This window comes from Alcanivorax sp. DG881, from assembly GCF_000155615.1.
Lineage (GTDB): Bacteria > Pseudomonadota > Gammaproteobacteria > Pseudomonadales > Alcanivoracaceae > Alcanivorax.
Genome location: NZ_DS989915.1, coordinates 1,530,120 through 1,587,790, shown reverse-complemented (window position 1 = coordinate 1,587,790; position 57,671 = coordinate 1,530,120). Strand labels below are relative to the sequence as shown.

The 57,671-nt window shown below is 57.5% G+C and carries 51 protein-coding genes (2 of these 51 cut by a window edge); 31 read left to right on the top strand and 20 right to left on the bottom strand.

Annotation, left to right across the window (positions count from 1 at the left end; translation table 11 throughout):
* The 3 genes from ADG881_RS07055 to ADG881_RS07045 all read right to left on the bottom strand — a co-directional run.
* Positions 1-743 carry the 5' portion of a polyprenyl synthetase family protein gene (locus tag ADG881_RS07055; RefSeq protein ID WP_007148545.1) on the bottom strand. Its footprint begins 181 nt before the window's first position, so the window shows 743 of its 924 coding nt (coding positions 1-743); it begins with the start codon at positions 741-743; its stop codon lies beyond the left edge, outside the window.
* Positions 733-975, bottom strand: a complete 243-nt coding sequence (locus ADG881_RS07050; RefSeq protein ID WP_007149734.1) for an exodeoxyribonuclease VII small subunit — start codon at positions 973-975, stop codon at positions 733-735. The genes ADG881_RS07055 and ADG881_RS07050 overlap by 11 nt, the downstream gene beginning before the upstream one ends.
* 547 nt (positions 976-1,522) lie before the next feature.
* Positions 1,523-2,584 carry a porin gene (locus ADG881_RS07045; protein WP_007151444.1) on the bottom strand — a complete coding sequence of 354 codons (1,062 nt, stop codon included), beginning with the start codon at positions 2,582-2,584 and terminating at the stop codon, positions 1,523-1,525.
* Positions 2,585-3,159: 575 nt separating this feature from the next.
* On the opposite strand from ADG881_RS07045, the gene ADG881_RS07040 reads away from it, so the two are divergent.
* Positions 3,160-4,107: a tRNA-dihydrouridine synthase gene (locus ADG881_RS07040; RefSeq protein WP_007150105.1), complete on the top strand. Its 948-nt coding sequence runs from the start codon at positions 3,160-3,162 to the stop codon at positions 4,105-4,107.
* Here ADG881_RS07040 and ADG881_RS07035 read toward each other — a convergent pair.
* Positions 4,067-5,065 carry an MBL fold metallo-hydrolase gene (locus ADG881_RS07035; protein WP_007149542.1) on the bottom strand — a complete coding sequence of 333 codons (999 nt, stop codon included), beginning with the start codon at positions 5,063-5,065 and terminating at the stop codon, positions 4,067-4,069. The two genes, ADG881_RS07040 and ADG881_RS07035, sit on opposite strands and share 41 nt — an antisense overlap.
* A 292-nt stretch (positions 5,066-5,357) precedes the next feature.
* Here ADG881_RS07035 and ADG881_RS07030 point away from each other — a divergent pair, with 292 nt between their 5' ends.
* From ADG881_RS07030 to ADG881_RS07005, 6 genes are all read left to right on the top strand, one after another.
* Complete coding sequence (locus ADG881_RS07030; protein WP_007150358.1) at positions 5,358-5,615, top strand: DUF4212 domain-containing protein; 258 nt, start codon at positions 5,358-5,360, stop codon at positions 5,613-5,615.
* 28 nt (positions 5,616-5,643) lie between these two features.
* Positions 5,644-7,440, top strand: a complete 1,797-nt coding sequence (locus ADG881_RS07025) for a sodium:solute symporter family protein (protein ID WP_007148907.1) — start codon at positions 5,644-5,646, stop codon at positions 7,438-7,440.
* A 94-nt stretch (positions 7,441-7,534) separates the two neighbouring features.
* On the top strand, positions 7,535-9,346 hold the full coding sequence (locus ADG881_RS07020; protein WP_007150452.1) for a DUF294 nucleotidyltransferase-like domain-containing protein: 1,812 nt from the start codon (positions 7,535-7,537) through the stop codon (positions 9,344-9,346).
* A gap of 2 nt (positions 9,347-9,348) precedes the next feature.
* Positions 9,349-9,996: a 3'-5' exonuclease gene (locus ADG881_RS07015; protein ID WP_007151184.1), complete on the top strand. Its 648-nt coding sequence runs from the start codon at positions 9,349-9,351 to the stop codon at positions 9,994-9,996.
* Positions 9,997-10,298: 302 nt separating this feature from the next.
* Positions 10,299-10,514, top strand: coding sequence for a hypothetical protein (locus ADG881_RS07010; protein ID WP_007149272.1), 216 nt, complete (start codon positions 10,299-10,301; stop codon positions 10,512-10,514).
* Positions 10,515-10,608: 94 nt separating this feature from the next.
* Positions 10,609-14,076: a hybrid sensor histidine kinase/response regulator gene (locus ADG881_RS07005; RefSeq protein ID WP_007151386.1), complete on the top strand. Its 3,468-nt coding sequence runs from the start codon at positions 10,609-10,611 to the stop codon at positions 14,074-14,076.
* A gap of 241 nt (positions 14,077-14,317) precedes the next feature.
* On the opposite strand, the gene ADG881_RS07000 is transcribed toward ADG881_RS07005, so the two are convergent.
* Entirely contained in the window at positions 14,318-14,968 is a 651-nt protein-coding gene (locus ADG881_RS07000) for a response regulator transcription factor (protein WP_007149538.1), read from the bottom strand.
* A gap of 148 nt (positions 14,969-15,116) precedes the next feature.
* Positions 15,117-17,066 carry an acetate--CoA ligase gene (acs, locus tag ADG881_RS06995; protein WP_007148958.1) on the bottom strand — a complete coding sequence of 650 codons (1,950 nt, stop codon included), beginning with the start codon at positions 17,064-17,066 and terminating at the stop codon, positions 15,117-15,119.
* 382 nt (positions 17,067-17,448) lie between these two features.
* Here acs and ADG881_RS06990 point away from each other — a divergent pair, with 382 nt between their 5' ends.
* On the top strand, positions 17,449-18,648 hold the full coding sequence (locus tag ADG881_RS06990) for a DcaP family trimeric outer membrane transporter (protein ID WP_007149794.1): 1,200 nt from the start codon (positions 17,449-17,451) through the stop codon (positions 18,646-18,648).
* 194 nt (positions 18,649-18,842) lie between these two features.
* Here the strand turns inward: ADG881_RS06990 and ADG881_RS06985 are convergent, their stop codons facing one another.
* The 4 genes from ADG881_RS06985 to ADG881_RS06970 form a co-directional block, all read right to left on the bottom strand.
* Positions 18,843-19,241: an ectoine synthase gene (locus ADG881_RS06985; RefSeq protein ID WP_007149683.1), complete on the bottom strand. Its 399-nt coding sequence runs from the start codon at positions 19,239-19,241 to the stop codon at positions 18,843-18,845.
* 91 nt (positions 19,242-19,332) lie between these two features.
* Complete coding sequence (gene ectB / locus ADG881_RS06980) at positions 19,333-20,637, bottom strand: diaminobutyrate--2-oxoglutarate transaminase (RefSeq protein WP_007149054.1); 1,305 nt, start codon at positions 20,635-20,637, stop codon at positions 19,333-19,335.
* A gap of 51 nt (positions 20,638-20,688) precedes the next feature.
* Positions 20,689-21,231 carry a diaminobutyrate acetyltransferase gene (gene ectA, locus ADG881_RS06975; protein WP_007150912.1) on the bottom strand — a complete coding sequence of 181 codons (543 nt, stop codon included), beginning with the start codon at positions 21,229-21,231 and terminating at the stop codon, positions 20,689-20,691.
* 4 nt (positions 21,232-21,235) lie between these two features.
* A complete protein-coding gene (locus ADG881_RS06970; RefSeq protein ID WP_007149076.1) occupies positions 21,236-21,772 on the bottom strand; it encodes a MarR family winged helix-turn-helix transcriptional regulator in 537 nt (178 codons plus the stop codon).
* Between the two features lie 358 nt (positions 21,773-22,130).
* Between ADG881_RS06970 and ADG881_RS06965 the strand changes: the two genes are divergently transcribed.
* Both ADG881_RS06965 and ADG881_RS06960 read left to right on the top strand, forming a co-directional pair.
* Positions 22,131-22,715, top strand: coding sequence for a TRAP transporter small permease (locus tag ADG881_RS06965; RefSeq protein ID WP_007150973.1), 585 nt, complete (start codon positions 22,131-22,133; stop codon positions 22,713-22,715).
* A gap of 51 nt (positions 22,716-22,766) precedes the next feature.
* Positions 22,767-24,047: a TRAP transporter large permease gene (locus tag ADG881_RS06960; RefSeq protein WP_039926386.1), complete on the top strand. Its 1,281-nt coding sequence runs from the start codon at positions 22,767-22,769 to the stop codon at positions 24,045-24,047.
* 101 nt (positions 24,048-24,148) lie between these two features.
* On the opposite strand, the gene dctP is transcribed toward ADG881_RS06960, so the two are convergent.
* Positions 24,149-25,171: a TRAP transporter substrate-binding protein DctP gene (gene dctP, locus ADG881_RS06955; protein ID WP_039926384.1), complete on the bottom strand. Its 1,023-nt coding sequence runs from the start codon at positions 25,169-25,171 to the stop codon at positions 24,149-24,151.
* A gap of 204 nt (positions 25,172-25,375) precedes the next feature.
* Between dctP and ADG881_RS06950 the strand changes: the two genes are divergently transcribed.
* The 13 genes from ADG881_RS06950 (at position 25,376) to ADG881_RS06895 (ending at position 39,464) form a co-directional block, all read left to right on the top strand.
* Complete coding sequence (locus ADG881_RS06950) at positions 25,376-26,287, top strand: tetratricopeptide repeat protein (protein WP_039926383.1); 912 nt, start codon at positions 25,376-25,378, stop codon at positions 26,285-26,287.
* Positions 26,288-26,462: 175 nt separating this feature from the next.
* Positions 26,463-27,422, top strand: a complete 960-nt coding sequence (folE2, locus tag ADG881_RS06945) for a GTP cyclohydrolase FolE2 (protein ID WP_230457703.1) — start codon at positions 26,463-26,465, stop codon at positions 27,420-27,422.
* A 435-nt stretch (positions 27,423-27,857) separates the two neighbouring features.
* A complete protein-coding gene (locus ADG881_RS06940; RefSeq protein WP_083787467.1) occupies positions 27,858-30,488 on the top strand; it encodes a LuxR C-terminal-related transcriptional regulator in 2,631 nt (876 codons plus the stop codon).
* Between the two features lie 295 nt (positions 30,489-30,783).
* Positions 30,784-33,531: a peroxidase family protein gene (locus ADG881_RS06935; RefSeq protein WP_039926381.1), complete on the top strand. Its 2,748-nt coding sequence runs from the start codon at positions 30,784-30,786 to the stop codon at positions 33,529-33,531.
* 371 nt (positions 33,532-33,902) lie between these two features.
* Complete coding sequence (locus ADG881_RS17525; protein ID WP_156790362.1) at positions 33,903-34,277, top strand: hypothetical protein; 375 nt, start codon at positions 33,903-33,905, stop codon at positions 34,275-34,277.
* Positions 34,278-34,342: 65 nt separating this feature from the next.
* Positions 34,343-34,645: a hypothetical protein gene (locus tag ADG881_RS17520; protein ID WP_156790361.1), complete on the top strand. Its 303-nt coding sequence runs from the start codon at positions 34,343-34,345 to the stop codon at positions 34,643-34,645.
* 85 nt (positions 34,646-34,730) lie between these two features.
* Positions 34,731-35,042, top strand: coding sequence for a hypothetical protein (locus ADG881_RS06925; RefSeq protein WP_039926378.1), 312 nt, complete (start codon positions 34,731-34,733; stop codon positions 35,040-35,042).
* 70 nt (positions 35,043-35,112) lie between these two features.
* On the top strand, positions 35,113-35,649 hold the full coding sequence (locus tag ADG881_RS06920) for a GNAT family N-acetyltransferase (RefSeq protein ID WP_039926376.1): 537 nt from the start codon (positions 35,113-35,115) through the stop codon (positions 35,647-35,649).
* 137 nt (positions 35,650-35,786) lie between these two features.
* A complete protein-coding gene (locus ADG881_RS06915; RefSeq protein WP_039926374.1) occupies positions 35,787-36,152 on the top strand; it encodes a DUF2007 domain-containing protein in 366 nt (121 codons plus the stop codon).
* A gap of 80 nt (positions 36,153-36,232) precedes the next feature.
* Positions 36,233-37,705 carry a DUF5677 domain-containing protein gene (locus tag ADG881_RS06910; protein WP_007149976.1) on the top strand — a complete coding sequence of 491 codons (1,473 nt, stop codon included), beginning with the start codon at positions 36,233-36,235 and terminating at the stop codon, positions 37,703-37,705.
* 96 nt (positions 37,706-37,801) lie between these two features.
* Positions 37,802-38,170 (top strand): transposase, encoded by a 369-nt coding sequence (locus ADG881_RS06905; protein ID WP_039926373.1) that lies wholly within the window; start codon positions 37,802-37,804, stop codon positions 38,168-38,170.
* 27 nt (positions 38,171-38,197) lie between these two features.
* A complete protein-coding gene (locus ADG881_RS06900) occupies positions 38,198-39,010 on the top strand; it encodes an IS3 family transposase (protein ID WP_007151618.1) in 813 nt (270 codons plus the stop codon).
* Positions 39,011-39,074: 64 nt separating this feature from the next.
* Positions 39,075-39,464: a hypothetical protein gene (locus ADG881_RS06895; RefSeq protein ID WP_039926372.1), complete on the top strand. Its 390-nt coding sequence runs from the start codon at positions 39,075-39,077 to the stop codon at positions 39,462-39,464.
* Between the two features lie 171 nt (positions 39,465-39,635).
* Here the strand turns inward: ADG881_RS06895 and ADG881_RS06890 are convergent, their stop codons facing one another.
* From ADG881_RS06890 to yidD, 5 genes are all read right to left on the bottom strand, one after another.
* Complete coding sequence (locus ADG881_RS06890; protein WP_039926371.1) at positions 39,636-40,154, bottom strand: outer membrane beta-barrel protein; 519 nt, start codon at positions 40,152-40,154, stop codon at positions 39,636-39,638.
* A gap of 166 nt (positions 40,155-40,320) precedes the next feature.
* A complete protein-coding gene (locus tag ADG881_RS06885) occupies positions 40,321-41,667 on the bottom strand; it encodes a hypothetical protein (RefSeq protein ID WP_007151330.1) in 1,347 nt (448 codons plus the stop codon).
* Between the two features lie 58 nt (positions 41,668-41,725).
* Positions 41,726-43,792 (bottom strand): TonB-dependent receptor domain-containing protein, encoded by a 2,067-nt coding sequence (locus tag ADG881_RS06880; RefSeq protein ID WP_007149830.1) that lies wholly within the window; start codon positions 43,790-43,792, stop codon positions 41,726-41,728.
* A gap of 198 nt (positions 43,793-43,990) precedes the next feature.
* The gene (locus tag ADG881_RS06875) at positions 43,991-44,311 is read right to left on the bottom strand and encodes a DUF2946 family protein (protein WP_156790359.1); all 321 of its coding nucleotides are present in this window, start codon (positions 44,309-44,311) and stop codon (positions 43,991-43,993) included.
* Positions 44,308-44,628: a membrane protein insertion efficiency factor YidD gene (gene yidD / locus ADG881_RS17360; protein ID WP_369699526.1), complete on the bottom strand. Its 321-nt coding sequence runs from the start codon at positions 44,626-44,628 to the stop codon at positions 44,308-44,310. The genes ADG881_RS06875 and yidD overlap by 4 nt, the downstream gene beginning before the upstream one ends.
* Before the next feature lie 126 nt (positions 44,629-44,754).
* Here yidD and ADG881_RS06865 point away from each other — a divergent pair, with 126 nt between their 5' ends.
* The 5 genes from ADG881_RS06865 (at position 44,755) to ADG881_RS06845 (ending at position 49,411) form a co-directional block, all read left to right on the top strand.
* Positions 44,755-45,459: an START domain-containing protein gene (locus ADG881_RS06865; protein WP_007150514.1), complete on the top strand. Its 705-nt coding sequence runs from the start codon at positions 44,755-44,757 to the stop codon at positions 45,457-45,459.
* A gap of 160 nt (positions 45,460-45,619) precedes the next feature.
* Positions 45,620-46,291, top strand: a complete 672-nt coding sequence (locus ADG881_RS06860; RefSeq protein WP_007148766.1) for an START domain-containing protein — start codon at positions 45,620-45,622, stop codon at positions 46,289-46,291.
* Positions 46,292-46,358: 67 nt separating this feature from the next.
* Positions 46,359-47,675: a DUF2254 domain-containing protein gene (locus ADG881_RS06855; protein ID WP_083787466.1), complete on the top strand. Its 1,317-nt coding sequence runs from the start codon at positions 46,359-46,361 to the stop codon at positions 47,673-47,675.
* A gap of 78 nt (positions 47,676-47,753) precedes the next feature.
* Positions 47,754-48,428 (top strand): FadR/GntR family transcriptional regulator, encoded by a 675-nt coding sequence (locus ADG881_RS06850; RefSeq protein WP_007151563.1) that lies wholly within the window; start codon positions 47,754-47,756, stop codon positions 48,426-48,428.
* Complete coding sequence (locus ADG881_RS06845) at positions 48,428-49,411, top strand: bile acid:sodium symporter family protein (RefSeq protein ID WP_007150037.1); 984 nt, start codon at positions 48,428-48,430, stop codon at positions 49,409-49,411. Before ADG881_RS06850 ends, ADG881_RS06845 begins: the two co-directional genes overlap by 1 nt.
* A gap of 209 nt (positions 49,412-49,620) precedes the next feature.
* On the opposite strand, the gene cysS is transcribed toward ADG881_RS06845, so the two are convergent.
* The 3 genes from cysS to thrS all read right to left on the bottom strand — a co-directional run bounded on the left by cysS (position 49,621) and on the right by thrS (position 53,426).
* Positions 49,621-51,003, bottom strand: a complete 1,383-nt coding sequence (cysS, locus tag ADG881_RS06840; RefSeq protein WP_007151089.1) for a cysteine--tRNA ligase — start codon at positions 51,001-51,003, stop codon at positions 49,621-49,623.
* Positions 51,000-51,428: a phosphoribosyl-AMP cyclohydrolase gene (gene hisI, locus ADG881_RS06835; RefSeq protein WP_007151476.1), complete on the bottom strand. Its 429-nt coding sequence runs from the start codon at positions 51,426-51,428 to the stop codon at positions 51,000-51,002. The genes cysS and hisI overlap by 4 nt, the downstream gene beginning before the upstream one ends.
* A gap of 81 nt (positions 51,429-51,509) precedes the next feature.
* Positions 51,510-53,426, bottom strand: a complete 1,917-nt coding sequence (gene thrS / locus ADG881_RS06830; RefSeq protein ID WP_007150842.1) for a threonine--tRNA ligase — start codon at positions 53,424-53,426, stop codon at positions 51,510-51,512.
* Between the two features lie 253 nt (positions 53,427-53,679).
* Between thrS and ADG881_RS06825 the strand changes: the two genes are divergently transcribed.
* The 3 genes from ADG881_RS06825 to ADG881_RS06815 all read left to right on the top strand — a co-directional run bounded on the left by ADG881_RS06825 (position 53,680) and on the right by ADG881_RS06815 (position 56,790).
* A complete protein-coding gene (locus ADG881_RS06825; RefSeq protein WP_007148453.1) occupies positions 53,680-55,266 on the top strand; it encodes an HD domain-containing phosphohydrolase in 1,587 nt (528 codons plus the stop codon).
* Positions 55,267-55,329: 63 nt separating this feature from the next.
* Positions 55,330-56,145 carry a M23 family metallopeptidase gene (locus ADG881_RS06820; RefSeq protein WP_007149115.1) on the top strand — a complete coding sequence of 272 codons (816 nt, stop codon included), beginning with the start codon at positions 55,330-55,332 and terminating at the stop codon, positions 56,143-56,145.
* Between the two features lie 258 nt (positions 56,146-56,403).
* Positions 56,404-56,790 carry a GreA/GreB family elongation factor gene (locus tag ADG881_RS06815; RefSeq protein ID WP_007148972.1) on the top strand — a complete coding sequence of 129 codons (387 nt, stop codon included), beginning with the start codon at positions 56,404-56,406 and terminating at the stop codon, positions 56,788-56,790.
* Between the two features lie 314 nt (positions 56,791-57,104).
* Here the strand turns inward: ADG881_RS06815 and ADG881_RS06810 are convergent, their stop codons facing one another.
* Positions 57,105-57,671 carry the final stretch of a diguanylate cyclase gene (locus ADG881_RS06810; protein WP_007148767.1) on the bottom strand. 663 nt of this gene lie beyond the right edge of the window, so only the last 567 of its 1,230 coding nucleotides appear in the window; its start codon lies beyond the right edge, outside the window; its stop codon occupies positions 57,105-57,107.

Here is a 57,671-nt window from a genome sequence, read left to right as displayed (position 1 = left end):
TTGCCGAGCTGTTCGGTGGCGGCGGTGATATCGAGGATGTCGTCCTGGATCTGGAATGCCAGGCCAATGGCATCGCCAAAGTCGGTCAGGTTGCTGAGCAGGGCGGGATCGTCGTTTTCTGCTGCAAAGTACCCCAGCTGCAGGCTGGCAGTGATCAGGCGGCCGGTTTTCAGATAATGCATTTCTTCCAGTGCCGCCACGGTCTGTTGCTGGCCCTGGGCGAGCATGTCCTGCATCTGGCCGGCGGCCATGCCGTCTACGCCTGCTGCCTGGCACAGGTGTTGAATCAGGGCGATGCGGCTGTCGCTGCGGTAATCACCATGGCAGGCAAGCAGCTCGAAAGCGCGGGTGTGCAGGGTGTCGCCGGCCAGAATGGCGGTGGCTTCGTCGAAGGCCTTGTGGCAGGTGGCCTGGCCCCGGCGCAGGTCGTCGTCGTCCATGGCGGGCAGATCGTCGTGAACCAGGGAATAGGCATGGATCAATTCCACCGCCACCGCAGGCACATCGGCCTGGGCTGCGCTCGCGCCTGCCAGCTGGGCGGCGCCGTAGACCAGTAGCGGGCGAATGCGTTTGCCGCCGCTGAGCGCGGCATAGCGCATGGCCTGGCTGAGTCGGGAAGCGGCACTCTGGGCGGGCAGGTAGTGGTCCAGGGCCTGCTCCAGGCGGGCCTTGGCTGTCTCGGTCAGCTGGTCCAGCGCGATGAAATCGCCGGGCGCGGCCTTGCGGGTTGTATCATTGCTCATTGTCACCACCGGTGAAGGGGGCAGGCTCGGCGCGGTCGTTCTGCTCCAGCAGAATGCGTACCTTCTGTTCAGCCTGTTGCAGGGCCTGTTGGCATTCCCGGGACAGGCGCACTCCTTCCTCAAAGGCTTTGAGGGAATCTTCCAGGGTCAGCTCACCGGATTCCATCCGTTCCACCAGGGCTTCCAGACTGTCCAGCGAGGTTTCCAGCGCGGGGGCTGCGTTTTTTGCCATGAGCGTCTCCTCGGATCCGTCACCGGGACCCCGTCTTTGCTGTGTCTGCCCCTGCTGCGGGCTGTGCTGGCGGCAACAGTAATGCAGCCGCTGTGGTGAATCAATTCCGGGTTGCGAGCCGGCGGGGGGGATGGAACCGGGGCAGGGCAACCGTTCAACTGATTTGATCTATTCTAAGTGATTGATATAAAAAGGGTAAGGCGAGAAGGGAAAAGAGGCAGGGAGGATTGATTCCAAATGGTTCTAACCAGGGGCTTCCGCCCGGTTGCTGCGGCTGATTATATTGAAAGGCCCGCCGGAGCTCGCAGGCTGCTTCTTCCTCTGATCTCCTAAGCTATGGCGTTTCGCTTGCGTCAACCGGCGGGGGATTCTGATTGAGCACCCCTCATGCTGCGCGCATCACGCATCATGTTGTAGAGCCATGCGAATATTTTCCGGATAAGAACAAACAGGCCGCGCCCAGATTTTGAGCGCGGCCTGTTTGGTTTCCGGTGCGCATCACACTACAACGCGTTGTAGTGTCCAGCGTGATACGTGCCAGCGGCTCTTAAAAATCAAACCGCATACCCACCGTGAAGACCTGACCATCGCTTTCCACCTGATAACCCGCCAGTGGATTAAAGCTTTCGGAGTTGGGGGTGTAGATGGCATAGCCCAGCTCTTCGTAGAAGTATTCCGCAAAGAACTTCAGGTTTTCGGTGTGACGGTAGTCCAGCCCGACCTGGGCAGAATCCCCCTGGAAGAAGGCATCGCCTTCATCGGTTTCTTCACCATGGGCGACCATGGCGCGCAGGGTGTACTTGTTCCAGCTGTAGGAACCCAACAGGTTGTAGGTCACCGGGTCATCGTCCTGCACGGTGTCGTCGTTGGTCAGCAGCTGTTCCACCTTGGCGGCGAAGCGCCAGTTACCCGGGGACCAGGCTGCGGAGATACCCGCCTGATCGGCATGCTTGGCGGAGTCCTGCTCACTGTCCTGGTAACCGATACCAAAGGCCAGCGAGTCGGTTACCGCATAGGACAGCGCGTACTGCATGGTATCCAGATAGCTGGTGCCCTGTTGATCAGTCAGGTCGACACCAGAAACGGTGGCCGTGAAGCCGCCCATGCTGGGGGTGGTGTAGGTGAGCGCGTCGCGGCGAAAGGTGGCCTGGGTGGCGTAGCCAGAATAGAAAGAGCTGAAGAAATCCAGCGGGTAGGCCACGTTGTTGTAGTACGCCAGCCACTGGGTACCGACGCGCACGCTACCAAAGCGGTCGTGGGCAACGGTAATGTCGGCGACCCGCGGCTTGTTGTTGCCTTTGTAACTTTCCTGGAAAAAGGTCGGGTCTTCCGCTTGCAGGCGTGCGGAATTAATCGGGAATTCCACCGTGCCGGTAATGTTGAAATGCTCGAAGTCATCATATTTGGCGGTGACACCCAGCCGGGAGTACGCATCCCGAAGCCCGGTGTAGGAATCGTCTTCGCCGGGTTGCGCCTGGTCGACAGAAACGGCTTCTGTCTGGATGCGCAGGGAGCCGTAGGGGGTAACCTCCAGATCCGCCTGGGCAGGCAGGGCGGCAAAGCCAGCCAGCAGGGCTGTCGATAATGGCAAAATACGTTGCTGTTTCATCAGTTTCTCTCCCTCATTTTTTATCGCAAAAAAACGTGCGGCCTGGCGCGGGGGAGGCGGCAGGCCTATGAGTTGTGGGGTGGTGTAAGGCGAAATATTGCGTATTCGCGTTTGGGTGTCGGCAGCGTGTCGCGCAGCGCACACGACGCAATAAGGGAAAGAAAAACGCACGCAAAAGACGGTGGATGCGTGGAGATGGAACACTCGGTAACCCGGAGAAAAGGTGGCAGACTTTCTCGGCAGTGTACCCTCTTGCGCCTTCCCGATAAGGCGTTGGCGGCGTTAACCATGCAGGAAAAAACATGGTAATGCCGTGTCGATGGCGCTCGCGAATGATGCTTTTTTCATTGCGTTCCCTCACGTTGCCAGGGGCGCCTGCTACCGCTTTTCCGGCGTGCCAGTGTCCCCGAGTAGCGTCCATTCTTGCGCAAATTGTTATTTACCGTGGCAAATGAACACCGTTATTGCAAGAAAAGCCGGATGTTTTGTGGTGTGGTTCGTGGTGGAGCAGAAAGAAGGTTGAATGCACTTTCGTCCGCAATTACGCGTATTCGGCAACGCTGCAGTAGCCTAGAATGCGCGCCATGAAATTGATTCTGGCCCCCATGGAAGGCCTGGCGGATTTTTGGGTTCGCCAGGCATTAACGGATGTGGGCGACTACGATTGGTGTGTCAGTGAGTTTGTCCGTGTCAGCGGGCTGCTGTTGCCGCCCAGGGTATTTTATCGCTGGTGCCCCGAGTTAAAACTTGGCGCTCGCACCCGGGCGGGCACGCCTGTGCATCTTCAGTTGCTGGGCTCCGAACCTGACTGCATGGCGGAAAATGCGGTGCGTGCAGTGGCGCTTGGGGCGCCAGCGATTGATTTGAATTTTGGTTGCCCGGCGAAAACCGTGAACCGTCATCGTGGCGGTGCCGTGTTGCTTGATGAGCCAGAGGTGGTGCATGCGGTGACGGCGGCGGTGCGTGACGCTGTGCCGGCCAATGTGCCCGTGTCGGTGAAAATGCGTCTGGGTAATGAAGACGATGCCCGGGCGCTGGACAACGCCCGGGCGGTAGTGGAGGCCGGAGCTGCCTGGTTGACGGTACACGGGCGCACCAAGCGCCAGGGCTATAAACCTCCGGCATTCTGGGATCGTATCGGCCACATCCGTGAGGTGGTGTCGATTCCGGTGATTGCCAATGGCGAGATCTGGACTGCGGACGATGCGGCTCGCGCTCGCCAGGAAAGCGGCTGTGATGATCTTATGCTCGGGCGCGGCGCGGTGGCCAACCCGCGTCTGGTCTCCGTGTTGCGGCACGGTGGGGAGCCTGGCTGGGATGCGATCTTGCCGATCCTGCAACAGTTCTGGGTGGATGTGGCGGGTACCGGCACTGATGCGCAATTGGCCGGGCGCATAAAACAGTGGTTGAGTTACCTGCGCCGGCGCTGGCCCCAGGCGGCGCAATTGCTGGAGCAGCTGAAACGCGAAACCCGGCCGGAGGTTATTGCCCGGATACTGTCGGACTTCGTGCCTGTAACGTGAAGGGCTGAAAGGGCGGCAGGACCAGGAAGTCGCCGTTGTGCCGGCCTGCCAACGCCTGGAAAGACGCATGCATGTTGTCCAGGCCCCAGGGGAGCGGTTTCACATCTGCGGTCAGTTCACTGAAAAAATCATCCCAGTGCACCGGTATCACCGTGTGGGCACCTACCGCGTTGGCGGTTTCCTCCATGAACATTTGCTGATAATGATCCGTTTGTTTGCCCAGGCTGGCGCTGGCCAGCAGGGCATAGTCAGCCTGGTAACCCGTCAGCGCCCCGGGGGCCGCTCCGGAACTTCCCTGAACCAACAGCGATCCGGCGGGATGGGTAATGACCACGGCGTAGCTTTGTCCTTCCTCCCAGGCTCCCACTCGTGCGGGTGGGGTGACCGGTGCGGCGATGTCACCCTTGCCGGTCATGGCTTCCACTGGCGCGGGCAGTGGCACATGGCTGGCCGGGACAAAGTGCACGGTAAATTGCCCAAACGAATACGGCTGATGGGGGACGATGGTGGTGATGCGGGAATCCGGCAGGCCGCCGCCCTTGCCCACCATGGCTGTAGACGAGGAGCCCAGCAATTGTGCGCCGGTGCGTTTTGCGACTTCCGCCACATCCATGGCGTGATCGAAATGAGAGTGCAGCACCAGCTGGGCGTCCAGTGAGGTAATGCCGGCCTGTGCCAGGGCGTGCTCAATGCGCTGTGAATTCGGTGCTATCCGGGTGAACAACAATCGCGGAATGGAAACCCGGGAGAAATACCCATCGGTGAGCAGGTGGGTGTGGCCGTCGCTGATCAGGATGGTGCTGGTGCCCAGGTAGGTGAGCGTGACCGAGCCCTTTTCCGGAGCGGGTTGCGTGGGCGCCACAGGCCAACGTGTCAGGTCGGGCGAAAGCGTCAGCAGCAATGAGCCGCCGAAAATCACAAGCAGAAACGCGGCCAACAGCCATCGCGCTATTTTCATTATCTATCCATGATTGTTTTTATCGACTCGAAAATTCCCTGTCTGAGCCATGGGGCTCAACGAACAGACCCGCGAGTTTAACGGAAAACCGCCGATATCGCAGGCCGGGAATGCCTTTTTCCGGGTGGCTCGCTTTTTCCATGCGCTTCGGGAGCCTGCTGTGCCCTGGCCGACTTCGACTAAAGTCATACTGTGCTGCCATGGCCCTTTGGCTAGTCTGGGTATCGAGCCTATCCCTTGTCTGCCTGAAAAGGGGGTGGCCTGATTTCCTGATGACGCAGAGGGACGAGTAATGAAAGAAGAAAACGCCCGCGCCTACTGGGCCGCTAACCTGCGATTGATTTTTACCTACGTGGCTATCTGGTTCGTTGTCTCCTATGGCTGCGGCATATTGCTGGTAGATGAACTCAATCAAATCCAATTCTTTGGTTTCAAGCTGGGCTTCTGGTTTGCGCAACAGGGAGCGATCTACGTGTTCCTGGTGCTGATCATTAAATACGCGCATTCCATGAATAAGCTGGACCGCAAATTTGACGTCCACGAAGACTAACCGCTGAACAGATAAAGAGAGACATCCTATGGATATTCAGACACTCACTTATCTCTTTGTAGGCGGTTCGTTTGCGCTCTACATCGGGATTGCGATCTGGTCACGGGCCGGGTCGACCAAAGATTTTTACGTGGCCGGTGGCGGGGTTTCCCCGATCGCCAATGGGGCAGCAACCGCGGCTGACTGGATGTCAGCGGCGTCATTTATTTCCATGGCCGGGATTATTGCCTACTCCGGCTACGATGCATCGGTATACCTGATGGGGTGGACCGGGGGGTATGTGCTGCTGGCCATGCTGCTGGCACCTTACCTGCGCAAGTTCGGTAAATTTACCGTGCCGGACTTTATCGGTGACCGTTACTACTCCAACGTGGCCAGAACCGTAGCGGTGATCTGCGTGATCTTCGTGTCCTTTACCTATGTGGCGGGCCAGATGCGCGGTACCGGTATCGTGTTCGCCCGCTTCCTGGAAGTGAATGTGAATACCGGTGTAGTGATCGGTATGGCCATCGTGTTCTTCTACGCCGTGCTGGGCGGTATGAAAGGGATCACCTATACCCAGGTCGCGCAGTACTGTGTGCTGATTTTTGCCTTCCTGGTGCCGGCGGTTTTCCTGTCCATCATGATGACCGGCCACGTCCTTCCGCAGACCGGTTTCGGTGGCACGGTGCTGGATGCTGCCGGGAATGACAGCGGGGTATATCTGTTGCACAAGCTGGATCAGGTGGTGACCGATCTGGGCTTTACCGAATACACAGAAGGCTCAAAATCCACTATTGATGTGTTCTTTATTGCTGCGGCATTGATGTGCGGTACCGCGGGCCTGCCCCACGTGATCGTGCGTTTCTTCACCGTGCCACGGGTGAAAGATGCCCGTATCAGTGCCGGCTGGGCGTTGTTCTTTATCGCCTTGCTGTACACCTCTGCACCGGCGGTGGGCGCGTTCGCACGGCTCAACCTGATCGACACCGTCAACGAAACCCAATACACCGAACTGCCGGAATGGTTCTATAACTGGGAAAACTCCGGGTTGATCGGCTGGGTGGACAAGAACGGTGATGGTGCGGTGCAGATGCGTGCCGGGGCCCCCTTCGAAGGCAAGCCGACCTATGCCGGCAGCCGTGAAGAAACCAAAGGCAGCTACGGGGAGCGTGTGCTGACCAATGCCCCCACGGATAACTCCTCGGAAGTGTATATCGACCGCGACATCATCGTGTTGGCTAACCCGGAAATCGGCAATCTGCCTGCCTGGGTGATTGCCCTGGTGGCGGCCGGCGGGGTGGCGGCAGCACTGTCCACGGCCGCGGGGCTGTTGCTGGTGATATCCAGTGCCATCTCCCATGACCTGCTAAAGAAAACCCTGATGCCGGGTATCAATGAGAAGCAGGAGTTGTTGGCTGCTCGGGGGGCTGCCGTTGTGGCCATCGTGATTGCCGGTTACTTCGGGATCAACCCGCCCGGCTTTGTGGCCCAGGTGGTGGCTTTTGCCTTCGGTCTTGCCGCGGCCAGCTTCTTCCCGGTGATTCTCATGGGCATCTTCTACAAGCGCATGAACAAGGAAGGGGCGATTGCCGGCATGCTGGTCGGCCTGATCTTCACCTTCAGCTACATTGTGTTCTTCAAGTTCGTCTCGCCAGAGCTGAACAATGCGGAACACTGGTTGCTGGGCGTGTCGCCTGAAGGTATCGGCACCTTTGGGATGATGCTCAACTTTGCTGTGGCCTTCGCGGTATCGCGAGTGACGGCGCCGCCTCCTGAGCATATCCAGCACATTGTGGAAGACATCCGTATTCCGCGAGGTGCCGGTGAAGCGTCTGCACACTGAGCACGGGTAACACAGGAACCGGTGCGGGGGCTTCCTCCGCACCGGTTTTTGCGTTTAATAATGACAGCAAAGACGCAATGGCGGAGTTAACTGAATGATTGATCAGGAACTGAATCAGTATCCGTTCAGCCAGCTTGGCGAAGCCGGTCGCCGCCGTTTGCAGGAAGGAACCGATCTGGCCTATTACGAGCCGGATGACATTATTCTCGACGCGGCCAGTACCAGCGATTCTGTCTTTCTCGTGCACAAGGGCAGCGTGGCGGAACTGGACGTGAACGCGCCGGATGGCCGTCGCCAGGTGGGGGTTTATGCCGCCGGCGATTTATTCGGGGCGATTAGTGTATTGAATGGGCAAAGCCGTTATCGGTTTCGTGCCGAGCAGCAGACACTGTGCTACCTGATCCCGGCAGGACTGTTTCGCGAGCTGTGTGAAAGCGAAGTGGAGTTCGGCCGTTATTTCAGCCAGCGGCTGGCGGAGAAAAACCAGCGCCTGGCAGAACGCCGGGAAGGGGGCGTAACCCTGGCGGGCTTTATGCTGGCGCGGGTGGAAGCGTGTATGCGTGAGCCCCTGATCATGCCGGAACAGGCCACCGTACGGGATGCCGTGACCGCGCTGAAACAGCACGGCGTGGACAGCGTGCTGATTCAGCATCAACAGCATTACGCCATTGTCACCAAGACCGATCTGCTGACCGCGCTGGTGATGAGCAATCAATCGCCGGATACCCGTTTGGCTGAGGTGGCGGAAACGGAGCTGGTTACCGCCCGTCCGGGCGATTACCTGTTCGCGGCCTTGACCCGGATGACCCGGCACAAGGTGGCGCGGGTGGTGGTCATGGAAAAGGGCGTTGCTGTGGGGGTGGTGGAGCTCACCGATGTGCTCAGCTTCTTTTCCAGTCGTTCCTATGTGGTGGGGCTGGAAATTGAGAAAGCGGATACGCTGGAGGCGCTGCAGCTGGCCAGCGCCCGTTTGCCTGATCTGGTAGAGACCCTGATGGCTCAGGGGGTGAAGATGCGGTTCGCCATGGATTTGCTGGCCGCGCTCAATGGTCGCCTGATGAGTAAAGCCTTCGAAATGGTGGTGCCTGGCGATCAACAAAGAGCCTGCCTGATGGTGATGGGCAGCGAAGGGCGAGGTGAGCAGATACTGAAAACGGACCAGGATAACGGCCTGATTCTGGGCGAGCACCAGCAGTGGTCAGGCTGTGATCAGGATATGCAGCGCTTTACCCGGACCCTGCTGTCGTTGGGTTATCCCCCTTGCCCGGGGAGCGTAATGGTCTCCAATCCGCAGTGGACCGGCCCGGTGTCGCGTTGGCAGCAGCGCGTGCAGGACTGGGCCGGGGATCCGGGCGGAAAAGGCCTGTTGAATCTGACAATCCTCACCGATGCACACGCAGTGGCCGGTGATCCCGGGCTGCTGGAAACCGTGCGCGATACCCTGTTTTCCCGATGCAGTGATGATCAGTTGCTGATGGCCCACTTTGCCCGCCCGGTCCTGCAGTTTGCCACGCCGCTGAATTTGTTCGGTTCGCTGAAGAAGCCCCTGCATGGTATCGATATCAAGAAAGGCGCCCTGTTCCCGCTGGTGCATGGCGTGCGGGCCATGGCGTTGCAGTGCCGGATTCGGGAAACCTCGACCCTGGCGCGGCTGGATAAACTGGTGGCCGCCGGTGCCATGGAGCCCGGCTTTGCTGAAGACCTGGGTGAGGCCATGGAATTGTTCAGTGAGCTGCGGCTGTCCCGGCAGCTGGCCAAATTGCAGGGTGAAGACGAAACAGTGGAGGACAATCATATCGTGGTGCAGCAGCTATCTTCGCTGGAAAGGGATGTGTTGCGGGATGCGTTGCATCTGGTCAGCGAGTTCAAGCAACGTTTGTCGCGCCGTTTCCATCTGGAATATTGAACATGAACCGTGACTGGCGCTGGAAAAGCATGTTGCCGCAGTGGCCCGGTTCCAAATGGCGCCGGTTCCGTGACCGGTGCCGCCATGGGCAGGGCCCCTATGCGCACCTCTTTGCTCCCTATGATGGGGATCAGGTCGTTGCCATTGATTGTGAAACCACGGGCCTGGACAGTCGCACCGCAGAACTGGTGTCCATTGCGGCGGTAGTTATAAAAGATGGGCGGGTACTGAGTAGCCAGGGTCTGGATGTGAAGCTGATGCCACCGGACAGCCTCAAGGAGGACACGATTCGCATTCACCGGTTGCGGCCGGTGGATCTGGAAGGCGGTGAAAGTGTGCGCGACGCGCTGGATGCTTTGCTGGCACTGGTGGGTAACCGCCCGTTGGTGGGCTGGTGTGTGGCTTTTGATGTGGCCATGATCAATCGGTATTTGCGCCCGCTAATGGGGTTTGATTTACCCAATGACATCATCGAGTTATCTGCGCTGTATCAAAAGAAAATGCGCTACTGGCAGCCGGACGTGACTCCCGACCTGCGCTTTGATGCCATGGCCAGCGCCTTGCAGGTGCCGGTGATGGAACGGCACACCGCCCGGGGAGATGCGGTGACCAGTGCGCTGATGTACCTGCAACTACAGAAATCGTATTAAGGAGCCTCTGAAAAACTCCTTGCGTGCTCAGTCTTTCAGGCTGGTTCGCAATCTAGGCGCGCTTTTGAAGGTGTATGTCCATCCATCAAAAAAGCGCAACAACGAGTGCGGGCCAGCCTGAAAGACCCGAAGGGCGTGGCCTGAAGCGCCCATCTGCTGCGCCTTGCCTCTAGGAAAGGGAACCACCCTGTCCGTCGAGACAAGACACAACAGCTGCACGCTTCAGGCCATGCTGAGCACGTAAGGAGTTTTTCAGAGGCTCCTCAAATTAACGACGGCCGATAAAAAGGAAGGAAGTGCTGATGTTCTATGCAGAAAAAATAGCGCTGATGGCGGGCCTCTGCCTGGTTCTGTACGCCTATTTTCGCTACTGGCGCCGTACCGGCGATGGTCAGGGGCTGGTGATGTTCTGGCGCCGGGCCATGGCACTCAATGTGGTGGAGTTCAAACTGCAACGCGGTGGCATTGCCCTGCTACTGGTGGCCGTGGTGCTACGCTTTGCCCAGGCGCTGCTATAAGCTCAACAAGAGTCGCAACAGGCAGCATGCTCCACGCAACAGGTAAACGCACGATAAGCGATTCCTGATTTTCTTTAACCAACGGGGAGAGGCGGTGTTTTCACTGTGGCAATTGGGTGCGTTGGCGCTGGCTTATGTGTTGGTGTTGTTCGTTATCGCCTGGTGGGGCGATCGGGCTGCCCGACAGGGCCGCAAGACCTTCCACAATGCCTGGGTGTACAGCCTGGGGTTGGGGGTCTATTGCACCTCCTGGACTTTCTACGGCGCCGTTGGTGAAGCCGCCCAGAATGGCTGGAACTATCTGCCGATTTATCTGGGGCCGATCATTACCGTATTGCTGGGCGGCTCACTGATCTACAAGATGGTGTCGGTGGCCCAGCAGCAGCATATTACCTCCATTGCCGATTTTCTGGCCGCCCGCTACGGCAAATCCCGCCGTCTTGCTGTGCTGGTCACCCTGGTGGCCATTGTCGGGGTGCTGCCCTACATCGCCTTACAGCTAAAAGCCGTTACCCTGTCGTTTGATTATGTGCTGGAGGAATCTGCGCCGGGCCAGGTGGATACGGCGCTGGTGGTAGCTGCGCTGATGGCTATCTTTACCTTGCTGTTCGGTACCCGGCATATCGATACCACCGAACACCAATCCGGTCTGATGCTGGCGGTGAGCTTTGAATCCTTTATCAAGGTCGTGGCGTTTGTCGGGCTGGGCTTGTATTGCCTGTATGCCATTTTTGATGGCCCGGTGGATATGTGGCAGCAGCTGAGCGAACGCAGCGATGTCATGCAGAGCTTTGAGCCGACCCTGTTTTCGCAAAGTTTCGTCACTTCATTATTGCTCTCCATGGTGGCGATTCTCTGCCTGCCCCGTCAGTTCCATGCCGGCGTGGTAGAAAATAATGACCTGCGCCATTTGCGCACCACGCGCTGGCTGTTTCCGTTGTATCTGGCGCTGTTTGCGATTTTTGTTCTGCCGATTGTGATTGCCGGCGTGATTACCCAGCCTTACCTGATCGGTCATGCAGATACCTACATGTTGTCGTTGCCCATGGCCCAGGGCAGCCACGGTATGTTGATGTTGTCATTCATCGGCGGAATCGCAGCGGCCACCGGTATGGTGATCGTCTCCACCATGGCGTTGGCGATCATGCTGACCAATGAAGTGCTGTTGCCCATGTGGCTGCAGTCGCGGCTCAATGAAAAGGATCAGCTGTCGGATCTCAGCACGCAACTGCGCTTTCTGCGCCGGGCCAGCATTCTGGTGCTGCTGGGGTTGGCGTTTGCCTTCCATACGCTGATCGACCGGTTCGACGGCCTTGCCAGTATCGGGCTGCTGTCGTTTGCCGCAGTGGCCCAGTTCGCGCCATCACTGATTGGTGCCCTGTATTGGCGCAATGGCCATAAGCAGGGCGCGTTCATCGGCCTGGCGCTGGGGTTTGTGGTGTGGTTTTACTGCCTGCTGGCGCCGGTGATTCTGCCCGTGGAGTGGGTGACCGTGCTCAACACCCAAGGGCTGTTCGGCCTGGGCCTGTTACGCCCCCATGCCATGTTCGGCATCGAAGGGCTGGAGCCTCTGACCCACGGTGTGTTCTGGTCGGTGTCCGTGAATCTGGCCGCGTTTATCTACTATTCCCGCCGAGCCAACCATGATGCCCTGGATGAAGCCCAGGCGGCCCGGTTTGTGGATATGCCCACGGACTGGTGGCGCGAAGGTATGGGGCACCCCTCCATTACCACCATCGAATTGCTGGAAGTCTGCAAGCGTGGGTTGGGGCATCCACGGGCGGAACCTCTGTTCTTCGATTACATGCGTCGGCGTGGGGTGTCGGAAGAATTGGAATTGCCGGCGCCACTGCATCTGGTGCGATATGTGGAACGGTTGCTGGCGGGCACCATGGGGGCCTCCACCGCACGCATTGTGATGAGCTCGTTGCTGCGTAAACAGAATGGCCGCCACGATGATGTGGTGCGGATGATGGACGAAGCCTCCGAGCTGATCCAGTTCAACCATCAGCTGCTGCGCACCACCATTGAAACCATTAGCCAGGGCATCTGCGTGGTGGACCGGGATATGCAGGTGGTGGCCTGGAATCAGGCCTACGTGAAGCTGTTTGATTATCCGGACGGGTTGATTCGGTTGGGACGCTCCATCGCCGATGTGTATCGCTATAACGCTGAACGGGGTTATTACGACGGCGAAAATATGGAAGAAAACGTGACGCGGCGGGTGCAATTATTACGCGAAGGGTATGCCCATCAGTTCGAACGGGAGCTGCCCAACGGCATCGTAGTGGAAGTACGCGGTACACCCATGGTGGGCGGTGGTTTTGTCAGCACCTATATGGACATCACCGAACGCAAACACGATGAAAAAGCGCTGCGTCAGATCAATGAGAATCTGGAGCAGATGGTATCGGAGCGCACCCGCAAACTGTCGGAGCTGAATGCCAAACTGGCACAGGCCAATGAAGGAAAAACCCGCTTCCTGGCGGCCGCCGGCCATGACCTGATGCAGCCTTTGAATGCCGCGCAGTTGTTTGCTTCATCGTTGCGTCAGCAGTTGCGTAACCAGGAAAAGGGCCAGTTCGACCATGAGGTGCAGGTACTCGGGCATATCGACAGTTCCCTGCAAGCGGCGGAACAGATTATTTCTGCGTTGCTGGAAATCAGCAAACTGGATACCGGCACCATGGCGACGCACATCCACCCCTTGCGTTTGTCGTCATTGATGACGCCGCTGGGGCAGGAGTTTGCTGCGCTGGCCAGCGCGCAAGGGCTGACGTTGCGAGCGGTGTCATGCAGTGCGGTGGTGGACAGCGATGAAGTATTGTTGCGACGGGTATTGCAGAACCTGCTGTCCAATGCGGTTCGGTATACGGATTCCGGGCGCATCCTGTTCGGTGCGCGCCGGCTGCACAATGCCGTGCGCATTGATGTGTGGGATACCGGGCCGGGGATTCCCGGTGATCAGCATGAACAAATCTTCCGGGAGTTTCATCGTCTGCCTCAGCTGCATAATCGTGAGGTAAAAGGTCTGGGGTTGGGGTTGGCCATCGCCGACCGGATTTGTCGTTTGCTGGGCCATGCTTTAACCGTCCGTTCCTGGCCGGATAAAGGCACCGTTTTTAGCGTAACGCTGCCGCTGTCGACAGGGGATGTGCCGCCATTGCTGCAGGATGAACCGTTGCGCGAGCGCCGGGATATCCAGGGCGTGCGTGTTTTCTGTGTGGATAATGATTCCGCGCTGCTGGCGAGCCTGGTGGCGGCCCTGCAAACCCTGGGTTGCGAGGTGGTCGCGGCCAGCGGCCTGAAGGAAGCACAGGAGAAGGCAGCGCAAAGCTGGGTGCCGGATGTATTGCTGGTGGATTTCCAGTTGGATCATGAAGACGGATTTGACGTGATTGAAGCGCTGGATCATTGCTGGGAAGACGTTATTCCCGCCGTGCTGATGACCGCAGACCGACGCCCGGAAGTCCGCGCCAGAGCAGAAGAGCAAGGGGTAGGCTTCCTGCAAAAACCGATTTCCGAAGCCATATTGCAACGAACGCTGGAAGGGCTTTTGTAAACTGCGTGCAGCGCTTGATGGAATGGGAAAATCCCGGCCCCTGGTATCTACGCCGTGGTTGTAGGAGCGTCGCTGGCGGCGCGATAACCCAGGTATGAAAAGACAGGTTTGCCACAGAGAACACAGGGTTCACGGAGGAAAAGAAGGGGGCTTTCTCAGTGACCTCTGTGGTGAAAGGCTTTTGAAGCTGGCCTCAATCGCGCCGCCAGCGACGCTCCTACCGCGACTCAACCTTTAGCGCTTAGTCCAGGCCGGGAGGCTCGATGGCCAGGTCTTTGAGGGCCAGTACCGCCTGGGTGCGATTGCGCACACCCAGCTTACGAAAAATGGCGGTCATATGGGCTTTCACGGTGGCTTCCGATACGTCCAGCTCGTAGGCAATCACCTTGTTCTGCATACCTTCCATCAGCATGCCCATGACCCGAAACTGCTGCGGGGTCAGGCTGGTGATTCGCTCGCTCATGGCGGAGTGGTCTGGCAGCGTTGGGGGCATGGCTCGGCGGGCTTTTTCCGGTAGCCAGCGTTCGCCGTCCATGATCTTGCGCATGGCATCGGTCATGGTGTCCACGGAAGCGGATTTGGGAATAAAGCCGTCGGCACCAAAGTGAATGGCGCGCTGGATCACGTCCACGTCTTCGGTGGCTGAAATTACCACCACCGGCACTTTCCTGTATTGCTCACGCAGGTACACCAGGCCGGAAAAGCCGTGGGTGCCGGGCATGTGTAAATCCAGAAGAATGACATCGAAGGGGATTGCTTGCTGGCCCAGTACTTCCAGAGTGGCGAGCGAGTCGGCTTCATGGATGTTGGCACCGGCAAAGCTGGCCTCTACGGCCTGTATCAGGGCCGCACGGAACAGGGGGTGATCATCGGCAATCAGTATGGTTGTCATGGCTCTGATTTAAGCATGTTGCGTGCGAAGAGCCCAAAAAAAGATGGGAATGAAAAAAAGATGCTGCCCGGGGAGGGCAGCATGGGGAAAGGAAACACAGAAAACATCCATGTTTCATCAGCGTATGCGGTTTCAAGTGGCGTCTGTATCAACGGTTCAGCCGGGTTTCAACCAGGTTGGCTACCACCGCCGGATCGGCCAGGGTGGAGATGTCGCCCAGGCTGTCGTGTTCGTTGGCCGCCACCTTGCGCAGGATGCGGCGCATGATTTTGCCGGAGCGGGTTTTCGGCAGCCCATGGGTAAAATGGATCAGGTCAGGGGTGGCAATGGGGCCGATTTCCCGGCGCACCCACTGGCGTAATTCGTCATGCAGGGCATCGCTGGTGTGCTCGCCATCATTCAGGGTCACATAGACATAAATGCCCTGGCCCTTGATGGTATGGGGATAACCGACGACGGCGGCTTCGCACACCTTGGGGTGTGAAACCAGGGCGCTTTCCACTTCCGCGGTGCCCATGCGATGACCGGACACATTAATCACGTCGTCCACACGACCGGTAATCCAGTAGTAGCCATCTTCGTCACGACGCGCCCCGTCACCGGTGCAGTAATAGCCGGGGAAGCTGGTGAAGTAGGTTTGCACAAACCGTTGATGGTCGCCCCACAGGGTGCGGGCCTGGCCGGGCCAGCTATCGGCGATGACCAGGTTGCCTTCTGCTGCGCCGTGCAGCAGCTTGCCGTCGTTATCCACCAGTGCCGGCTGGACACCGAAAAAAGGCAGCGTGGCAGCGCCGGGTTTGGCTTCAATGGCACCGGGCAGAGGGCAGATCATGATGCCGCCGGTTTCTGTCTGCCACCAGGTGTCGACCACAGCGGCCTGGCTGTTACCCAGCTGGTCATGGAACCATTGCCAGGCGGCCGGGTTGATGGGCTCTCCGGCCGTGGCCAGGATGCGCAGGCTGTCGCGTCGACTGTTGGCACAGCAATGATCGCCGCCGGCCATCAGCGCGCGGATGGCGGTGGGAGCGGTATAAAGAATGTCGATATTGTAGCGGTCAATAATATCGCCGACCCGTTGATCGTCCGGGTAGTTGGGCACCCCTTCGAACATCACGCAGGTGGCGCCGTTGGCCAACGGACCGTAGACCAGATAAGTATGCCCGGTAATCCAGCCCACATCGGCGGTGCACCAGTACACTTGCCCCGGGTGGTAATCGAAGGCCAGCTGGTGGGTCAGCGAGGCATAGACCATGTAGCCGCCGGTGGTGTGCAGTACACCCTTTGGCTGCCCGGTGGAGCCGGAGGTATAGAGGATGAATAGCGGGTCTTCCGCATTCATGGGCTCCGCTGGGCAGTCGCCGTCACTGAGTGCCAGCTGCTCATGAAAATCCAGATCGCGTTGCGCAAACCAGTGAGTGTCACAGCCCACATGGTTCACCACCAGTACCTTGTCGACGCTATCGGTGCCGGCCTGTTCCAGTGCGGCATCCACGTTGTCTTTTAGCGGTACGATCTTGCCGCCGCGACGCCCGCCGTCTGCGGTGATTACCATTTTGGCACCGCAATCGGCGATGCGGCCCGCCAGGGCGTCCGGAGAAAAGCCGGCGAACACCACCGAATGAATGGCGCCGATGCGGGCGCAGGCGAGCATGGCGAATACCGCTTCGGGAATCATGGGCATGTAAATCATCACCCGGTCAGCTTTGCCAATGCCCTGCTGTTTGAGGGTGTTGGCCAGCTTGCAGACGTGTTGGTGTAACTGCTGATAGGTGATTTGCCGGCGATCCTGGTCCGGAGAGTCCGGTTCCCACAGTAGTGCTATGCCGTCTCTGTTGGTGGCCAGGTGGCGGTCAATACAGTTTTCTGCGGCATTCAGCTCACCATCATGAAACCAGCGAATGTGCAGATCATCGGGGCTGAAATGGGTGTCGCGAATCTGTTGGGGGAAGTGCTGCCAGTCGATCCGCTGTGCCTGTCGGCGCCAGAAGCCAACGCTGTCATCCAGACTCTGTTGGTACAACGCATGGTAATCATTGCCGTCAATCCAGCAGCGATCTTTCAATGCCTCTTTAACCGGCATACGCAGGCCCGTTTCCATGGGACTTCCCTCACTCGAAAAAGTGCTCACCAGAAAAGTGGAGCAGAAATGAATGCCACGAGTGTGCAAAAACAGGAGGCCGGGCTGAATTAGACCTTGGTCTTAATGACGCCACAGGCGACACGCTTCACGCAACAAGGAAAAGCCGTCAAGGCACTGCTCCGGGTTTATCTCTCTGTTTGTGGGAGGCGACGCTGGCATCGTGCGGTTATTCAGTAGGCAGAAACCTTGTCATCACTCACGTTTTCCTGGTCAGGCATTTCGCGTCGGGGCTCTGACGTTTAATCACCTTCGACCTATGGCTAATAGAGTGTTGGTACAACGCTCAGCAAGCTGTCAATCGGAGTCACTTTCGTGTTGATGACAATAAGAGGACAGGGCCATGACAGTAAAAAAAGCCACGTACTTGTGCGGCGCTCTGGTGCTGGCGCAGGCAGGCATTGCCAGCGCCGATACCACGCTGGAGGAACGTATCATCGTGCTTGAAGAGCGGATGGATGGTGTAAAGAGCGGTAATACCCAAATCGATTTCGGCGGCTTTATCAAAGCCGATACCATGTTGAGTAAATACAGCGATGGCGACCTGGCTGGCGGTTCGGTCGGGCGCGATTTCATGGTGCCGTCCACGATCCCTGTTGGGGGAGAGGCCAGTTCGGAAGAGCTGGACTTTATTGCCAAGCAAAGCCGCTTTTGGCTGAAAAGTGAAACCATGACCTCTGCCGGCATGGTGCGGGGGCATATCGAAATTGATTTCCAGACCAACGATATCGGTGACGAGCGCATCAGTAACAGCTATGCACCGCGTATTCGCCATGCCTATCTGACATGGGACAAGTGGTTGTTCGGGCAGACCTGGTCCACCTTCTTTAATGTGAGCGCGCTACCGGAAACGCTGGATTTTGTTGGTGCAGCGGGGACGGTGTTTGAGCGTCAGCCCCAAATTCGTTATACCAGCGGTGGTCTGATGCTCGCGGTTGAGAACCCGTCCACGACGCTCTACGGCGGTGCGCAGAACCCCTATGACGACAATGCCATGCCGGACCTGGTGGCGCGCTATAACATTGCCGGTGACTGGGGCAATGTCAGTGTCTCTGCCATGGGGCGTGAACTGGCCTATCAGGATACGATTGGTGGTGTGGATCAGGATGAAAGCGAGTACGGCTACGGCCTGTCGCTGGCGGGCCGCATGATGCTGGGGGCCATGGACGATATTCGTTTCCAGGCGAACTATGGTAATGCGCTGGGCCGTTACACCACGCTCAACGCGTTCCGCTCAGGACAGATCGAGGCGGATGGCAGTATTGAGCTGATTGATCAATGGAGCGGTGTGCTGGCGTTGCGTCATCACTGGAGTGATCGCTGGCGTTCCAACTTTGCGGTTTCAGTAAGTGAAGCGGATAACCCCGATACCGTGGCGGTGACCACCAGCAAGCGGGTGCAAAGCGCCCACGCCAACCTGATCTGGCAGGTCGCGAAACCGCTCTCTCTCGGCGGCGAGCTGATCTATGGTGATCGGGAAATCGAGAATGGGGACGACGGCAATCTCAAGCGCGTGCAGTTCACTGCCAAGTATGCGTTCTGAATAAGAGGCGCTGCACGCAACATGCAGCACGTCACACGCAAAAGAAAGGGGCGCTTCGGCGCTCCTTTTAATTGCGGGATTGGCGTGTTGCGTGAAGCATGGTGGATGTTGCGGCCGCGAAGAGACATAAAAAAAGGACGCCGAAGCGTCCCTTTTTTGCGTGCAAGCCTGTTGCATGCTGCATGATGCGTCTCTTAATCCACATCTGCCGGGTACACGCCGTTCTCGTCGTGCACTTCCTTGCCGCTCAGGGGCGGGGTAAAGGCACAGGCGACGACCATGTCTTCGTTTTCGCCACCGTAGAGGTAATGCTCATCGTGCTCGTCGAGCAAATAGATGGTGCCCGGGGTCAGGTCATAGACCTTGCCGTCATCCAGGGTTTCGATCTTGCCGCTACCGGAAATCACGTAGACGGATTCCCAGTGGTTAGCGTATTTGATGTGGGTCTTGGTGCCTTTGAAGATGGTGGTGATGTTGAACGAGTGCCCCATCTTGTCTTCTTTCAGAGACAGGCGGACAGACTGCCAGTTACCGTTTTCGGCTTTAACACAGCGGTCAGACTTCTCGGCTTCAGCCAGAGTGCGAACGATCATGGATAACTCCTGAGCTAAAAATCGGGGGAGGGAGAGGAATAACGCTCCCCCTTCTCCCGAGAAAGGAGGCGGGGGAGCGTGAACCGCCGTGTTAGGCAGTGATGCTGGCCACGGAGTGAGCTTCGCCGCGCTTGATGCGGTCGGTCATCACTTCTTCGACGCTTTCCTTGACGATCTCAAGGGCGCGAACCAAGTCTTCTTCGCTGATGGTCAACGGGCACAGTGTCTTGATCACCTGATCATCGGCGCCGGAGGTTTCAATTACCAGCTGACGCTTGAAGCAGGCTTTGGTGATTTCGCCAGCGACTTCGCCATCGCGGGCGACCAGGCCCTGCATCATGCCGCGGCCGTTCAGGTAGAACCAGTGATCATCGTAGCTGGTGGCGATAGCACGGAAGTGGTCGGTAATGATGTCCGCTTTCTTCTGCACTTCCTTGGCGAACTTGTCATCGCGCCAGTAGTGGTTCAACGCTGCAGCGGCAGTCACGAAAGCCAGGTTGTGGCCACGGAAGGTGCCGTTATGCTCGCCCGGCTTCCACAGATCCAGTTCCGGCTTCATGAGTACCATGGCGAAGGGCAGGCCATAGCCGCTCAGGGACTTGGACAGGGTGATGATGTCAGGGCTGATGCCGATGTCATCAAAGCTGAAGAAAGAACCGGTACGACCACAGCCAGCCTGGATGTCATCCAGGATCAACAGCATGTCGTGCTTGCGGCAGACTTTTTCCAGGTTACGCAACCAGTCGAAGCTGGCCGCGTTGATGCCGCCTTCGCCCTGTACGGTTTCCACGATGACGGCCGCAGGATGGTCAACGCCGCTGGAGGAATCGCCCAGTACCTTGTCCAGGTATTCGGTGGTGTCGAAGGCATCACCCAGGTAGCCGTCGTACGGCATGGGGGTGACACCGCCCATGGTAACGCCAGCGACGCCACGGTGGTGGCTGTTACCGGTGGCGGCCAACGCGCCCAGGCTTACACCGTGGAAGCCGTTGGTGAAGCTAATGATGTTTTCGCGACCTTTGATGTTACGGGCAATTTTCAGTGCCGCTTCCACCGCGTTGGTGCCGGTGGGGCCGGTGAACTGCATCACGTGGTCCATGTCGCGAGGTTTCAGGATGGTTTCATAGAACGCATCCATGAACTCACGTTTGGCAGCGGTATGCATGTCCAGGCCGTGAACGATGCCGTCGCGCTGGATATATTCCAGCAGCTTTTCTTTCAGGACCGGGTTGTTATGGCCGTAGTTCAGGGTGCCTGCACCGGCCAGGAAGTCGATGTATTCCTTGCCGTTTTCGTCGTACAGGTAGCTGCCTTTTGCCTGGTCGAATACCACCGGGAAGCTACGGGCATAGCTCATTACTTCCGATTCGTGGCTTTCAAAAATGTCTGTATCCATGATTCCTGTCCTCGCTTGAATTCGGGTTTGCTGGTGCGTTGCGGGCTGCGTTTACGCTTCGTCGCGATTAAACGGGCCGATCCGCAGCAGGTATTCGTCGTTATGTTCGCCGGCAAAGTGAATGCGCGAATCGAACAGAATAAATTCTTCCGTGGGCATGCTGCGCTGGTAGGCGAAGCTGCGGAACATGCCCCAAGAGGCTTCGTTGTCCGGGGTGATGGTGGTCTCAATGAACTGAACATCGGTGCTTTCTTCGCGCTCGATCAGTTCGGCCAGCATGCGCTTGGCCAGGCCCTTGCCCCGGGCTTTTTCGTGCACCGCTACCTGCCAGACAAACAGGACATTTTGCTGCTTGGGCGGGATGTAGCCGGAAATAAAGCCGACCAGGTCGCCGTCCATCTCTGCCGCCACGGAGGTGTCGGCAAAGTGGGTGCACTGCAGCAAGTTACAGTAGACGGAGTTCTCGTCCAGCGGCTTGCACTCGCTGATCAGTTTGTGAACCCGGCTACCGTCCTGGCTTTCAGGTTTACGAAAGGTGATGTCATCCGATTTGTCGGTGGATGAATCCGTTTTTTTCGCATCGTCTGCTGACATGGTTTCACTTATGGTCCGTTTTGGAGAAAGAGTTTGCGTCCCGGCGGCTGTTCATTTCTACCGCCGGTTGCGCGCGATCAATGGCCCCCAGATCCAGCACCGGCGAGGCGTCGATATCGCCGGCATTCATCATTGCCGCAACCCGCTGCAGGGAGCTAAGAATTAAAGATTGCTCCCAATCCTCAAGGCGGTCAAAGCGTTCGATGAATTCGTCCTGGAGCGGGGTGGGGGCCTTCTCGATGATACCCAGGCCGGCGGAGGTCAGGTGGGCATAAACACGGCGTTTATCCTGCTCGCCGCGCTTGCGTCCCAGTAGCTCCCGCTTTTCCAGACGGTCGAGAATGGTGGTGACGGTGGCCTGGCTCAGCGATACCTCGTTGGCCAGATCCCCCATGGTCATCTCACCGTGCGCCGCAATCGCCTGCATGATGAGAAGCTGGGGCGATGTCAGGCCGGAAACCTTGCTCAGCTTTCGTGAGTAGAGGTCCGTGGCGCGAATGATCTGTCGTAATGCGATTAGCACGTCTTCGTGTCTGGCCATTGCCGAAAATTCTCTTGATAACAAAGTAATGTGACCGAAATTAGACATGGTTTGTCTGCAATCACCTTTGAGATGTAAAGATTCTATCTCCATCAAAACAGGGCAATGGCGAGTAATCCCTTGCGATAAGTGGTAGGCTATCTTAGAGATAAAACATTTAGATGTCAAAATAAATACCGGACAGTGACGGTGTTGTGACCGGCTATATCGTCTGCATTCCTTGCTCTGCGGGGGTTTATGGCCTGCCAGGGGGAAAGGCTCGCAGTTTCGACAATCGCACATGTTTTGTGTCACAAAGGACTTCTCAAGTTCCCGAATCCGGGGGCTGTTTTTCGTCGTCGTGTTTATAGGCGTTGCCATGATGATTGATTCCTTTCTTCTCGTTCTTTCCTGGCTGGATCGCACCCTGGGGGTGATTGAGCGCGTCATTATCGGTGGCTGCATTCTGGCCATGGCCCTGCTGATGAGTGGCCATGTGGTGGGGCAGACCCTGTTTGATGAAGGGATTCCCGGCACCTATGAAGTGGTGAAAATGCTGATCGTGATACTGACCTTCGTGGGGCTGGGCTATGCGGCCCGCCACGCCCGCCACATCCGCATGTCCGCCATCTATGAACAGCTCAATGGCAAGGCCCGCAAGGGGCTGCAGATGTTGATCTGCCTGGGGACGGCGACGCTGATGTTTTATTTCGCCTGGAAATCCGGTCAGTACGTCTTTGATATTCAGGAGCGTGGCCGGGTGAGTGCGTCACTGCAGGTGCCCATGTGGCTGGTCTACCTGTCACTGCCTGCGGGGTTCAGCATGGCCGGCATCCAGTACCTGCTGACCTTTACCCGCAATGCGGTATCGCCGGGTGTCTGGCGGTCGTTCAACGAAGAAGAAAGCTATGAAGCGGTGCCGCTGGGTGCGACAGCGGTGGATGATCAGGATGGCCAGCGCTGATGCGTAGCCGGTTTTTTGCTGTGAGTGCTGCTGAATGAGGGGGTTGTCGCTGTGTTAATCATTCTGGCTGTGATCATGCTGGTGTTGCTGATGATGGGGTATCCCATGATGGTGCCGCTGGCGGTGGGGACATTGTTCATGATGTTCACCGGGCTGACTTTCTTCGGCCCGGACCAGGCCATCACCTGGATGGTCAATGGGGTTGGCAGTTGGGTGCTGGCGGCCGTGCCCATGTTTATCTTCGCCGCGGATATTCTCACCAAGGGCCATACCGCCAATCGGTTACTGGATGTGGTGGATGCCTTTACCCGGCATCTGCGCGGCGGTTTGCCCATTACGACGGCCATGTCTTGCGCGGTGTTTGGCGCGGTATCCGGTTCCACCCAGGCCACGGTGGTGGCTATGGGTGGTCCCATGCGCCCACGTTTGCTGGGCAAGGGTTATTCCGACAGCTTTGCGCTGGCGCTAATTATCAATGCCAGTGATATCGCGCTACTGATCCCGCCCAGCATCGGTTTCATTGTCTATGGCGTGGTGATGAAAACCTCCATTGGCGACCTGTTTTTGGCCGGTATCATCCCGGGCCTGCTGGTGTTGCTGATGTTTTCCGTCTACTGCTGGATTGGCGCCCGGGTCAAAGGGATTGAGCCAGAGGAGCGGGCCAGCTGGGGAGTGCGCTTCAAGGCCATGCGCGGGGCAATCTTGCCACTGGGCTTCCCGATTCTGGTGGTCGGCGGCATTTATGGCGGGCTGTTCAGTGCGGTGGAGGCGTCGGCCATCGCGGTGGCGTATGCCTTGCTGTTGGAAGTGGTGATTTTCCGCAAGGTCAGCGTGAAGGACCTGGGGGGGCTGGCGCTGTCCTCCGGGATGATCACCGCGGTGGTCTTTATCCTGGTGGCCATTGGTGCGGCGTTTTCCCATACCCTGGGTACTGCCGGGATTCCCGAGAAGCTGCTGGGGCCGGCGATTGAATCCATTGGTCAGAATCAGGTGGCGGCGCTGGCGTTGATCGCCGTGGCGTTCTTTATTGGCTGCATGTTTGTGGACCCCATCGTGGTGATCCTGATTCTGGTGCCGATCTTCAAGCCATTGATTGAATCCGCCAACCTGGACCCGATCCACGTCGGCGTTATTGTTACCTTGCAGGCGGCCATCGGCTCGGCCACGCCGCCGTTCGGGTGCGATATCTTCACCGCCATCGCGGTATTCCGTCGCCCCTATCTGGAGGTGATACGCGGCACGCCGCCGTTTATCTTCATGCTGTTGATAGCGACCTTCGTTCTGATTCTGTTCCCGCAGTTGTCACTGTGGTTGCCGGGGTTGGGTGGCTGATTAGCGCTTAACCTGCTGCGAGCCCCGTGCTGTGGCCGCAGAGCGGCATAAAAAAGCCCGGCCAACCGGCCGGGCTTTTTCATGTTCGGCTACCAGGGGAATTACTGCCCTTTGGCGGCCTCGTCGAAGGCGGACAGCAGGGCATTGAGTGACTGTTCACCCCGTGCGCCCACTTCATCGATGTAGATCTGACGTACCGGCTTGGCTTTCTTGCGGAAGGCGTCACGCTGGGCCTCGGTCAGTTCAACAATATTGATGTCGCTCTTTTCCTTGATGGTTTCCAGCCGCTCTTCGTTGTACTGGGTCTGGATATCATGGCCTTCGCGCACCAGGGTCTTGGTGATGCCGTCGATCATCTTCTGCTGGTCCGCAGACAGGCCGTCGTACCAGTCGGCGTTACCGATCAGGGTGGCGACGAACTGGGATTGCTGCGCAAAGATCATGTAGTCCTGGACTTCATAGAACGCCATTTCCTCGTGGGCAAACACCGGCTGGATGTTGCCTTCCGCCTGGCCCTGCTGCAGCGCGCTGTACAGTTCGCCGTAGGCAATAGAGGTGGGGGAGGCGCCATAGGCCTTGTAGGTGGCCCGCAGCAGGCTGTTGTCCATCACGCGGATGCCCAGGTTCTCGATGTCCTCAGGGGTGTTGATGGCCTTGTTGGTGGTCCACACCTGATAGCCTTCAGGTAATGCCGCCAGCGGCACCAGGCTGCGCTTGCGGAACGATTCCTGCCACGCCTTGCTCTTCAGGAAGGTGTCGCTGTTCAGGCCTTGCGCGGTTACCCATTGGTCGCTGGGCATGATGTAGTTCAGGTTGAGCAGCTGGCTTTCCGGTACGGTGCCGCCCAGGGCGCCGGAACCAAAACCCAGCTGAATGGCGCCGCCCTGGATCGCGTCATACAACGCGGAGTAGCTGGAGCCCCATTTGCCATAGGGGAGCAGTTGAACGTCAATCTCCCCGTCACTTTTTTCTTCCACCAGCGCTTTGAAACGTTCGGCGTAACTGTGCTGAACACTGCCTTCAATTTCCTCCAGGCCGAAACGCCAGGTGTCGGCGTTGACGGTGGTGGTCGTGGCGGCAAGAAAGCCAAAAGTAGCGGCGCAAATAAATCGATTAAGTCGCATGCCTTTACCTTGATATTGCTTGTGGGTGGCATTCACTACATTGCATCGGGGCTAGGCTGTCAAGGGAGCAGCCTGCAACGCTGGTACCTCGGCAGGCTTGATGCGACCATAGGCAATGTTTCCCGGTGTGTTCCCGTCTGTGCGAGTTTCCTGGCGGGAAATGCACAGGCAAAAGGCGATTGGGTGTATTGAGAGGGCAAGGCATTGATCAGACACATTCTGCGTACCGGTCTATTGGGCATGTTGTTGGCGCTGGCTGGCAGTCTCTGGGCAGAGCAGGAGCCCGCTTCGCCTGAGCAAGCGCCGAGAGCGGAAGCCCAGAGCGAGATCGAAAAAGGGCCGGTGATTTCCCAGTTCCGGGAAAACTGGATCCTCGGTGAGCTGCGTGCCCTGCGCCAGGACATGATGGAATACCGCAACCAGATGAACCTGCTGGTCACCGACCGGGAGCTGGAAGTGGCCGACAAGGCCATGGGGTACGCCACCAACACGGTGACCTACTTTTTCTACCTGATTGCCGGTGCCGCTTCGATTCTCGCCCTGGTCGGCTGGTCCACCATTCGTGACCTGAAAGACAACGTGCGGGTGTACGCGGAAAAGGAAATGGCGCGTCTGACCAGCGAGTACGAATCCCGCCTGGCGGACCTGGAGCGCGAGCTGCGCCGCAAATCCCTGTCCATCGCCGAGAACCAGGAAGAAATCGAGCGAACCAACGACATTCACAGCCTGTGGCTCAAGGCCACCAAGGAGCCCAGCGCCCAGGCCAAGATCGAGCTCTATGACCGGATTCTGGAATTGCGCCCGGATGATCCGGAAGCGCTGGCCTGGAAAGCCGATGCGGCTCTGGAGCTGGGCGAGCAGCGCTGGGCGCTGAGCCTGTGCGACCGGGTGCTGGAAGTGGACGAGGAGAACTCGCATGCCCTGTACCAGCGTGCCTGCGCCTGGTCCGGGCTGGGGGAAATCGAGAACGCCCTGACCGACCTGGCGGCCGCCATCCAGACCTCGGAGACCCTGCGCCGCCACGCCCGCAGCGAAGAAATGTTCGAGCCCCTGCGCGAGCTGCCCCGCTTCCTGGAATTGGTCGGAAGCGACGAAGATTCGGGCTTTTCTGCCTGATAGCCCCTTTCTGTTGCGGTTATAGCGAAACCTGCGCCCGTAAATGGTCAATTTGCGGGACAGTTTCTGCTAGACTTGCCCCCCTTGTATGAGCGGGCGATGACGAACGGATTACCGTTTCGTTCACCTGGGCAGCCTTATCCTGGCTGTTTTCAGTGCCCCTATGGAGAATCCCATGACTCGTGACAACGGTGCCGGTAGCACCAAACAGATGCCGGATGTGGCGTCCAACTCCATGGTGGATCATATCCACACGACCCTGGATTGGGTGGGCATGAGTGAGATCCACTTGCCAGCCCGCGTCAGCGATACCCTGGCTGGCGAGCGCCCGGTGAGCACCTCTATCCAGGCCTATGTGAACCTGGCCAATGCGGATGCCAAGGGCATTCACATGTCGCGCCTGTTCCTGATGCTGGAAGAAACCTTTGGTGATCACTCGGTCAGTGCCGGCTCCATCGAGCAACTGCTGCGTAACTTCCTGCAGACCCATGAAGGCCTCAGTACCCGTGGCTTCGTGCAGCTCGACTTTGAATATTCCATGCGCCGTGCGGCACTGAAGAGCAGCTATTCCGGCTGGAAGAGCTACCCGGTCAGCATCAAGGGCACCCTGTGTGAAGACGGCATGCGTATTGAGCTGTCGGTGGAAGTGCCGTACTCGTCCACCTGCCCCTGCTCGGCCGCGTTGTCCCGCCAGCTGATTCAGGAGCAGTTCCGCAAGGACTTCGCCGAAGGCAAAGTGGATGCGGACGCAGTGTTTGAATGGCTGGGCACGGAAGAGGGCGTGCTGGCCACTCCGCACAGCCAGCGTTCCATCGCCCAGGTGCGCGTGCTGCTGGATCACACAGAAGGCGACGCCTTCCCGATCACGGCGCTGATCGATTCCATCGAAGGCGCCCTGAAAACCCCGGTACAAACCGCGGTAAAACGGGTAGACGAGCAGGAATTTGCGCTGTTGAACGGGCAAAACCTGATGTTCTGCGAAGATGCGGCCCGCCGCCTGAAAACCGCACTGGACCCACAGTCCTGCTACAAGGATTTCTGGTTGCGTGTGAACCACCTGGAAAGCCTGCACGCCCACAACGCGGTGGCGATTGTGACCAAGGAAGTGGATGGTGGTTACCTGCCGATTCCTTGATTAGGAGACGCTGCACGCGACACGCTTCACGCAGCACGGAAAAGAACGTATTCCCGTGACGACTACCGTTATCGCGGGTGATAACACGAAAGCCCTCTTCCCTTGGTCGGGAAGAGGGCTTTTTTGTGTTTGTTGGTAGACGGGGCTCACTCCGCTTTTTGTGGGCGCGATGGTTCCAGCGCGAAGGGCGCCAGCCCCTGATCCAGTGCTTCGTGGTGAAGCCCGGTTTCAGTTGTCCGGCACCGGGCGTCAGGCTGCTTATTGTCGTCACTACGAGGCTAAAATATTGCACGGCAGTCCAAGTGAAATGCGAACCCGGTACGTGTATACCGTGCCGCTATCCGCTAAATTGCCTATTAAAGAAACACCCAGAGTGCGTGCGGGAATGCACTAACTCACTGAAAAATAATAAAAAGACGCCAGGAAGCGATTGCTATGCCCAGCTCGGAGACGCCCCGGCCCCTGAGTGGCCGGTTTTATCGTGCAGACCTTGTCACCCTTCTGAACCAGTCGAACCGGGTGCCGTTAACCTTGTTACTGGCCCCGGCTGGTGCCGGCAAGTCCACCTTGTTGAACCAGTGGCAGGCGCAGCCCGGCGAGCGCCATGTGGTGCAGATGGGATTACAGCGCGCCGATGATGACCCGGTGCGGTTCTTGCGCCGTTTCGCCGAGAAGACCCGGGCCGCGGTGCCGGCGTTTGATACCTCCTGGTTTATGCCGTTCGACGTGTCCGAGCTGCCGCCGTCGTCCATTGCCGACTCACTGTATGACGCCCTGCAGCAAGTGGCATTGCCGTTGTTTATCGTGTTCGACGACTTTCAGCATATCCAGAGTGAAGAAACGCTCAGTGTGATCGCTACCTTGCTGGCAGACCCGCCCGATAATGTGCACCTGATTATTGCCAGCCGCACCCAGCCATTGTTTGACGTCAGCCGGCTGCGGCTGGACGACAAGGTGCTGGAGATCAGTGCTGTTGACCTGAAAGTGCGGCGCAGCGAGGTGAGCGAACTGAATCAGCGGCTGGGCGGTGAGGCCCTGGAAGAGCAGGCACTGGATCACCTGATGGCGATTACCGAAGGCTGGGTGGCCGGGGTGAAAATTGCCCTGCTGGCAGGGATTCGGTCGGGCATGCAAACCCTGCAGGACTTTAACGCCAGCCAGCCGGAAATCATGGATTATTTTGGGCATGCGGTGCTCAAGGGGCTGCCGGACTCTGCGCGCACCTTGTTCATGCAAAGTGCCCTGCTGGACACCGTCAACGCCGAGCTTGGCGATGAAATTCTGCAAACCCGCCAGTCCGCACGGTTGATTGATGAACTCACCAGCCGGGAGCTTTTTCTGGTGCCGGTGCCAGGCAAGCCGGCCAGCTATCGCTACCACGCCTTGTTGCGGGATTTTCTTCAGGCCCGGCTGAAAATCGAGATGCCCGACTGCATTGTGCCGATTCACCGGCGGGCGACCCGTTACTTCATCAAGACCGGCAATTTCGAACAGGCCGTCTGGCATGCCTGGCGCACCGGTGATGCTGCGCTGTTCGGTAACTGCCTGGAAAAAAGTTTCGAGTTCTGGCTGCAGGAAGGGTATTCCAGCCACATTCTTGAATGGGCGGAAACCCTGGACGATGAAACCATACTGGGGCGACTTGAGCTGGCGGCTCCCCTGATCAGCACGCTGACCCTGTCACGGCGATTCTTTCGTGCCCGTTATTATCTTGATGCTCTCAAGGAGCAGGACTTTTCCGGCAAGGAGGCTCGATACCATCACAGTCAGACGGTGGATTTTCTGGAGCTGCATTTGCAGTTATTCCAGCACGATACCGACTTCATGGAAGGGGCTAATCTTTCGTTGCTTATGGAAAGCAGCGGCCACCGGGATATCCGTGCCTTCTCGCTGGCCATGGTGGCTTATTACCACTTGCAGCATGGTCGCCTGGAGTCCGCGCTGGCCTTTTCCTCCCAGGCCCGGGACGTGTTGTTGCGGCTGGGGCAGCGTTTTACGGCGGGTTATGCCGGCTTGATCACTGCGTTGGCCAACCAGCAGCTTGGCCACATTGGTGAAGCGGTGGCCTTCATCGTCGAGAACTTTAACAACACCCGCAGGGATTGCCCCACCTGGTCGCTATGGGCCACCGGCATGGTGGTGGTGTTATACGACCAGAATCGCCTGGAAGAAGCGCAGCAGGTATGTGAAGACCTGCTGCCCATGGTCTCGTCTGCTTCCGCGACAGAAGTGATATCCACCGTTTATCTCACCCTGTCACGGCTGCAGCATCTGCAGGGAAAGCAGAAAAGCGCCGAGCGGATGCTGGAAAAACTGTTGGGCATTTTGCAGCTGGGGAATTACGAACGTTTTGTCAGCATGGCAGTGCTGGAGATGACGCGCCAGGCGTTACTCACCGGCAACTGGCAGCGGCTGGATGTGGTAGTGGACCGTTTTGAGTTGGCGGCCTGGGTGGAAGAAAACCTCGAGGGTGAGGCGTCCATGTATAGCCAGAGTTGGGAGCGGCGCGGGCTGGCCGCAGTGTACTGGCTGATGGCTCATGGCCGTAATGCGGAGGCAGAAACACTGTTGCGCCGGTTGTTGGCGGTGGTGAAAGGGGCGGGCATCAAGACCCGGGCTTCCATCATCGAGGCCAACCTGCTGGTGCTTACCTCAAAAGCCGCCACGGCCACCGAACAAAGCCGCAAGGTGGATGCGTTGATCACCCGCTATGGACTGCTCAATATCAATCGCTCCGTGTTTGATGAAGCACCAGGCCTGGCGGGGTTGATGAATCGGTTGTGGTCGGCAGGGCAGTTGCTGTTGCCGGATTTCTATACCGGGCTGTTTCCGGCGGTATTCAACGCCACCCCGGCCAGTGATCCCCTGGAAGTGGATCCGGATTCCGTCCTTACCCCCAAGGAAAACGAAATTTTCGAGTTGCTGCAAAGCGGCATGAGCAATGCCCAGATCAGTGAATGCACTGGCGTTTCTGTCACCACCACCAAATGGCATCTGAAAAACATCTACAGCAAGCTGGGTGTCTCCAATCGTACCGAAGCTGTGCTGCGCGCCACGCCTAGATAAACACAAGCTTCGAGCTACGAGGCGCGAGGAATGCCCATTTTTTTTGAGCGCCGTGCCCGCGCACGTACGCATGATCGCGGGCACGGCTTTCGAGATGAAGCAAACCCAATCCCGCGCCTCGTAGCTCGAAGCTCATAGCTCGTAGCTGCCATTCCAAACCTTGAACCCGTTCGCGCTTTTTCGTTTTCCCCCTCCACCCCCTCCCGGGGGAGGGGGTGGAGGGGGTGACCCCATTGCTAGAGTGCCGTCGTTGTCATCAGACATACCCCGAGAATAAAAACGACGGAGGTTTATCATGGCTATGTCCCCCTGGGTTACCTGGCCAGCCCTGACCAAGTTCGGTTCACTTGGCGTAATGGGCGCCCTGCTGGTTCTTGCCGGTCAACGGGAAGATCTGCTCGAAAACAATATGTTCGACATGGAAAGCTGGGGTGAAAAAAACGCCAGTATCGTCTGCGATGAGCGCAGCCATGTGGCCCGTACCGAAGACGGTACCTGTAATATCCTGGATAATCCGGCGGAAGGCTCCGCCAATGTGAACTTTGGCCGTAACGTGGATCCGGCCTCGTCTTTTGCGGAATCGGAAAGCGGCAATCTGCTGACCCCGAACCCGCGGGAAGTCAGTAACCTGATCATGTCCCGGGGCGGCGATTTCAAACCCGCCACCACCCTGAACTTCATCGCCACCTCCTGGATCCAGTTCATGGTCCATGACTGGTTCGATCATGGCCCGCGTACCGACGCCAACCCGATCGAATTTCCGCTGCCGGCTGGCGACGTGCTGGGCTCCGGCACCATGTCCGTGCAGCGTACCCGCCCGGACCCGGACGTCAGCGGCGATGAATCCCTGGTGACCTACGAGAACATCAACACCCACTGGTGGGATGGCTCGCAGCTGTATGGCAGTGACAAGGAAACCAACGACGAAGTGCGTTCCTTTGTGGACGGTAAGCTGAAAGTCGACAGCAATGGCCGTTTGCCAACAGACTTCCTCAGTGGCAAACCCGTTACCGGTTTCAATGAAAACTGGTGGGTGGGCCTGAGTATGCTGCACCACCTGTTTACGCAAGAGCACAACGCCATTGCGGATATGCTCAAGGCGAACAACCCCGGTGCTTCCGATCAGTGGCTCTACGACCATGCCCGGCTGATTAACGCTGCCTTGATGGCCAAAATCCACACCGTGGAATGGACCCCGGCGATTCTCGCCAACCCGGTGCTCGAGCGTGCCATGTACGCCAACTGGTGGGGCCTGGGCGGTGACCGTGACAAGCGCGACAAATTCCAGGATGACCTGGACGAGTTGAACAACAATCTGGGTGAACTGGGCGGTATCTTCAACCTGCTCGGCATCGATAACGATCTGGGGCAGGGCGATACCAGCTCTATCGAACACGCCCTGGCCGGCCTGGTGGGCTCGCGCACCCCGAACAACTACGGCGTGCCCTACACCCTCACCGAAGAGTTTGTTTCCGTGTATCGCATGCACCCGTTGCTGCGTGACGAGATCAAGGTCTACGACATCGGCTCCAACGTGGTGGACGAAGAAATTTTGCTGCAGGACACTCGTAACGGTGATGCGGAAGATCTGCTCACCGATGTGGGTCAGGATCGCCTGTGGTATTCCTTCGGTATCACCCACCCGGGTGCGCTGACACTGAACAACTACCCGGACTTCCTGCGTAACCTGTCCATGCCGCTGATCGGCGACATTGATATGGCGGCCATCGACGTGCTGCGTGACCGTGAGCGTGGCGTGCCCCGTTACAACGAGTTCCGTCGCCAGATCGGCCTCAAGCCGCTTACCAGCTTCGAGCAGTTATCCAGTGATCCGCAGCTGGTGGCTGACCTGAAGTCGCTGTACAACAACGATATCGAAATGATCGATACCCTGGTGGGCCAGCTGGCAGAAGAGACGCGTCCGGAAGGCTTCGGCTTCGGCGAAACGTCTTTCCAGATCTTTATCCTCAATGCGTCACGCCGTCTGATGACCGACCGCTTCTTCACCACCGATTACACCGACGAGGTCTACACCGCTGAAGGGATCGACTGGGTAGAAGAGAACACCATGGTCGACATCATCCGTCGCCACTACCCGAACCTGGCGAGCAGCCTAGTGGGCATGGATAACGCCTTCAAACCCTGGGGCCTGAAAATTCCCGAGGACTATCAGTCCTGGTCTGCCCAGGCGAAACAGGACCACCTGTGGGTCAACGGCGCCCTGCGTACCAGCTACGAAGACGGTGAAGTGCCGGCCATCGAACCCATCGATATTGGTGGCCTGATCGACTCCGTTCTGTGGAAGAAAGTGCAGGATGCCACCGACGTGACCCCGCCAGGCTACAGCAAGCCGATTCACCCTCGCGGTGCGCTGGCCAAGGTGCAGTTCGTGCCGACGGCAGGCCATGGCTATACCGGCCTGTTCCAGGGGGCAGATCACGGCCTGCTGCGCTTGTCGGTAACTGGCGATCCGTCGGACCGTGGCTTTGCGCCGGGGCTGGCGCTGAAACTGATGGTGGACGGCAAGCGTTCTGAAAACGTGTCCGCGCTCTATACCCTTAGCGGGCAGGGCGATAACCACAATATCTTTGCCAACGAACTGTCCAACTATGTCCAGCCGGAAGTGAACGAAACCCTCGGCACAACGACGCTGTTCTCGCTGGTGTCCAGAAAGCCGACGCTGGTAGTCATGAGTGACATGGCCAAGGTGAACCAGGACGGTTCCCCGGTGAGTAATGCCAACACCCCGTCTCAGGTTTACTTCGTGCCCAACGGTGATTTGAAGAACACTATCAGCACCGCGCCCCACGATTTCCGTGACGACCTGACCGCCCTGAACCCCGGCACCAAGGTGTATGACGTTTACGCGACCTCCAAGTCCATCAAAACGTCCATCTGGCCTTGGGTCACCGCACGCTACGCCCGTGAACGCCGCAACAGCGCCACCAAAGTCGGTGAGCTGGTCATGGCGTCCCCGTTCACCCTGTCCCAGTTCGGTGACACCGGCATCTTCTTCAAGCACCAACGGTACGAAGATCGCTAAGGGAGAGCGATAACCAGGGTTACACCCCTCAAGCCCGGGCGACGCAAGTCCCCGGGCTTTTTTGTGTCTGCTCAGCCTGTCCTTGGTTCGTGCTCACCGGACGGGGGTGCCTTGCTTGTAGGATATGGCTTACAGAAAAAGCTAAACGGTTGATATAAAGTGATTTTCAGGGAAAGGGGAATGCTGGGAAATACGGGAAATAGGCCGCTCATTCGAGTTTTTTCGGCTGCGAACGGTTCTCAAATTATCTCCAGGTCATTGTCTGTGCTGGGTTTTGTAGCTAAGAAAGGCGCTGCCCGATACAGAATTATGTCGAAAAAAGATAGGTCGAATCGTTCGACTGAATACGCTGTTAAGTTTGAGATCTATCTATGGATCACGACGAAGATATAAAGATTATAAATGCCTTTGTTGGTCGTGATTGCGAACGAACGCTGGCGTGCAATTCGATTAAATTAAGGTTTTCGGAGAAGGGGCAATATATTTGGATCGATCCTCCATGGATCCTCAATAACTTATCCGGAGCGGTTATGCGATCCGACGAGTATCCCGGAGATACTAGCGAATTCGAGGAGTGGAGTGAGGCTTTGAGTCCCCTTGACCATGTACGGCTGAAGTCATTCGATTATCAAAGAGGCTGTTTGGTGCTGTCTTTCAATAATGAGCATACGCTGATAGTTCCTCCTTCTTTGGCAGAAGTAACCCAAGAAGACTTTTATCATCACTGGTATGCAAGTTCAGAATAACTTAACAAGTGCCTGCAAGCCGACCTTCGGCGGCTGAGGCGGGCGTTAAATTTTCAGGAAAGTATGTGAAGAAACGGAAAGTCTGCGTATTCGTAGCGTTGGTTATTTATTTGGCCGGTTATCCAGTGGCAAGAGGTTTGCATCTGCTTGTGCATGCTAAAGGCTACATGACTAAGGATGGCGAGCGTGTTTTAGTTGAGCACAGTATTCGGCAGGGTGACTTTGGCGTTCCAGTGTTTACGCCGCTAGAAAGTCTAACTGCATCAATTGCCTCTTTAATATACTCTCCAATCAAACCCCTAGAAGTGTCATATCATTATTTTGTCGAGCCAAAAGGAAGCCAGTGGTATGTGCAAGTCAAAATTTAACAAGCGGCGGCAGGCGGATCAAATTTCCGCTCGTTCCTCGCTCCAATTTGCCCGCTGCGCCGGGCGTTAATACTTTGGGAATCGAATGATCGACTGGATAGCCTTTATACTTGTTTTTTTCCTTATTTCAGGAGCAGAGGTAACTACACGGAAACGCGCAATTGATAGACGTATATCCCGAAAGAAGGCTGCTTTAGTGCTAACGGGGAAGTTTGTCCTGATTTTGTTTGCTTATGCGCTTTCCGACGTTGCTTACAGAAAGTGGGCGGGATTCTCCCCTAGCCCTTTCTTGTACAAGGGAACCTGGTATGTTTTTGGGATCGGCATGCTTGCGGTCTACGTTGGTATGATTTCGACAATGTTGCGTAAGCTAACTGAAGCAGGGATTTACAAGTGATTAACAAGGCAAAGCACGCGACAAGCGCGTGTTCGCGGCGTTATGCTTCACAAAGAAAAAGGAACTTTCGATGTTTAAAATCGAGACTAAGCGTCTGATTATTAGGGACATGACTCCGAACGATGAAGATGCTTTTGTTGCTATGTCTCAGGATGCTAAATATCAGCGTTTCTATGACGAAAGCGATTGTGACCCTAATAAATATCGAGAGTTAACAAGCTTGTTTATCGCTCAGGCTTCTGAGAAGCCAAGAAAATCATACCAATTAGCTGTCGAATGTAAGGTGTCAGGTGAGTTCGTTGGGACTGTTTGTTTACGCCTAGAGGACAATCAGCAGGCTTCGATGGGGTGTGCATTTTCCAGAATCTCTCAAGGTAATAAGTTAAGTCATGAAGCCGCCTTGGCTCTGGCAGATTTTGGTTTCTCGGAGTTGGGAGTTCGCCGCATTTATGCGGAGACAATCAGTAAAAACTTGCCAGCTATTAAGCTCTGTAAGTCTCTGGGTATGCGCCAAGAAGCACATTTTAGAGAGCATCGTTTTTTCAAAGAACAGTGGTGGGATACAGTGGTTTTGGCAGTCCTTCGAACCGAGTGGGGCAAGGCATAACAAACTGTTCAAGAGGGATTCGCAACGCGTGGCATTTTCACTATGCGTTGATTTAAGTGATTAAGGTGGTATGCGGCGGCTTTTGTATTGCGTTGCTCACCCCTTAACAGGGCGTTATGTTTTTGGGGAGGGTGTGAATGCGAAAGCTGTTCAGCACCATTGATAGAACAGAAGCTTGGAATGCTAAATTCTTGCTGGAGTCGAATGGGGTTCCCATCTATATCGGTGGAGAACACACTGGCCTAGCCCCGGGAGTGGTGGTTTCAGATGCTTATACCGTATGGGTTTGTCTGGATGAGCAGTTCGAGGACGCTTATAGGTTTATGGAGGATGACTCGCACGAGATTTCATGCCCAATAAGCGTTGATGAATTCTATAGAGCCACTGAAGAAGCGAAAAAGGAAAAAAAGCCATGGAGCTCAGATAGAGTAATGCTTCCACTAATGGCTGCTGCAGCTCTTGCTTTTGTCGTATGGATTGTTAGTCGAATTTCGGAAACATAACAAGGGCCTGCAAGCCGACCTTCGGCGGCTGAGGCGGGCGTTAGCTTTCCGAGTCGCACTTCAGCATGGATTGAAATTGAATGCCAAAAAGTAAAAATAAGAGAAAGAAGTCACGTAGTGGTAAAAATAGGACTTCTCTGCAAGATCACAAAAAAGTTGGGAAACAGCTACAGTCGGGTTTTGCTGTAGTGGCTGATAAGGTCACTTTTTCGTCTTGGTCTAATGAGAGACTCCCCGAAATGATTTGGGCTGCCATCATCCGAGTGATTGATGGCCAAGATTACGCTATTGAGGAATTCCGAAGAATACTTTCATTCATCGGTGAGCATGACGAAAAAGATCAGTTTTCAGATATTTCCTTAACTGGAATTTCAAAACTTCCTGATACGCTAAGAGAGCAATTCATAGGGGTTATCTTAGAAAATAAAACCACCGCATCAGCGCTAGTGGTTTTACTTCTATTTGATAACTTACCTGCAAGGGAAACATGGGTTAATTTATTACCTAAAGAAGAGCCCGACATATCTATTTTGATGGATGCTGTGGGTTTCAATCTGCCGCATCAGTCTCAAGAAGCTACGGACTGTCGCTGGCTAAAATTAATGGCACAGGTGATTTCAGGGAAATTTCATGTGCCACGGGAAATGGCAGAGGAATGGTTTGGCTATCCGTATGAAGGTGATCTAAGAAAAATACGACCATCCATTCGAGCCTCCGAAATGGCTGAAAATCCACTGGTAGAGAAAGACTTGGCGTGGCCAAACGCTTTCTGGGACGAAGCGTGGAGAAACTCGCCTTGTTTAGCCCTTATGGAGGAAAAAGAATCAACAATTGAGGAAGTACCTTCTGTCTCTCGAACTGATATAACGTCGCTTCTTCATGAAATCGAATCACACTGGTCTGATACACACTCTACAACCGCTATTGATGCGACGCACGATGCTGTATTTGGTATAGCACTTTATGTAGTAAAAGTCCTCGACGAAATGCTAGGTATAGGTATTGGAACCGGTATTCTGGGAAGGCTTGGCCTCAGAACAATCCTAGAAGCTCATATTTCACTGAGGTATTTGTTGCATAAAGATGATACTGAATTATGGAAGAAATGGCGTGCTTATGGGGCGGGGCAAGCGAAATTAAACGCCTTGCGATTTGATGAGCTAATGGACCCGCCCAAACACATTAACCAGAGCACCATTGAGGCGATAGCCGGCGAAGACCTTTGGGAAGAGTTTCTAAACATCGAGCTAGGGAGCTGGAGTGGCTTGGATCTCAGGAAAATTAGTGAAAAAGCAGGCGTTAAAGATGCCTATGACGCGCACTATTCATGGACTTCTGGGTACTCACATGGAACATGGGGGGCGGTTCGAGAATCCTGCTTCGAAACATGCGGAAACCCACTTCACAGGCTCCATCGCTATCCGAAGCAACAAAGTCTGCCCGATACAATTTCAGATGCTTGCCTATTGGTTAATGCTATATTGGATGACCTCGACAAATCTTATCCTGGATTTTCTCACAGGATTGCTGATTCAAGTGTTGAAAATGAATAAAAAGCTAACAAGTCAAAGCACGCGGATGTCGCTACGCTCCGCTGATCTGTAACCACTTTTGTGGACAGAGTTTTCTGTTCATAAGAGAGGTGCAGTGTGGGGCACACAAGAAAGAGAAATTACGACCGTTATACCCTGGCTTATAAAATCCAAGCCGTTAAATTGGCGAATCACCCTGACGTTAGGCCCAAGGATGTGGCAGAGTCTCTGGGTATCCACCCGGTCATGCTTTATCGCTGGCAAATGGAGCACCGGCGAGGGGAGCTCAGGGAGAACAAGCACATGAAATCGTCATCGCCATCCCCGAAACGTCGCGCCAGCAGAGCGGACCCTGCGAAGGAAGCAGAGGAGAAGCTCGCGGCAGCTGAAAAGCGCATCAAAAAGCTCGAGCGAGAGCTTGAGAACCGAAACGATGAGATCGATTTACTAAAAAAGGCCGAGCGGTTCTTCCAGCGGAAAAAGTAAGGCTCTACGAGCTGGTTGAGACGGGATGTGCGTCGTTTATATCAGCTTCTTGGCGTGTCGAGGAGTGGCTATTATGCCTGGCGTTCACGGTCTGAGAGTGAGCGAAGTCAGTATGATGGAAGGCTGAAAGAGGCCATGGTCGAGCTGCATCAGGGATTTCGGCGAGCCTATGGCGCTAGACGACTTCACCAGCAACTCCGCAACAATGGCTTCACCTGCAGTGTCCGTCGGGTATCGCGGTTGATGAAAGAAGCCGGGATCCATGCTTCCAGCAAAGGGTTGTACGTCTGGAATCCGGGAAGACATGAGTTCTATAGTTCAGCAGGGAATGTGCTGGGGGCGGAGGAATCTGCTGACTGTGAGGGCAAGCACTGGGCCGGAGACTTTACCTATATCCGAACGGGCTCGGGTTGGCTTTATCACGCGGTAGTCGTGGATCTGTATAGCCGCAGGGTTGTGGGCTGGTCATTCAGCCGTAAGCGAAACAGCGAGCTGACCAAGAGTGCGTTAAGAATGGCGCTGTCACGTGAGCAGCCTCGCTTGGGTTGTGTTTTTCACTCGGATCAGGGCATTGAATATGCCGCTCATAAATATCGAGATCTGGTGGCTGCTGCGGGATTGCGCAGGAGCATGAGCCGAAAGGCAGCGCCCCTGGATAATGCGATGGTGGAGTCGTTCTTCCATACGCTAAAGACTGAATTGGTTCATCTGCGTAAGTTTGAAAATGATATTGAAGCGGTTGCCGGGATTGTTGAGTTTATCGAGTTCTATAATCGGGAGCGGCTTCACTCTGGGATTGGGTACCAAAGTCCGGCAAGCTATGTGCGGGCGTGTGTCTAAAAGTGTCCACGAAAGTGGTAGCAGATCAGTCTGCTGCGCCGGGCGTTAAGCCCTAGGAGAGAGTATGGGAAGATTAGTCACTTGTGATGATGACTGCGTATGGAAATACGTATTCGGAAAACAAAACTCTGAACTATACCGAGTCCCTGAAGAGGTTGGTGTTGGGGATCATTACTTCGTAAAATTCGACGAAGATAAGCTTATAAACGAAGATATTCGCGAATGGATACCAGTTGATCCAAGTAAGGAAGAGTTCGAAGCAGAAGTTCTCATTCTGTCCTCACAAGATCTTGAGTGTATTTCCAAGTACATTGAAACAAATACACAGCAACCTAGCTTCCTTAAAAAACTATTCAGCAAGAAGGAAGAGCCAGATTATTTCATCGCTATGCTTTATGAATTTGTAGAGTATGGCACCGGCAAAGAAGAGATCGAGCTAGTCGGTGAAATATAGGCTTAACAAGCGCATGTTGCCGGACTGTGTAGTTCCCCCGCTTTAGTGGACACCTTCTCTTAATCTAAGAACCTACCCCGCCTCACCGACAAACCCCACAATAAAAAACGCCCACCTTCCGGTGGGCGTTTTGCGTTCAGCATGATGCTTGCAGCGTGCTGCGTGTCCTAATCAGAATCGGCCGTTCAGGCCCAGCCCAAGGTTGGTCACTTCATCACCGCTGCGATCCACCAGCCGCATGTATTCCAGGTTGATGAACAGGGTTTTGGTGATGGTGAAATCCACACCCAGGCCCAAAGACAGGTCTTTGTAGTTTTCCCCGTCGGAGCCGCCGAACGCATTTTTCTCGGTGGTTTCCATGTAGGTGGCACCGATTAGGCCGTAGGGGCGCACGGGCATGGTGTTGGGGAACTGGCCGCGGAAGTAGGCGCCGTAGTAACGGTCGATTTCCACGTCTACGTTGTTGCTCAATTCATCTTCACCGACGCCCAGGCCCAGGCGTACTTCGCCACCGAGGGTTTCGTCGCGGTTGATCCAGCTACCGAACTTGAATTGCAGGGCTTCGGGTTTGGCGCTGGCGGTGGTGTTATCCGGCTCGATGTCGCTGCTGATGAAATCGATACCGGCAAAACCGCCGGCGTTGGCGAAAAGGGGCATTGCCAAAGCAGCGGCAAACAATACTTTTTTCATGGGTTCTCCCACTGGATGTGAAGTCTCGACGCAATAATAGAGTGATTGTAGTGAAAAGTGGGGACGACGGCGACCGGGGGCGTTTGAGGGGATGTTAGGGGGGGCAGGAACGCCTGCAGGGGATGCAAAGAGCATCGCCTGCAGGCAGCCTCCTGTGGTTCAGAGCTTAGTGGTCGTGATCATGGCCATCGTCGTCATGATCGTGCTCGTCTTCGTCGCTATGTTCTTCTTCATGGTCGCTATCAAGACCGGCCCAGGCCAGTGCTGCGGGCGGGAAGGTCAGGCTGAGTGGGGATTCCAGGCTGCCTTCTTCAAGATGCACGACAACGATGGAGTTGTTGCCGGTATCCGAAAGGAAGACATGCGCGGGCTCGCCGGCCACGACCATTTGGGTATTGCCCGGTGCGATGGCATCTTCCACGTGGGCGTGCTCACTCCAGTCAGCGGTGTCGAAAATACGCAGGTCCCCGGCATCATCCAGCAGCACAAGATGCTCCCCGTGGGGATCCAGGCGGTGGCTTTCCAGTGACACGGCTGCGCCTTCTGTCCAGTCCAGTGCTTCGGCATCACCGTCTTCCGGGTGGATGATATAGATGCTGTCACCGGCATAACCCACGAAGTGGCTCAGCTCGTGATGACTGTCGAAGCTGCCGATACGCTCGCCGGCAGCCAGGCCAAGGGTGGCGTTGGTGATCTTCTCGGCGGTGAAATCCTCTCCGTCCTGATGGACGATCAGGATGCCATCACTACAGCCGAACACCGAGTAGTCTTCGTTGGAGCCGGCGCCATGAAGGTCCGGACAGGTCGGAACGATGGTGTCTTCCTTGTGATAGTGATCGCCGTGCTGGTGGTAGACATCAACGGTTTCCGGGAGGCCGGAGGCGGCAGTGCGGAAGGTGGCCAGCAGTACATCACCACGGGGTTCGGCCACGCCATGATGGGCGCTGGCGAGGGTCTGGCTGGCTACGCTGGAGGCGGTTTCCAGCGATTCATCAGTGAGCAGTTCCACCTGGGCCATGACGGCGTTGGCGGCATCGCCGTCATAGAACAGAGCGGCCTGCTCACCATGAACCCGGAAGTGGGTGGGCGCCGGACCTGTGAGCGTGCCCGCAAAGGAGGGGATCACTTCGTCCACATGGTCGTCATGCAGGTAGAGGCCGCCATCAACGATCTGAACCTGATTGTCATCTCGCTGCACGGCCAGCACAAAGCGCTTGCCCGGGCTGGTGTAGAGCGCACTGGCGTCATGGTCGAGAGACAAGGTGCCGGGTAGCAGGGCGCCGGCCTCCAGGTCGTACATATACAGTTGGGTGCCGTCGTCATCAGCGGCAATAACCAGGCGGCCGGGATGATCATTCTCGGCATGGTCGTGTTCGTCTTCACTGCTGCCCAGCGAGCTGGTGCCGGTTTCGTTACAGCCGGCCATGGTGAGGGCGGCAAGCAAGGACAGGGGCAGGGCTGCGTTTTGTTTCAGGTTTTTCATCATGCGTTGCATGGTGTTCTCCATATTCATGTTGTTGTGTCCGGCGGAGTAAAGGCGCCGGCACAGATGCCGTTAACGTTGTGGCTTATCAAAATTCAATGCGGGTACCCACGGTGACATTGCGACCTGGCTCCGGCACGGTGCTGGCGAGGAAGGAAGAGTGGTTGAATACCTCTTCGCCCAGCAGGTTGTTGCCGCGCACATAGAAGGTGTAGCGCTGGTCGCCACGTAGCCGGTAGCTGAGGGTCGCGTTGACCATGTCGTAGGACGGGGTGGTCTCCTCAAAGCCCGCGATCTGGTCCTGGGCAAAGCTGCGGTAGAACTCCAGTTCTCCGTCGAAGTTGCCCAGGTAGCTGTTGAGGCGTGTCCCTAACCGTTTGGCGGGAATGCGGGGCAGGTAGCCGCCATCATCGAAGGTGGCGCGCACCGTATCACCAAAGACCGTGATGCCCACCGGGTCGATACCGTAGTAGCTCAGAGATGCTTCGGCACCGGTGAAGGTGGCGTCACGCTGGCTGTACTTGATCAGGCGGAAGTCTTCGATCTGATCGAGGGTGCGGGCATAGATGTAGTTGTTGATGCGGTTTTCGAAGATGCCTAGATCAAACAGCCAGTCGCCCTGGGTCTTGCGCAGGTTCAGGTTGGCGTTGAGGCTGACTTCGTCATCCAGATCGCGCTGGCCGCCACCACAGTCGCTGAGCAGGCCGCATTCGTAGGTGTTGGTGGCCAGGTGAACGCCTTCCGCATAGAGCTCCTGGGCGCTGGGCGCGCGACCAGAGTGACCCACGGACAGCACCAGCTCGTAGCCGGGTACAAAACGCCAGTTGGCCGCGCCCGAGAAAGACGCGTTATCGGCGGTGACTTTGGCCAGGGCCTGGCCGTTGCGATCGTCTGGCGTCTGAGTGAGGTGCTCCTGCCGGGCCCCCAGTTCGAAGGACCATTGCTCGCTGAAGACATATTCCTCTACTGCAAAGACGGCAAAGGATTCGGTTTCTGTCTTCGGTACGAAGGCTTCGCCACCCAGTGAGCTGAAGTCGAAGCTGGTGTACTGCAGGCCCACAACGCCGCGCCAGTTACCCAGCGGTTTGTGTTCCACTTCCAGCCGCGCATCGCCGCCCCTGTTGGTGAAGGTGCTGCCGATGGTGCCTTCCTCAATTTCGTGGTGGCGATAATCGGTGTGATTGCCACGGAAACGAATAGCGGTAACCCCGGCGAAGGGGTCGCGGTATTCACCACGGGCATCCACCCGGCGGCTGGCCAGATCCACATAGGGGACGATCTCGCCATGGTCGTGATTATGGCCGCCGGTGGGGCAATCCAGGCTGGAGCCGTTGGCCCCGCACTCCTCGAATTCGTGGCTGTGGCCGGGCAGGCCATAGTTGTCGCGACGATAGCTGTAGGCCATGCCGAAGTAGCCCTGATCACCGATCCAGGAGGCGCCAATGCTGCCATTGTCGCTTTCCGCATAGGTGCCGGGCACGGTGAGTTCTTCGAAGCCATTCACTTCGTAATCGTCCGCGTCACGGCGACTGCCTTCCACCCGGAACACCAGATTGTCGGTGGCCGAGAAGGTGAGGCCGGCGGCAGTGGCGTTCTCATCGGCCACGGTATTGGCCCGGGCCGCCACGAAACCTTCCACCTCTTCGCGGGGGCGCTGGGTGGGGATGCGGGTGTCGAGCACGTTCACCACACCGCCGCTGGCACCGCTGCCATAGAGTAGGGTGGACGGGCCGCGCAGGACTTCGATCTGGCGCGCCAGCAGGGGATCCACCGTGACCGCGTGATCCGGGGAAATACTGGAAGCATCCAGTACCTGGGAGCCATCATTGAGGACCCCCACGCGTGGGCCGCCCAGGCCACGAATGACTGGCCGGCTGGCGCCGCCGCCAAAGGTGTCACTGTGGACACCGGGTTGGTCTTTCAGGGTTTCCCCAAGGGTATTCTGGCTCTTCTGGGTGAGGGTTTGCTGATCCATCACCGAATAGGGCGTGCTGGGGCTGTTACTGCCCAGCGGCAGGGCGGACACGTCCACTTGCTTCAGCTCGTGAACGTTTTCCTGGGTTCCGCTTTCGTTTGCGGAGTCGGCCAATACTGCCGTGGGCGCCAACAGGGCCACGGCGACGCACCCGGTCAGGGTCTGGCGTCGAAATATCATAACTACCTCTGTCTCTAGCGTTCATGCAGGGCATGAATGAGGGCGCGAGTAAAAGGGCGCAGCCGAAAAGAAAGCGGCTGGCCGGACTCGTGCCGGAAACACGTTTGTTGCTGATCGCAGGCAGGCGCAACAGGCCCGGCTCTCAAGGAGAGGGGCAAAAGGCGATGCGCCAGTATGATCAGGGATCAGTAACGGGAATCAGGCAGAAACAGGGGGGCCGCGGGGCGGGTAGGGATTGCGCTTGCTGCGGTGCACCACGGCGGTGGCGGGCGCGAGCGGAACGGGTTCGGTGCGTTTCGCGACTGGTGCACTGTAGACGCTGGGCAGCGCCAGCATGCCATGGCCGTGGGTACACACCTGACAATCAGCGGAAGCCAGCAGCTCCGTGGTGGGGCTGTGTTGGCCGGCGTCAATGTGGGCCGGGGCGTGCCATGCCAGCAGCAGCTGGGCACAGAACAGGCCGAGTACTAGAGACAGTGACAGGCCGCGATGGTAGCGGTTCAGCATGGCGGGGATCATGGTGATGTCCCCCCGCTGTTGTCACCGCATGGCGATGTGCATTGGTGCGCTTCCGGGTCAGGCTCGGTGCCGGGCACGTAGTCAAAACCGCCCGGGTGCCAGGGGTGACACTTGCACAGTCGCTTCGCCGCCAGTGCGCTGCCGCGCAGGCTGCCATGGGCAACTACCGCCTGCCGGGCATATTCCGAGCAGGTGGGGTAGAAGCGGCATTGATTGCCTATCCAGGGGCTCAGCACCTTCTGGTACAGCCAGATGGCGCCAAGCAGAAGCGATTTCACGTGACCAGCACTGCCTGTCGTAAGTTGTAAAAAAAGCATGATATAGCCATCGCGTGGGGAGATACCAGTGCTGTTCCATGGTCGTAATAAGCAGCGTGATAAGAAAGTGTTGCGATTTCATGATGATGCAACGGTAAAGCAGCCTCAGGGCAACAAGGAGAGACCATGAGCAAAGTGACAGGATGGACCCGCCCGGTACGCGTATCAGCATTGGCCGTGACCTTGATGTTATCCGCCGGTTCCATGGCGGCGGATTGGGAGACCGTGAATGAAGGTGAGGCGCGGACTGATATCAGCACCTACGAGAAAGCCATGGCAGACAGCCCGGTGAAAGCCTTCCGGGGGGTTACTGAGGTACAGGCGCCGGTGTTGAGCGTGCTGGCGGTGATGGCGGATAGCAGTGCCTGCGCGGACTGGTTGTATCAGTGTCAGTCACTGGAGTTACGCGATAACGATCAGGCCTATATCCGTTTCAAGGGCATCTGGCCGGCCAAGGACCGTGATGCGCTGATCAAGACTCAGGCCACCCAGAACAAGGAAACCGGTGCTATTACCCTGGCCTCCCAGGCCGTGGATGGCGAGCCGGAGCACGAAGGGTATGTGCGCGTTGCTGCGCTGGAAGATCAGTTCGTGCTGACGCCGCTGGATAATGGCTGGACTCGCATCGAATTCGAAACCTTTATCGATCCGGGTGGCAATGTGTCTTCGGTGGCAAACGTGATTTCCCACAAGGCGCCCCAGGAAACCCTGCAGGGGCTACGCGAGATGGCCAGCAGTGACTCCTACCAGAAGGCCACGCTGGAGCAGGCGGTGAAGCGTTACCCGGGACTGAAAGGGATGGACGTGCCGCAGAGCCATCAGCCTGAGTGAGAAAAACATCAGTCTTGAACTGCCCTCGGCAGCGCCGGTAATTGGGGCCAATACCCCGGCCGGCGGTTGCTTCCCTGTGCGCGGGCAGCATACTGCGGCCAGCGTTTTGGATGATGTATTCCTGTTGAAGAGAAGAGTAAGGAGAAGACCTTTGCGAGCGATGTTTGTGGCGTTGTTGTTGGCCCCTCTGGTGCTGGTGAACCCGGCCTGGGCGGCAAACTGGAAAACCAACCATGAGGGTGAGGCCCGGGGAGATGTGACCACGTATGTGCGGGATGTTTCCAATAGCCCGGTGAAAGCCTTCAAGGGCATTGTCGAAGTGAAGGCATCCGCCACCTCGGTGCTGGCGGTGATTACCGCCGTGGACACCTTCCCGGAATGGATCTTCCAGAACCAGGGGGCCAAGCGGCTGTCGGTGGAAGACCGTGAAGAAATTCACATGCGCTTTCACGGTATCTGGCCGGTATCGGACCGGGACGTGGTGCTGGCCAATACACTGAGCCAGAACGAAGACTCCGGCTCGATCACCCTGCACAGCGTGAACGCCGACAATGTGCTGGGAAAGCAGGATGGTTTTGTACGTATTCCCGCGCTGGATAACCAGTTCATCATTACTCCCATGGACGATGGCTGGGTGCGGGTGCAGTTCGAAACCTTTGTGGATCCGGGCGGCAGCGTGCCGGTGTGGCTGGCGAACCTGGTAGCGACCAAGGCGCCGCTGGAAACCCTGCAGGGGTTGAAGGTCCAGCTGGAAAAGCCGCGCTTCGCCAATGCCACCCGGAAAGATTTGCCGCCACTGCCGGGGATGGACACACTGTCACTGGAAGACTGATTCCCCGGTGCATCTGCCCGGGGGCGTTCATGGACGTGGTGCACTCGGGTAATCCGCCCGGGCAAGGATGCGAGGGCGAGCCATGGTGCTGGCGCGGTTTCAGCAGTGGTATACCCAGTTACGTTCCAGCATGTGGTTGCTGCCGGCCTGTTTTTTGGTCGGTGCATCGCTGCTGGCCTTTATCATCACCGCCATCCCCGGTGAGTTGCCGGATGCCGAACAACACTGGTGGGCTTACCTGCTCGCGGTGAATCCGGAAGGCGCCAGCGCGGTGCTGACCACCATCGCCGGTTCCATGATTACCGTGGCCGGGGTGACCTTCTCCATTACCATGCTGGTGCTGGCCCAGGCGGCCAGCCAGTATTCCCCCCGCCTGCTGCGCGATTACATGGCCGATCGAATCAATCAATTGACGTTGGCCGTGATTGTCGGTGTGTTCGCCTATTGCCTGTTGGTGCTGCGTAGCCTGCCCGCCGGTTCCCTGCTGCTGGGGCATGGCATTGCCGTGATGGTGGCGTTGCTGGGGGCTTTCGTGGGCCTGGCGCTGTTGATCTATTTTATTCACCACATTGCCAGTTCGATCCAGGTGTCCCAGGTGGTGGCGAAAATTACCGAAGATACGCAGGCGGCGATCGCCCAGCGCTACGATCAGGCATTCGGGCGTGTCGCCGAGAACCCGGCGGCGTTGCGGGCCGGGGCGGTGACGCCGGGGGAAGATGGCGGTAGCTCAGGCCGTCAACCGGCCGGCCACACGCTGGCAGCGCCGCTCACCGGGTTTGTGCAGCAGGTGTACCTGAACGGCCTGGTCAAGGAAGCCGATGCCCAGGGGCAGGTCGTTACCATGCGTGTGGCGGTGGGCGAGTTTGTGGTCCAGGGGCAGCCATTGCTGTACCTGCATGGGCCGGGCTGGGACGAAGAGCGCTGTGCGGCCTTGTTGCGTTGCTATGTGATCAATCGCCATCGCACCATCGAGCAGGATCCGGCTTTCGGTATTCGGCAGCTGGTGGATATCGCCATCAAGGCGCTGTCGCCGGGCATTAACGATTCCACCACCGCTGAGCAGTGTGTGCTGTACCTGGGCGCGGTGATTGCCGACCTGTCCGGGCGGCATATGCCGGAACCGTTTCGGCGAGTGAACGGGCAGCTGCGGTTGCAATGCCAGCAGCGGGATTTTGCCGACTATGTGGAGGCGGCGTTTGCGCAGATTGCCCGCGATGCCCGGGGGAATCTGGCGGTGCTGGCAACATTGGGCAGCTCGCTGGCGATGCTGGAGCGTACCGTGCCGGCAGAGCGGTTGGGGCCCATACAGCAGCAGCGGCGCCACTGGGCCATGCAGGTGCGTGACAGCCTGTCGCGGGAGGACCAGTTGACCCTGAAGATTTGAAAGGGGCTGGCTCGAAAGGTCGGCTTGAGTGCGCGCTATATTCATGGGATGATTTTGTTAAATTCATAGGATGACCACATGAATAAAGCGAAATTACCTCGTCTCTCCCTGGTGGACAGCGCCGTGGCTGAGTTGCGCAGCGCCGTGGCGCGCGGTGAGTGGCCGGTGGGTGAGCGTATCCCCACCGAGCCCCGGCTCAGCGAGCAATTCGGTGTGGGGCGCAACACGGTGCGTGAAGCCGTGCGGGTGCTGGTGCATGCGGGGCTGCTGGAAACCCGGCAGGGCGACGGCACCTATGTGCGTGCCCGGCTGGACCCAACCGAAGCATTACGGCGGGTGGAGCGCAGCACCCTGCGCGATCAGCTGGAAATGCGGGTGGCGCTGGAAGCAGAGGCCGCCCGGCTGGCGGCCCAGCGCCGTGATGGTGCGGATCTGGACACCATGCATTCCGCGCTGGCGGCTCGTGGCGCGGCGGGGCAGAACCTGCCCCTGCGCATTCAGCATGACCGTGATTTTCATCAGGCCATGATTGCGGCGGCCCATAACCGCGCGCTGGCGGAACTGTACCGTTATTTCAGTGAAGCGGTGGCTCGCACCATTGCGCGCACGGAATACGATGACTCCCTGCCGGAACCCAGCCAGCAGGATCATGAAACCCTGCTGGCGGCCATGGAACGGGGCGATGCAGATGCCGCAGAGCGCCAGGTTCGGGCCATGCTGGCGCCTGCGCTGGCGGCGTTGCAGGCGTCCTGATGATGGGCCTGCTGCGCCGGCTGGATGGCTTTACGCTGCTGTTGTTGACGGTGATTTTCGCCGCCACGGTGTGGCCGGCTGGCGGTGGCCTGGCAGCGGGGCTCTCGCAGCTGTCCACGCTGGCGGTGGCGGTGCTGTTCTTTGTGCATGGGGCTGCGCTGTCCCGGAAACAGGTGCTGGCCGGAGCGATGCATTGGCGGCTGCATCTGTTTATTTCCTCGCTGACCTTCCTGGTTTTTCCGCTGGCGGTGCTGCCGGTGTCGTTGCTGGCGCCGCAATGGATTCCGGCAGAGCTGGCGCTGGGATTTCTGTATCTGGGCGTGTTGCCGTCCGCGGTATCGTCGTCAATCGCGTTCACCGCCATGGCGCGGGGTAATGTGCCGGCGGCGGTATGCAGCGCTGCCGCCTCCAATGTGTTCGGCATGATGCTCACGCCCTTCCTGTTGATGCTGATGGTGTCCGCCAGTGGTGACGGTGCCTTTGATGTGACCGGTGTGCTGAAAGGCATCGTGCTGCAGCTGTTGCTGCCGTTTGCCCTGGGGCAATTACTGCGCCCAAAGCTGGTGGGGCTGCTGTCGCGTTGGCCCGGCTTTGTCGGCCGTTACGATCAGGGCGTGATTATGTTGATCGTGTATGTGGCTTTTTCGGAGTCGGTGAACGAGGGGTTGTGGCAGCAGTTGCCGGTGGCGTCGTTGTTGCTGGCGGTGGGCTTGTGCCTGTTGTTGCTGGCACTGGTGATCGGTTTATCCATGCTGTTGGCGCGGCGTTTGGGCTTGAGCCTGGCGGATGAAATCGCGGCGGTGTTTTGTGGTTCGAAGAAAAGCCTGGCGTCCGGCTTGCCCATGGCCAAGGTACTGTTTGTGGCCAATCCCGGCTTCGGCATGATCGTGTTGCCGATCATGTGCTACAACCAGATCCAGATTCTTTGCGGTGCCTTTCTGGCCGGGCATTACCGGCGCAAGGTTGAAGCGCAGGCGGCGTAACCTGCTAGCCTTGGTGGGGCATCCTGAGCGTGGGTTTGTCGGATTACGCCTTTCAGGCTAATCCGACCTACACTTGCGCAACTCGTTACTTACGTCTTGATAAATGCAAAAGGCCGCTCCAGGTAGCCTGGGCGCGGCCTCTTGGGCTCGAGCGGCTACTGCACCAGGCCGCGCTGTTGCGTGAAAGCGTGCTGCGTGCCGCGTCTCTTTTATCGACTCCAGCGGGTGCCTTCGCGGGTGTCTTCCAGTTGAATGCCGGCGTCGGTGAGTTGCTGGCGGATTTCATCGGCGCGGGCGAAGTTCTTGTCTTTCTTGGCCTGGGTACGCTCGGCGACCAGGGCGTCGATGTCGTCGTTGCTGAGGCCATCTTCGCTCACGTTCTTGTTCTGGAACCAGGCGGTGGGGTCCACGGTGAGCAGGCCGAGCAGGTCGGCGGCAGCCAGCAATTCCGCTTTCAGTGTTGGCTTGTCCGCCAGTTCGGCCTTGTTCAGTTCGCCGGCGATGGCGTGCAAGGCACTGACCGCTTCGGAGGTGTTCAGATCGTCCTTGAGCGCGTCCAGTACCGGGTGGTTGTCCGGCAGTTGGTAATCCGCTTCCGGCGCTACGGTTTCGCCGCGCCCCAGCAGGGCGTAGTAGAGGGTATCCAGGCCTTTTTCGGCGTTATCCAGTACGTCGGCGGAGAAATTCAGCGGCGAGCGGTAATGGCTGGAGAGCAGGGCGAAACGCAGAATTTCACCGTGGTACTGGGTGAGCAAATCGCGCACCAGACGGAAGTTGCCCAAAGACTTGGACATCTTCTCGCCATCGATATTGATGTAGCCGTTGTGCAGCCAGTAGCGCACGTAGTCGGTGCCGTGGGCGCAGCAGCCCTGGGCGATTTCGTTTTCGTGGTGGGGGAAGATCAGGTCCTGTCCACCGCCATGGATGTCGATTACATCACCCAGATGTTTATGGATCATGGCGGAACATTCGATGTGCCAGCCCGGGCGGCCACGGCCCCAGGGGGATTCCCAGCCGGGCTGCTCGTCGCTGGACGGCTTCCAGAGGATAAAGTCGCCGGGGTGGCGCTTGTAGTCGGCCACTTCCACCCGGGCACCGGCGAGCATGTCTTCCAGTTTGCGGCCGGAGAGCTTGCCGTAGTCGGGCATGGATTCCACCGCGAACAGCACCTGGCCATCCGCCTCGTAGGCGTGGCCCTTTTCCACCAGGGTGGCGATCATCTGGATCATCTCGGGGATGTGATCGGTGGCCTTGGGGATGATGTTTGGGGTTTTCGCGTTGAGTGATGCCATGTCTTCGGCAAACGCCGCGGTGAAGCGTTCGGTGAGGACGCTGATGTCTTCGCCGTTTTCCGCGGCCGCCTTGATGATCTTGTCATCAATGTCGGTGATATTGCGGGCGTAGACCACGTTCGGGTAGAGCCGTTGCAGCAGGCGATACAACACATCAAACACCACCACCGGGCGGGCGTTGCCAATGTGGACGAAGTTGTAAACCGTGGGGCCACACACGTAGAGGGTGATGCGGTCTGGGTCCAGCGGAATGAAGTCGTCCTTTTTCCCGGTGAGGGTGTTCTGCAATCGTAGGGTCATTTGCCGTACAACTCTTTGGGGTCTTTGATGGGGGCTTTGTCGATGGTCACGTTGCTGGCGTCGGCTTTCCAGTAAAAGCAGTCGCGCCGGCCGGTGTGGCAGGCGGGGCCGGTCTGGTCCACTTTCACCAGCAGGGCATCGCCATCGCAATCAATGCGCAGCTCTTTCAGCATTTGTACCTGCCCGGAGGATTCACCCTTGCGCCATAGCTTCCTCCGCGAGCGGGAAAAATAACAGACACGGCCCGTGGCCAGGGTTTCTTCGATGGCTTCGCGATTCATCCAGGCCATCATTAGCACTTCGCCGCTGTCATGCTGTTGGGCAATGGCGGCCACCAGCCCGGCATCGTTGAATGCCAGGTTATCGAGGGCTTCCTTGAGTGAAGCCTGAAAACCTTCGGGCTGTTGTTCGTTGTGTTTGAACATAAGTGCTCCGCTGCTGCACGCTGCACGCAACACGCGGCAGATTTTGCGTGTGGCGTGATGCGTGCCGGCGTGTGGCGTCTCTTAAATCGGCAAACGAGTCGCTGCGGCCAGGGCCGCGACGGCTTCGTCCAGATCCATGGTCTCGGTAGCCTGGGAGCCCAGGGTGCGAATGGCCACCTGGTTTTGCTGGGCTTCCTGTTCGCCGATGACCCAGATGCGCGGGGTCTTGGCGCGGGAGTGTTCGCGGACCTTGAAACCGATCTTCTCGTTGCGAATATCCAGCTCCGCCGGTACCCCGGCGGCAACCAGTTTCTGTTGCACGGCGGTGGCGTACTCGTCGGCGGAGTTGGTAATGGTACAGATCGCCACCGGGCGCGGCGCCAGCCACAGGGGCAGGTGGCCGGCGGTGGATTCGATCAGGATACCCAGGAAGCGCTCCAGGGAACCCAGCACCGCGCGGTGCAGCATCACCGGACGCTGGCGGGAGCCGTCTTCGGCCACGTATTCCGCATCCAGACGATCAGGCAGCACGAAGTCCACCTGCAGGGTGCCGCACTGCCAGTCACGGCCGATGGCGTCACGCAGTACGAATTCCAGTTTCGGGCCATAGAAAGCGCCTTCGCCCGGGTTCAGTTCGCATTCCAGGCCCAGGGATTCCACCGCAGAGCGCAGCGCGCCTTCGGCCTTGTCCCAGGTTTCGTCGGAGCCGGCGCGGTTATCCGGGCGATCGGAAAACTTGATGCGGAAGCTGTCGAAGCCGAAGTCTTCGTAGACTTCGCGCAGCATCTTGATGAAACCGGCGGTTTCTTCGTTGATCTGCTCTTCGGTACAGAAGATGTGGGCGTCGTCCTGGCTGAACGAACGGGCACGCATCAGGCCGTGCAGGGCGCCATGGGCTTCGTTACGGAACAGGGTGGTGAATTCGCCCAGACGAATGGGCAGGTCCCGGTAGCTGGTGATGCCTTGCTTGAAAATCTGCACGTGGCCGGGGCAGTTCATCGGCTTCACGGCCATTTCTTTGTGGTCGTGGGTACAGACGGTGAACATGTCTTCGCCGTACTTGTCCCAGTGGCCGGACTGTTCCCAGAGGATGCGGTCCATCATCTGCGGGGTGGAGACTTCCTGATAGCCGCCTTTTTCCATCTTGCCGCGGATGTAGTTTTCCAGGTTCTGGCGCATGCGCCAGCCCTTCGGGTGCCAGAACATGCTGCCCACCGCTTCCTGCTGGATATGGAACAGGCCCATTTCCCTGGCAAGTTTACGGTGATCACGCTTTTCCGCTTCCTCAATCTGTTTGAGGTGGGCATTCAATTCTTTCTTGTCGCGCCAGGCGGTGCCGTAAATGCGTTGTAGCTGGGCGTTGTTGGCATCACCACGCCAGTAGGCCCCGGCGACTTTCATCAGCTTGAAACCGTCGCCCAGCTTGCTGGTGCTGGGCAGGTGGGGCCCCCGGCACAGGTCGATGAACTCGCCCTGGCGGTAGAGGCTCACTTCCTGGTCGGCGGGCAGCTCGCGGATGATTTCGGCCTTGAATTCCTCGCCTTTCTCCAGGAAAAACGCCACGGCTTCATCGCGATCCCAGACTTCACGCCGAATTTCCTCATTGCGGCGCACAATGTCCTGCATGCGCTTTTCAATGGTTTTCAGGTCATCCGGTGTGAACGGGGTGTCCCGGTGGAAGTCATAATAGAAGCCGTTGGTAATGGTCGGGCCAATGGTCACCTGGGTATCCGGGAACAGCTCCTGTACGGCTTCGGCCATGACATGGGCGGCATCGTGGCGAATCAGCTCCAGGGCCTCGTCGGTCTCCCGGGTGATGATTTCCACCGTGGCGCCGTCGTCGATGGGCAGATAGACGTCGATCAGGTTGTCGTTGGCCTTGGCGGCCAGGGCCTGTTTGGCGAGTTTTTTGCTGATACGTCCGGCGATCTCGAAGGCGGAGGCCGGCTGCTCAAACTCCATGCTTGCCCCATCGGGCAGTTGATAGCTCACACTCATGAGACAAGGGATCCAGGTGATTGGCTCAGAACCGGCAGATGGTAGGCAATCAGGCCCCCCGCTTCAAGGTGCGGGGGCGGTTAAGCGCCTTTCGGGGTGCGATTTTGCGGCCTTTAGTACGCCTGTCGTGGATTAACCGACGTATGGCACAGAATTTTGCCTGTTTCCGGGCGCCCGCCTATGCTTGGGGCGGGGATGCAGGGATAGCTGACAATGAGAGCCCAAGGATGAACCCGATGGAGCGGGATAGCCCATGATGACACCCTCACAGACGCAACAGATGGCAGACAACGCGCAGTTGCCCAGGCTGTTGCGGGTAGCGCAGCATCTGAGTGAGCAGAAGGATGTACCCCGTCTGCTTGATGCGCTGCTCAAGGAAGTGCTCTACCTGTGCCATGCAGATACGGGCTGGGTATGGCTGTATACCGATGGCCGCCCCCGGGCCGGGCTGAACTGCCTGTGTCGCGATGGGGCCGGTGAAAGCGATGCCGTCAAGGAGGCACCGCAGTGGTTCCGGCCATTAGCGGATGAGGCTGATGGCGCCGGGGGTATTGTGGAGCAGTGTTTCGCCGCCGGTGAGCCCCTCACCGTGGCATTGACGCAAACACCCCTCAATGAGGTGGATAAGGCGTTGCTGGCGGCACTGGCCCCGCAGGCCAAAGGGCTCCAGCTCTGGCCGCTGTACAACCACGAAGGCCTGGTCACCGGTGTGCTGCAACTGGCTTACGACAAACCGGTGCCCCGCAACCTGCAACGTCTGGGTGAGCATGGACACCTGATTTTCCAGTCCCTGCTGACCTACGGCGGGATTGCCCTGAGCAATCTCAGCCAGGTGCAGGAACTCAAGGACTTGCTGGACGCGTTTATCAAGGTGCTGGCCCAGGCCATTGATGCGAAAAGCCCTCACACCAGTGCCCATTGTCAGCGGGTACCGGTTATCACCGAAATGCTGGCCCAGGCCACCTGTGATGATCAGGCGTTGTTCCCGGATTTTTCGCTGGATGAAGAAGGCTGGTACGAGCTGCATGTGGCCGCCTGGCTGCATGACTGCGGCAAGCTGGCGACCCCGGATTCGGTGTTGGACAAGTCCACCAAGCTGCACACATTGCATGACCGGATTGATGAAGTGGCCAGCCGCTTTGCGACGCTGCGGGCGGAGATTCAGTTTGCTTATGAAAAAGCCTGTCTGCTTAATCCCGCTGATGAGCCGGCCTGCCGGCAACGCATGGAAGAGGACATTGGCGCCCTGAAAGAAGAGTTGGCCTTTCTGGAGCGGATTAACCGTGGCGGAGAGGCCATGGCGGCGGTGGATCAGCAGCGGGTAAAGGACATTGCGGCGCGTACCTGGACGGACGCCTGGGGGCAGGAAAAACCACTGCTCAGCGATGACGAGGTGTATAACCTGTGCATCCCGCGCGGCACGCTGACGCCTGAGGAGCGACAGATCATTAATGGTCATATGGATGTGACCCTGGACATGCTGGGTTCACTGCCATTTCCGCGAAAATTACAGCGGGTGCCGGAATACGCCGGTGGCCACCATGAGAAAATGGATGGCACGGGTTTCCCGCTTGGCCTCACCCGTGATCAGATGTCGATTCCTGCACGGATCATGGCTATCGCCGATGTGTTCGAAGCACTTACCGCCAAGGAACGCCCCTATAAAACGCCGCTGAAACTCAGCGAAGCGCTGGGCATCATGCAGCGCATGCGCAACAACGACCATCTGGACCCGGACCTCTACCAACTGTTCATCCGCTCACGGGTGTGGCGCCAGTACGGTGAGAAGCATCTGGACCCGGTGCAGCTGGATGTGGAAGATGGCAGCGCTTTTTTGTGACGGTTTTTCTGCAGGCGCGTTGCTCCTGCAGAACCATTGCCCCATTCGTCTTTGAGGTTTCCTGTGCGTATTCCTTTTGTTGTCCTGCTTTGCCTGTTGTCTTCGTTGTCCATGGCCAGCGATTGGTTGCTGTCGTTGGAAGGGCCGCGTACCCAGGGTTCCTTGTTGCGTGGGCAGGTGGAAAATGGGGTGGCCGTCAAGCTGGGCGACCGGGCAGTGCGCACCACCGATGCGGGTTTTTTCGTTGTGGGTGTAGGGCGTGACGCCGATCTGCAACAGACACTGGTGCTGGAAAAAAACGGTGAACAGCAATCGGTGCCGGTGACGCTGGAAAAGCGTGAGTATGCGATTCAGCGTATTGAGGGCGTACCCAAGCGCACGGTCGAGCCGCCGCCGGAAGCGGTGCTGAAACGCATTCGCCGAGAAGTGGCCGAAATCAAGACTGCGCGGGATACGAATTCCGACCTGATGGCCTTTCTCAGCGATTTTCAGTGGCCGCTTACCGGGCGTATCAGTGGCGTGTATGGCAGTCAGCGAGTCTATAACGGCAAGCCTGGCCGGCCGCACTATGGCGTGGATGTGGCCCGGCCCACGGGCACGGTGGTCGTGGCGCCAGCGGATGCGGTGGTGACGCTGGTGCAGCAAAATAACTATTACTCTGGCGGTACCCTGATCATGGACCACGGTTATGGAGTGTCATCCACCATGATCCACCTGAGCGAGGTGCTGGTGAAAGACGGGCAGACGGTGAAGCAGGGCGACCCGGTGGCGAAGGTAGGTGCTTCTGGCCGTGCAACCGGGCCACACCTTGATTGGCGTCTGAACTGGTTCGAGGTCAAGCTGGACCCGGTCACCGTGGTGCCGCCGATGAAAGAATGAAGGGGGCGTTGTTGTTGCCCCCAGGGTGACCAAACGCTCAAGGTAGAGGCCCCGCCGGGGGTGGCCTTGCTATATTTATTATTCCGGCTATGGTGGATTCCATATCAACGTAGGAATGCCACTGTGTTTTATCTTTTCTCCCTCTGGATGGATTTTCTCCCCACCTTTCCGGTTTAAGCCGGGCGGAACCCGTCCGGCTTATTTTCCGTTGTCGACATCGTTCGATATCCCTTTTTTATATCAATCTGGTGAACGGTTATGGCTGCGCTTATGGAGCGTTTGTCGTTGTGTCGCTATGGCTATGGAAAACGCTATTTAGCAAAAAATCCCCTGTTTTTCCTGTCGCCGGTCCGGCTGATGATCGTGATGGAGAAAATAGAAATGTTGCGTGGAGTGGAGCGTGAGCTTGCTGCGGCAGCGGTGGGCGATCGTGTTTCCTTGTTCAGTTTTGAAGATGAAGAGCAGATGTCCTTCACTTTGGCAGAAGCGGGAAAGCGATCTCTGGGGGACAAGGATATTTCTGTGCTTTCTCCATTGGGCGCTGCTTTGCTGGGAGCCTTGCCTGGAGCAGTGGTCAATGTGAATTTCCTTGGTCATGGGCACCGATATCTGTTGCTGAAGGTGAACAAAACAGCAGAAAAATGAGTGTTTCCAATAAAGAGGGAGGGTCATGCCTTGCATGTTTTACCGTAAGACAAGACGGAAAATATGAAGCCTGTTTGAAAGGAAAGCGTTATGAGTAAGGAAAAAGTGAAGAAAAAGCCGCAAAAAACCCTGAAAGAGAAACGACGGGAAAAAAGAGCCAGTAAATAATGGCGACAGGGCGCCTTGCGCGCCCTGACTTAAGCCTGTTTGAGAATCGGCCAAGCGCTACTAGTGTGCCCTGAATAGCAGCCGTGCTGCCGTTGCCCGCCAACAGCGAATGGCACGGGCATTCAGTCGCCCGGTTCAACTCCCCACTAATTCAGCATCTCCACTACGCCTTGGTTGCTCATCATTGCTACCCGGTTTCGCCCGGCGCCTTTTGCTTGATAGAGCGCTTCATCGGCCATTTTCAATAGCTGCGCGCCGTCTGCGGCGGTGCCGTCCGAACAGGCGACCCCGACACTGATGGTCACCACCTGGCTGACCCGGGAACCGCTGTGGGGAAGGCCCAGTTGCTCGACCCGGTTACGCATGCGCTCGGCGAAAACCAGCGCATCGTTGAAGCTGGAGTCAGTCAGGGTAATGACAAATTCCTCGCCACCGTAGCGAGCCACGAAATCGGTATCGCTTTGCACCATTCCCAGAGGGACACCGGCCACTTTCTTCAGACACTCATCGCCGGCCGGGTGGCCATAGGTATCGTTGTACTGTTTGAAAAAATCGATGTCGAACAACATCAGGGTGATACGCTCAGGCGCATCCGGGTTGTTCTGATTCAGCTTGTGATAGAGGTGGCTCAGGCGGCTTTCCATTCCCCGGCGGTTGATACAGCCGGTCATGCCGTCGACGGTGGCCTGGTTTTCCAGTACCAGATTGGCGGA

Excerpts from the sequence above, each read along its gene's own strand:
- ADG881_RS06940 (WP_083787467.1), top strand. The coding sequence starts at position 27,858 with ATGCCCAGCTCGGAGACGCCCCGGCCCCTGAGTGGCCGGTTTTATCGT.
- ADG881_RS07050 (WP_007149734.1), bottom strand. The coding sequence starts at position 975 with ATGGCAAAAAACGCAGCCCCCGCGCTGGAAACCTCGCTGGACAGTCTG.
- ADG881_RS06895 (WP_039926372.1), top strand. The coding sequence starts at position 39,075 with ATGGGAAGATTAGTCACTTGTGATGATGACTGCGTATGGAAATACGTA.
- ADG881_RS17525 (WP_156790362.1), top strand. The coding sequence starts at position 33,903 with ATGGATCACGACGAAGATATAAAGATTATAAATGCCTTTGTTGGTCGT.
- ADG881_RS06890 (WP_039926371.1), bottom strand. The coding sequence starts at position 40,154 with ATGAAAAAAGTATTGTTTGCCGCTGCTTTGGCAATGCCCCTTTTCGCC.
- hisI (WP_007151476.1), bottom strand. The coding sequence starts at position 51,428 with ATGTTCAAACACAACGAACAACAGCCCGAAGGTTTTCAGGCTTCACTC.
- ADG881_RS06875 (WP_156790359.1), bottom strand. The coding sequence starts at position 44,311 with ATGATCCCCGCCATGCTGAACCGCTACCATCGCGGCCTGTCACTGTCT.
- ADG881_RS06985 (WP_007149683.1), bottom strand. The coding sequence starts at position 19,241 with ATGATCGTTCGCACTCTGGCTGAAGCCGAGAAGTCTGACCGCTGTGTT.
- ADG881_RS06860 (WP_007148766.1), top strand. The coding sequence starts at position 45,620 with ATGTTTGTGGCGTTGTTGTTGGCCCCTCTGGTGCTGGTGAACCCGGCC.
- ADG881_RS06855 (WP_083787466.1), top strand. The coding sequence starts at position 46,359 with ATGCGAGGGCGAGCCATGGTGCTGGCGCGGTTTCAGCAGTGGTATACC.
- cysS (WP_007151089.1), bottom strand. The coding sequence starts at position 51,003 with ATGACCCTACGATTGCAGAACACCCTCACCGGGAAAAAGGACGACTTC.
- ADG881_RS06815 (WP_007148972.1), top strand. The coding sequence starts at position 56,404 with ATGGCTGCGCTTATGGAGCGTTTGTCGTTGTGTCGCTATGGCTATGGA.
- ADG881_RS07000 (WP_007149538.1), bottom strand. The coding sequence starts at position 14,968 with ATGACAACCATACTGATTGCCGATGATCACCCCCTGTTCCGTGCGGCC.
- ADG881_RS06885 (WP_007151330.1), bottom strand. The coding sequence starts at position 41,667 with ATGAATATGGAGAACACCATGCAACGCATGATGAAAAACCTGAAACAA.
- ectA (WP_007150912.1), bottom strand. The coding sequence starts at position 21,231 with ATGTCAGCAGACGATGCGAAAAAAACGGATTCATCCACCGACAAATCG.
- ADG881_RS06925 (WP_039926378.1), top strand. The coding sequence starts at position 34,731 with ATGATCGACTGGATAGCCTTTATACTTGTTTTTTTCCTTATTTCAGGA.
- acs (WP_007148958.1), bottom strand. The coding sequence starts at position 17,066 with ATGGAAACGGGCCTGCGTATGCCGGTTAAAGAGGCATTGAAAGATCGC.
- ADG881_RS07010 (WP_007149272.1), top strand. The coding sequence starts at position 10,299 with ATGTTCTATGCAGAAAAAATAGCGCTGATGGCGGGCCTCTGCCTGGTT.
- ADG881_RS07020 (WP_007150452.1), top strand. The coding sequence starts at position 7,535 with ATGATTGATCAGGAACTGAATCAGTATCCGTTCAGCCAGCTTGGCGAA.
- dctP (WP_039926384.1), bottom strand. The coding sequence starts at position 25,171 with ATGCGACTTAATCGATTTATTTGCGCCGCTACTTTTGGCTTTCTTGCC.
- ADG881_RS06920 (WP_039926376.1), top strand. The coding sequence starts at position 35,113 with ATGTTTAAAATCGAGACTAAGCGTCTGATTATTAGGGACATGACTCCG.
- ADG881_RS07015 (WP_007151184.1), top strand. The coding sequence starts at position 9,349 with ATGAACCGTGACTGGCGCTGGAAAAGCATGTTGCCGCAGTGGCCCGGT.
- folE2 (WP_230457703.1), top strand. The coding sequence starts at position 26,463 with ATGACTCGTGACAACGGTGCCGGTAGCACCAAACAGATGCCGGATGTG.
- ADG881_RS06915 (WP_039926374.1), top strand. The coding sequence starts at position 35,787 with ATGCGAAAGCTGTTCAGCACCATTGATAGAACAGAAGCTTGGAATGCT.
- ADG881_RS06825 (WP_007148453.1), top strand. The coding sequence starts at position 53,680 with ATGATGACACCCTCACAGACGCAACAGATGGCAGACAACGCGCAGTTG.
- ADG881_RS06845 (WP_007150037.1), top strand. The coding sequence starts at position 48,428 with ATGATGGGCCTGCTGCGCCGGCTGGATGGCTTTACGCTGCTGTTGTTG.
- ADG881_RS07035 (WP_007149542.1), bottom strand. The coding sequence starts at position 5,065 with ATGAAAATAGCGCGATGGCTGTTGGCCGCGTTTCTGCTTGTGATTTTC.
- ADG881_RS07045 (WP_007151444.1), bottom strand. The coding sequence starts at position 2,584 with ATGAAACAGCAACGTATTTTGCCATTATCGACAGCCCTGCTGGCTGGC.
- ADG881_RS06935 (WP_039926381.1), top strand. The coding sequence starts at position 30,784 with ATGGCTATGTCCCCCTGGGTTACCTGGCCAGCCCTGACCAAGTTCGGT.
- ADG881_RS07040 (WP_007150105.1), top strand. The coding sequence starts at position 3,160 with ATGCGCGCCATGAAATTGATTCTGGCCCCCATGGAAGGCCTGGCGGAT.
- ADG881_RS07030 (WP_007150358.1), top strand. The coding sequence starts at position 5,358 with ATGAAAGAAGAAAACGCCCGCGCCTACTGGGCCGCTAACCTGCGATTG.
- ADG881_RS07025 (WP_007148907.1), top strand. The coding sequence starts at position 5,644 with ATGGATATTCAGACACTCACTTATCTCTTTGTAGGCGGTTCGTTTGCG.
- ADG881_RS06970 (WP_007149076.1), bottom strand. The coding sequence starts at position 21,772 with ATGGCCAGACACGAAGACGTGCTAATCGCATTACGACAGATCATTCGC.
- ADG881_RS06990 (WP_007149794.1), top strand. The coding sequence starts at position 17,449 with ATGACAGTAAAAAAAGCCACGTACTTGTGCGGCGCTCTGGTGCTGGCG.
- ADG881_RS06910 (WP_007149976.1), top strand. The coding sequence starts at position 36,233 with ATGCCAAAAAGTAAAAATAAGAGAAAGAAGTCACGTAGTGGTAAAAAT.
- ADG881_RS06880 (WP_007149830.1), bottom strand. The coding sequence starts at position 43,792 with ATGATATTTCGACGCCAGACCCTGACCGGGTGCGTCGCCGTGGCCCTG.
- ADG881_RS06865 (WP_007150514.1), top strand. The coding sequence starts at position 44,755 with ATGAGCAAAGTGACAGGATGGACCCGCCCGGTACGCGTATCAGCATTG.
- ectB (WP_007149054.1), bottom strand. The coding sequence starts at position 20,637 with ATGGATACAGACATTTTTGAAAGCCACGAATCGGAAGTAATGAGCTAT.
- thrS (WP_007150842.1), bottom strand. The coding sequence starts at position 53,426 with ATGAGTGTGAGCTATCAACTGCCCGATGGGGCAAGCATGGAGTTTGAG.
- ADG881_RS06850 (WP_007151563.1), top strand. The coding sequence starts at position 47,754 with ATGAATAAAGCGAAATTACCTCGTCTCTCCCTGGTGGACAGCGCCGTG.
- ADG881_RS06965 (WP_007150973.1), top strand. The coding sequence starts at position 22,131 with ATGATGATTGATTCCTTTCTTCTCGTTCTTTCCTGGCTGGATCGCACC.
- yidD (WP_369699526.1), bottom strand. The coding sequence starts at position 44,628 with ATGCTTTTTTTACAACTTACGACAGGCAGTGCTGGTCACGTGAAATCG.